Raw genomic sequence first — 44743 nt, 5'->3', positions numbered from 1 at the left:
TTTGCGGGTTGCAAAGGTAATACCTTTTTTTAATCTCGCAAGTGTTTTTTAATTATTTTTCGATTTAATTTCTAAACCGTAATTTCAAATCACTTACTCAATATTTCAAAAGAACTTTACCGTGTTTTGCGGGTGGCAAAGATAACTTCTTTTTTATTTACAAACCAAATCTTTTTTTGACTTTTTTCAAAATCCTTTTGGATGTGATTCGTTTCAAAATGTCAGTAGAACTGTGCCGTTATTGCGGGTGCAAAAGTAGCACTCTTTCCCGTAACTCCTAATTATTTCAGGTCTTTTTTTATTCTTTTTTTCGAGGTTTTCCTTAACTTCCTGATAACCATTTCTTAAAGAAGGAAAGTTTTTTTTGAAAAAAGGTACTGAGGGCCTGAGGTACTAAAGGACTAAGAGAAAATCATAGTTGAATATACCATATATAAAGGCAATGAGAGTCTGAGAAGCTAAGGTATTGAGGAAAGATAGCATTGACTATACCATATATAAAAGGTATTGAGAAATTGAAAAGCTAAGATGTCAAGAAAAAATCTCTGTTGGCTATACCATATATATAAGGTGTTAAGGAACCGAGGAGCTAAGACACTACGGAAAAATCACTATTGACAATACTATATAAGCAGAAACCCTGAGGGAAAATCTCATCTACCATACTATATATAGGTAAATAGAATCCGGAAATCACTCCTTACGCCGGAATAACAGTAAACAGGAATGATTGTATACTTCAAATGACCACAAAAACGCAACCACCTCTCTCCCCTAGCCCCGATTGGAGTGGAAATCCCGCAGCGCAGCGGAGGAATTGGAACGGAAAGCGGGAACATGGACCACAAAAATGCCCGAACCATTCGCTCCTAATTAAAAAAATTATTTATTTTCTTCTAAAGCAGCCTTTTCTTTTGCTTCTTTTTCCTCCCTGGCTTTTCTTGATCTATTCAGTTTTTCTTTCCAGGTAGCAGAAAGTTCGGCAAGATCAATTGGCCTGGCAGGATCCTGACGCTGAAGTTTACCTTCTTTGAACGCTTTTACCAACATACCTTCTATATAGAAATCATCCAATTCATTGAAAGGATCGTATTCGGCTTTTAAATCGACGTCAAATAATCGGGCGGTATTGTTAGACCAGAAGGCTTTCCAGCCGCTTTTTAAATCTTTAACCAGTTTATAAGTGGTAACACCGGTTTGTCTGTGGATGAGTTTAACCAGAATCTGGCCTTCCATGCGGGAAAATTTCTTCAGACGACCTTCGAATTCGTTTTCAAGATAGTTTTCGACTATTTTAAAATACTTTTTCTTTTCGCGTTCTGTTTTGAGTTTGGCCATATTCGCATTCAGAATCTTTAAATTCTCGGCTGCTAATTTTGCATAGGGATATACTTTAAAAACCCGGCGCTGAATTTTTTTGATTCGGTCCATTTCCGCCATCTTGGCTTTATCTTTTCCAATAAACATTTCATCCATTTGTGTTTTAAAAACAACGGAAGTATCCGGCTCCTGTATTCCGACAGTGTCATTGGTAACCTGACTATATATATAGGAGTAAAAAAAGAATGAAATACTCAAAAAAAGATATCGCTTCATAGACTTATTTATTATATCAAAAATATGCATTATACTAACAACTCTGATGCCAATTTATTATTTTAGCAAAAAAATATTTTATGGCAACGAAATCAATACTATCCAAATCGTCACTTACTTTTTTAGAAAATTATCTAAACAACGCATCACCAACAGGTTATGAAGAAAGCGGACAAAAACTTTGGATGGACTACCTGAAACCGTATGTAGACACATTTATAACCGACACTTACGGAACCGCCGTAGGAGTAATAAATCCGGATGCAAAATACAAAGTAGTAATTGAAGGTCATGCTGATGAAATTTCTTGGTATGTGAATTATATTACGGATGACGGATTAATCTATGTGATTCGCAATGGTGGTTCTGATCATCAGATTGCGCCTTCCAAACGTGTAAACATTCATACGAAAAACGGAATCGTTAAAGGCGTTTTCGGTTGGCCGGCGATTCATACGAGAAATCGTGGCAAGGAAGAATCGGCAACACTCCATAATATTTTTATTGACTGCGGATGTGAAACAAAAGAAGAAGTGGAGAAATTAGGAGTTCATGTAGGTTGCGTGATTACGTATCCGGATGAATTCATGATTCTGAACAAAGATAAATTCGTTTGTCGAGCCATTGATAACCGTATGGGTGGATTCATGATTGCTGAAGTGGCGCGTTTATTGAAAGAAAACAAAAAGGAATTACCGTTTGGATTGTACATCGTCAATTCGGTTCAGGAAGAAATTGGTCTTCGCGGAGCTGAAATGATTACGCATACCATCAAGCCAAATGTGGCCATTGTAACCGATGTTTGTCATGACACCACTACCCCAATGATTGAAAAGAAAATTGAAGGTGATCTGAAAATGGGAAAAGGTCCGGTTATTGCCTATGCTCCGGCTGTTCAGAATAAATTACGTGAACTGATTGTAACCACGGCAGAGGAAAAGAAAATTCCATTCCAGCGTCATGCTACATCGAGAGCTACGGGAACCGATACTGATGCATTTGCTTACAGTAACGGCGGAGTTGCTTCTGCACTAATTTCGCTTCCGCTGCGTTATATGCACACAACGGTGGAAATGGTTCACAAAGAAGATGTTGAAAATGTGATCAAATTAATTTATGAAAGTTTATTAAAGATTGAGAACAACGAAACCTTTTCTTATTTCAAATAAATCTGATTGTTTGGCACGAATTACGCAAATTACCACAGATTAATTCATGGAAATTCGTGTAATTCGTGACGAACAAATATTAGCCCCGTAAAACCATGGATTCAATTCGCACCAAACTATTTTTTGCCCTTTTCGGAATAACGATAGCGTTATCGATGAATAGTTGCGGCTCTTCGGGGTCTAAAGTCAGAACCACCTCCGTTCCAAAATCATCAGAAAAAGGGAAAGTTTACAAAAATAAAGGTGTAGCTTCCTATTATCACGATAAGTTTAACGGCAGAAAAACAGCCAACGGAGAACGTTTTAATAATAAAGAATACACGGCAGCTCACAGAGAGTTAGCGTTCGGTACAAAAGTAAGAGTAACCAATCTAGCCAATGATAAATCGGTTGTGGTTATAATCAACGACCGCGGACCATTTTCCAGAGGAAGGGAAATTGATCTGACCAAAAAAGCTTTTATGGAAATATCCGACAAAAGCACTCACGGTGAACTAAGCGTGAAAATTGAAATTTTATAAATGTCTTTTATTTTAAAAAACATTATCTGCTGTTTATTTCTTTTTCAATTTTTCATTGGAAACGCTCAAACGACCGATAAAATAAAGGAAATTTATACCTCAAAAAAGGGGATTGATAAAATCCGTTTTTACGAAAGTCTGACTCATAGACAAAAAATAGACAATCGGGAGTTTTTCTACCAAAATCTCCCTAAACTGAAATCCGACGAACAAATCAATACACATATAAATTCGTCAATGCGGCTTAAATTTGTATTGGCCGATGTCTATTTTATAAAAGAAGACTACCTGAAATCCATTGTTGTATTGAAAGAAATTCAGAATAACAAGGATTACAAACTTTCCGATTCAAAACGCATGTCCGTCTTAGTAAGATTACAGAAAGCTTATCTGAACCTTAATTTATTTTCTAATGTCTTTAAAATAAATTCCGAAATAAGCCTTCTCAGAAAAAAAGGTGTGGATTACGATTTGTGGACTTACAGTATCAAAAGTAGTTTATATGCCCGATTGCACTTATATGATAAGGCGATTTTGCAATTAAAATCGGAAATCAATGAAATACTGAAAAATCCAAAACGTGATTCACTTATAGTTCCCTCAGCTTACAATAGTCTGGGTTACTATTATTCTATGAACAATCAAATTGACAGTGCATATCATTATTATAATCTATCATTACAAAAAGCAGAAACTGGCCTTAAAAAGAATGATTGGGAGAGTTTTAATGCATTGTACGGGTTAGTGAAAGGAAATATCGGCGTTTTAAAAATGAAACAAGGCGATTATAAAAGTGCTGTACCACTGCTGATGGAAGACATTTCCATCGGAATAAAAATCAAGGACAATAACAGCAACGATGGAATCGTTAAAACCATTGTTTATCTCACAACATGTAACATTAAGTTAAAAAACTACACTGAGGCGAAAAAAAACATAGAGCTGGCGGAACAACTCATGTCAAAAGGAATATCAGACGAAACAAGAGTGTTCTACTATAGAACAAAAGCAGAATTACTAAAAGTTCAGAATAAAAAAGATGAAGCTCATATCTATTATGAAAAAGCTTTCAATCTGAGCGATTCGATAAACTCGAAGACACAACGCCTTTTATTAGCCGGAAATGAAATCCTGTACCAATTGGAAGAAAAAGACCATTTAATAGAAAAACAGCAATCGGACATCAATGCTAAAGAAAAAGTCACGCTCTATATAATTGCAACGGCTTTAGGAATTATTCTGGTGACAACCTTATTGTACCTTAGTAATTCGCGAAAAAAACAGAAAGAAATTCAGCACAAAAATGATGAGATTTCTGCAAAAAATGAGACCATCAAAGAATCGCTGGCCGAAAAAGAAATGCTGTTGAAGGAAATTCATCACAGAGTGAAAAACAATCTGCAGATTATTTCGGGCTTAATGGAACTTCAGAACCTTAACATCAGTGATGAAAATGCTAAGATTATTTTAAAAGAAGGCCAGTCACGAATACAATCGATTGCATTAATTCACAAAACACTGTACCAGTCGGAAAATTTCAGTAAGGTTCCTTTTCAGAATTATTTATCCGAATTAATTCAGGCAATTCAAACAGCATACAACAATAACCAAAAAATTAGTATTGATGTCGAAGCAAATGAGATAGAACTCGGCATAAATACAGCCATTCCGTTAAGTTTAATCCTTAATGAGATCATAACAAATTGTTTCAGGCATGCTTTTAAAAACAGAGAAAGCGGAAACATTACAATCAATCTCACCAAAGAAAATGATATTTACAGACTTATCGTAAAAGACAACGGTATCGGACTACCCGCTGATTTCGATCCAAAGAAGTTGCAATCGATTGGTTTTGACCTGATTTTGGGACTGACAAGACAATTGGAAGGCAATTGTGAATGGAAAAATGATAACGGAGCCAACATTATTATTACTTTTAAAGATATTGCATAATGAACCACCCATTAAACATTCTGGTAGTAGAAGACGAATACATAACCCAAAAGACAATAACAGTCCTTTTAACCGAAATGGGCTACAACGTTGTCGGCACAGCAATGAATGCTCAGGAAGCAATCGAGATACTTTCTGAAAACAAAGTTGAATTCGCCCTTTTGGACATCACCATCCAAGGTGAAAAAGACGGCATTTGGCTGGCGAATTACATTCAGGAAAAATACTCCATGCCACATGTTTTCCTCACTGCCTATTCGGATGATGTGACTGTCAAAAGCGCCATAGCCACAAATCCTTTCGGATATCTAATAAAACCTTTTCAGAAAGCAGAACTTTTTACTGCCATTGAAATAGCAATGCTTAACTACAACAAACAAAGCATTGCTGTTTCTAAAGAGAAACCCAATACTTTCATTTATATCAAACATAAGGAGGTTTTTGAAAAAGTAGCTATTGAAAACATCATTTACGCTGAAAGTCAGAAGAATTATCTACTTATAATTACTCCGGAAAAAGAATACCGTTATCGTTCTACCATAACCGAGTTTTTAGCTAACCTTCCCGATAATTTCATCAAAACTCACAAAGGTTTTATTGTAAACAAAACTAAAATTGATGGGTTTAATACATTCTTTATCACAATCGGCAGTAAAAAAATACCGATTTCAAAAACATATAAAGAGTTAGTAATTAATGAATTGACCAATTTTTAAACCTAGAATTTAGTTCTGCATGATAACTGTAACAACAAAAAAAAACCGGACATAATGCCCGGTTTTTTTTATTCTCATAACTAAAACTCTAACTTATTTTTTTGAAGCCGATTTAATAACTTCAGCTACTTGGGTAGCTTTTACAGCTTCTGCCAGTTGCAAAGCGGTACGCCCGTTTGGATCTTTAACCGAAATATCTGCTCCTTTTTCAATCAGGATTTTTGCTATTTCGGCGTTATTGTAACGAACTGCGAACATTAACGGAGTCATTCCGTTTTTAGTTTCGTTTACATCTACTCCGTATTCAACAAATTTTTTAACGGTAGCAACGTCTCCTTTACTGATGGCCACAAAAAGCGGTGTAACATCGTAATTATGGATTGCAACATTTTTTGAAGTTGAAGTGTCAACATTCGAAGCTAAGGCAACATTTGCAGTTGCAATTAAAGCTAAACCTAATAAACTGATCGTTTTTTTCATGATGATTGATTTTTTTCCGCTACGCTCCAAACAATTCGGCTGCGCCTCGGGTTGATTAATGATTTAAATTTTACTCTTTATTATATTTAAAAATTATGATTTTTTGGATTTTTTAAAATTGCATGGTTTACTTTCATTTAACAACGGACTTTCAATTATCTGACTGTCTTGCTGTATTATTTCTTCCATTGTTTTTTCACTGTAAACCGGACCAACTTCAGCTAAAATAATATCGTCAATAACCTGATTATCTGCTGAAGGAATTTCTGCTGTTTCATTTTCAGCTATTTCATTTGAAATAGTACTTTCGATTATCTGATTGTTTTCGGCTATAATTTCCTCCATGCTTTTTGCATACGATTCAATGCCAATTATTTCCGGATTATTTCTTGGCGGATCTCCACCTTTTTTATCGGTGATTGTTTCTGCCGAATCATTGCCGTTTGTTGTTACGCCTGAACTTTGATCTGACTGCACTGTCTGAATCGAACCAAGATGCTCAATATCAAACAATTGCTGACAATTAAATGCTGAAACATTGATAAAGGTCAATGCAGCGATTCCTAAATAAATGATTGATTTTTTCATGATGATTGTTGATTGATGATTTATTTAATAGACGCTTTTTGAATTATTTCGTTACCGAAATTTCTGATTATAACATAACTTTAACAAACCGTTACTGATAATCGGTATTTTAAAACCGTTTATCGATTTAATCAACCAAAACATACATTTCATATCTCACTACAAAGAACAAAAAAACCACGCAGTGCGTGGTTAGTATAACTTTAAGAATGGGTTATCTTATTTGTTCAGAAAAGCCAAAACGTTTTTCTCAATACGTTCATTGATATTGGAGATATCTGCTTTCACAAATGATTCCCCTAAAATGTTCTCATACAATTCAATGTAACGCTCAGAAACTGTTTCGATGTATTCCTCTGTCATGTCCGGGATTTGTTGCCCTTCTTTTCCCTGGAATCCGTTTTCAATCAACCAACGTCTAACAAATTCTTTCGACAATTGCTTCTGATCTTCTCCTCTGTCTTGTCTTTCCTGATATCCTTCAGCATAAAAATAACGGGAAGAATCCGGAGTATGGATTTCATCAATCAGAACAATTTTACCGTCTTTGGTTTTTCCGAATTCGTATTTCGTATCCACAAGAATTAATCCACGCGAAGCTGCAATCTCAGTTCCTCTTTGGTATAAAGCTCTAGTGTATTTTTCTAAAATCAGATAATCTTCTTCAGAAACAATTCCGTTAGCCAAAATCGCTTCACGTGAAATATCTTCATCGTGAGAACCATTATCGGCCTTTGTTGTCGGGGTAATTATCGGCGTCGGAAATTTATCGTTTTCTTTTAATCCTTCTGGCATTTCAACACCACATATAACTCTTCTTCCGGCAGCATATTCACGGGCGGCATGTCCGGATAAATACCCACGGATTACCATTTCCACTTTAAAAGGCTGGCATAAATGACCTACGGCAACATTTGGATCCGGTGTCGCGATTAACCAATTCGGAACGATATCCTCCGTTAATTGCATGAATTTGGTTGCTATCTGATTTAAAATCTGACCTTTGTACGGAATCCCTTTTGGCATTACCACGTCAAAAGCTGATAATCTGTCGGTTGCCACCATTACCAAAAGCTCGTCGTTGATATTATACACTTCTCTTACTTTACCTCTGTAAACGGATTTCTGACCCGGGAAATTGAAATTGGTAGTCGTGATTGTATTCATTTTTGTTGTGTTGATGTTGAATTGTGCAAATGTAATTGGATTCTGAGAGTCAAGCAAAATAATCCAAATAAATTTGTTACTCTATGGCAAAGTTGATCGTAACATTTGCTGTCACTTCAATTTCTCCGATTGCCAATGTTTCTCTTGCCGGAGCTGCAGATTCAGAATCCATCTTCATGGCTCCATAAACCGGTCTTGGATAATGGGTTGTCGAATTATCTGAAACCAAAATTGCTTTACCCACTTTCTGATTCAATGCCGAAGCATAATCCGCAGCTTTGGTTTTAGCATTCTGAACCGCCTGAATTCGTGCCTGACTTTCGTATTCTTTCACTTTAGACGATTTGAAATCAACGCCTTGGATCACATTCACTCCTGATTCCACCAATCCCATTATTAACTCATCATACTTGGATAAATCCTTAAGTGTGATAATAATATTTTGTGAAGCCGTGTATGTATTTTTCTTCTTCTGATAATCATACGATTTGTATAACGACACGCGTTGCGTCTGATAATCGGTAGTGGCAATTTTCATTTTCTTGATGTATTTGATGATGCCGTCTATGGCCACATCATTTTTCGTTTTTACATCGGCAGCGTCGTTTCCTGTATTTTCAACGCCGACGGTAATTACGGCCTGATCCGGAGTAACTTTTATTTTTCCCTCACCGGAAACCACAATTTGGGGTATTGGTTTAATTTCTTGTACTTGCGCATTAGAAAGTCCTGTCATGAACAAGGTTATTCCGATTAAAAGTAGTTTTTTCATATCTAATATATTTTTAAGTTTTTCATTACAAGTCAAAAGTAATGCCAAAACACCTATATCTTACCCATTTTTAATAAAATCAATAAAATTACAATCGGAATCAGCAACAATACAACCATTAACGTATTGTCTGTCACCATGGAAGGAACTTTAGCCAATGTGATGATATAACCGCCAATTGCTCCTCCAAAATGTGCCGTGTGTCCGATGTTATCATTCTTAGCTTTCATTCCGTAAATGGAATAGAGCAGATACCCGATTCCGAATAAATATGCCGGAATCGGAATAGGTATGAAAAATAAATATAAGCTCATGTCCGGATGCAGTAAAATTGCTGAATACAACACTCCGGTAACTGCTCCGGAAGCTCCGATGGCGCGGTAATAATAATCGTTATTATGAAAATACAAAGTAAGCAAGCTGCCACAAATCAAACTTGCGAAATATATGATTATGAATGAAAGCGAATCAAAATTCTGAATGACAACAGGTGCAAAGAAATACAATGTGAGCATATTGAACAATAAATGTCCGATGTCTCCATGCAGAAAAGCCGAAGTTACCATTCGGATGTGTTCTCCGGCACGAATACTGCCGATATGAAATTCATACTTTCTAAAAAAAGATTCGTCTCCGAAACCTTTAAAACTTACAATAGCGGTAACAACAATAATCAGTAATAATACAGAGTTCATATATTTGCATTTTCGTTGCGTAAAAATAACCAATGTTTCTTTATTGAATGGTATTTGATGCCCGAATAATCAGTATAAAAAGTATATTTGTAAAAACTTAAATAAATGCAATTACTAGTATTTCTGTTGGTATATCCAATTTTGTGGTGCATATCAATACTTCCTTTCCGATTATTATATTTTGTTTCCGATTGCCTTTACGTACTTGTGTATTACATTATTGGTTACAGAAAAAAAGTGGTTCGACAAAATTTAGCCTTAGCCTTACCGCATTTGTCCGAAAAAGAACGTTTACGTGTTGAAAAAGAATCCTATCATCATATGGTTGACGGTTTTCTTGAAATGATTAAAACCATGACCATTTCAGATAAGGAAATCAATAAGCGTTTTACTTTTACCAACATGGAATTGTATGATGAATATGAAGCCAAAGGTAAAAGCATCGCGATTTTCTGCGCCCATTATTCAAGTTACGAATGGTTGCTGATTATGAACAAACACATCAAATTTGAAGGGTTTGGAATTTATAAAAAAATCAGAAATAAATACTTTGATAAGTTAGTACGCGACATCCGAGGAAAGTTTAACGCCACATTAATCGACACCAAAGAAACAACTGCGGTAATGGTATCGAATTACAAGAAAGGAATCAAAGGAGTTTACGGATTTGCAGCCGACCAATCTCCTAAAGTATGGAAAGCACAACACTGGACAAAGTTTATGGGAGTTGAAGTTCCGGTTCATACGGGAGCCGAAATGCTCGCCAAACGAATGGATATGAATGTTCTTTTTGTTAAAGGAGAGAAATTAGGCCGTGGCCGATACCAGGCAACTTTTGTTCCGATGGTGGAAAACCCGAAAGAAGTTCCGAATTATGAACTAACCGATATGTTTTTCAGAATGGTCGAACAACAAATCCTTGAAAAACCAGAGTATTATCTGTGGACACACAAGCGCTGGAAACACACTAAGGAGAGTTAGCAGATTGCAGAAGGCAAAGAAAAAATTAAACTCGTTTTATAAAAGAAAAAATCCACTCATTACAAGTGGATTTTTTTATGACCAAATTTTCTTTAGTTCGGCAAATTGATTTGACCTATAAAGAAAACCAATTTTTCACCATTTCTTTTTCTTTGTGCAACGCATTTTTATGAACAAACTCGTTGGAGTTTTTATTGTATTCATAATCTTTTGCCCATTCTTTATGGTTATCAGCCAAAGCTATGATACTGTTACAAACGAATTCAATTTCAGCAGAAGTTGTCGTTGGGTGAATCGACATCCTGATCCATCCCGGTTTTTCAATTAAATCACCCGATGTAATTTTATCGGTTAAATAATGAGACGTTTCCTGATCCACATGCAACAGGAAGTGACCGTAAGTTCCGGCACAACTGCAACCGCCACGAGTTTGAATTCCGAATTTATCGTTCAGAATTTTCACTCCAAGGTTGAAATGCAAATCATCGATGTAAAAAGAGATAACCCCTAGCCTGTCTTTGTGTTGTCCTGCCAGAATATTGATGTTCGAAACATTTCCTAATCGTTCGAAAACATAGTCTACGATTTCATGTTCGCGTTTCAGGATATTATCAATTCCCATCTGCTCTTTCAACTGAATTGCCAAAGCGGTTTTGATAACCTGAAGGAAGCCCGGAGTTCCGCCATCTTCGCGTTCTTCAATATTGTCTAAATATTTATGTTCGCCCCAAGGATTGGTCCAGCTAACTGTTCCTCCTCCCGGATGATCGGGAACCATATTTTTGTATAATTTTTTATTGAAAACCAAAACCCCGGAAGTACCCGGTCCGCCAAGGAATTTGTGTGGCGACATGAAAATGGCATCCAGATACCCTTCCGGATTGTCCGCCGGATGCATGTCTATTTTTACATAAGGTCCCGAACAGGCAAAATCCACAAAACAAACTCCGTTGTACTGGTGGATTAGTTTTGCCACTTCATGATAAGGTGTTCTGATTCCGGTTACGTTAGAACAAGCTGTTATTGAAGCGATTTTTAAAGTACAGTCTTTATATTTTTCCAATAATGCTTTGAAGCTGTCCAAACAAATCAAGCCTTTTTCGCAAGCCGGAATCACTTCTACTTTCGCGATGGTTTCCAGCCAAGAGGTTTGATTCGAATGATGTTCCATATGTGAAATGAAAACCACCGGCTTTTTCTCCTCGGGAATCTGAGTGTATTTCTGAAGATTTTCAGGAACTTTCAAGCCTAAAATACGCTGAAATTTATTGATAACCCCTGTCATACCTGTACCGTCAACAATCAAGACGTCATTCTCATCGCTGTTCACATGTTTTTTGATAATGTGACGCGCTTCATGATAGGCCATCGTCATTGCCGTTCCGGATACTGTGGTTTCAGTATGCGTATTGGCAACGAAAGGTCCGAATTCATTCATCAGTTTTTCTTCTATCGGACGATACAAACGCCCCGAAGCGGTCCAATCCGTGTAAATGATTTTTTTTCTTCCGAAAGGAGAATCAAATTCCTGATCGATACCGATGATGTTTTTTCTGAATTGCTGAAAATAGTGTTCCAGTTGTGTAGTCTGTTCTGTAATCATTTAAAATAAGCATTTGGGTCAAAGATACATTTTTTTGATTATTTCAGGTTTTAAGGATTTAAGGATTTAAGGAGTATAACTAAAATTTAACACATTTACCTGATTTTATGATATTTACGATTCAAAATTAATGAAAAATGATGCCCCAAAGCCATTATCAAAATTCTGTTATCTTTGCTTTTTTAATCCGAAGTTATGAATATTAAACTCCTGGCCATCGGCAAAACCGATAATAAAGCACTGCAAACCTTAATCGACGATTACACCAAACGGCTGTCGTTCTACATTAAGTTTGAACTGGAGATTATTCCGGATATCAAAAACGCTAAAAACCTTTCGGAAGCCCAGCAAAAAGAGAAAGAAGGCGAACTGATCCTGTCGAAATTATCGGCAACTGACCAATTGATTTTACTGGACGAAAACGGAAAAACATTTTCAAGCGTAGGCTTTTCGGAAGAATTGCAAAAGAAAATGAATTCTGGTGTAAAAACATTAGTTTTCGTAATTGGAGGCCCTTATGGATTCAGTCATGAGGTTTATAAAAAAGCACAGGGGAAGATTTCGCTTTCGCAGATGACATTCTCGCATCAGATGGTACGACTGTTTTTCATCGAACAACTGTATCGCGGCTTCACGATTCTTAAAAACGAACCGTATCATCATCAGTAAATCCGGATTTCAGTTAAATATTATATGATAGAACCAAACTGTCTGAATTAGGGTTAAAGTTTATCAAAAATTAGAGATTATCTTGTAATAATGGCTTAATTTTACTAACGAATGTAAAATGTTGCTACATCGTAACATTATGATTTTCAGCGCAAAATATTAAAAAAGCGTTTCTCTTTCTTACGACTCTATACATACTTATTTTTTCGATATGAAATATTATGTAAGATTTTTAGCAGTTGTCTTATTTACAGCAGTTGCGGTTTCGTGCAATGATGATGATGATGATATGTCATCAATACCTGTCTCAATAACTACTTTTAATGCAACTTTAAGCGGGTCAAATGAAGTACCGCCTAACAGCTCAACAGCAACTGGAACCGCAGTACTTAAATTTTATAACGCAACCAAAATACTGTCCATTACAGTAACACATAGCGGTATGACAGTAACAGACGGACATATCCACAAAGGAGCTTTAGGAGTTAGTGGCCCACCTGTTTTTGCTTTTTCAAGTTTTACACCACCAATAAGCTACACAAGTGATCCACTTAGCGCTGAGCAGGAAGCGGATCTTAAGAACAACCTTTATTATGTGAATTTACACAGTGCAACTTATCCTGATGGAGAAATCAGAGGCCAACTTATTAAAGAAATCACAGGAGGCGGTTATTAAAACATAATTTGGAAACAAAAAAAAATAATTCTGAAAACTCTTTCCGTTTAGTAAGGATGGAAAGAGTTTTTCAATAAATAAATTCGGAAAATCCCGTCATCTTAACCTCAATAGTTCTGATGAATAATTTATTCTGAATATAGGTACCGAAACTACTGTTTTTATCGAAACAAAATTTAATTTCTTCCAAAGACTGATTACTATTGTTTAAATATTGATTCAAATCCTCTTTCTTAACCGGGACATCATTAACGAATACTTGATTGTCCTTCTTAAAAAATACAATTGTTCCGGTTTTCGGTTTTTCCAGTTGATAGACAACCTTCGTAAACGGAATAAACGCTAAATTCTTCCCGATACTGTCGGCATAAGAGTAAAAATTATCTTTTGGAGCATCTTCATTACTTTTTCGCTTGCGTTTTTTTTCCTGAAGTTTTTTGACTTCCGGTATGACAATTTTCAGCGGAATCCGTTTGTCGATATTAAAAACCCAGTTGGTTGTGGTAATCACGGCATTTTTCTTAACATCTGCCAAAGTATCGTTATTTACAACGGAAAAGAAAAAATCGACTTTTGAAAGATCCGAAACTTCTTTAACTATCGTAACATCCGATTTTGGCAAAAGAATTTCCTTTTTTTCACCACAGGAAAACATTAACAACGCTATAAAAAAACAGCTTATTTTCTTCATAATTTCTATTACTGACTTTGGATTTGGGTATACAAACGAACGCATTCAACCGCTTCTTTAACATCGTGTACGCGAAGGATTTTCGCTCCTTTTAAAAGAGAAACCGTATTTAAAACTGTAGTTCCGTTAAGCGCTTCATCCGCATTGGTTTCCAATACTTTATAAATCATTGATTTTCTGGAAACAGCCGACAAAAGAGGAACTTCAAGCATCTGAAACAATTCCAGTTTCTGAAGCACTTCATAATTCTGTTCCAGCGTCTTTGCAAAACCAAATCCGGGATCGATAATAAGATCGTTAATTCCGAAACTTCTCGCTGCGGAAATCCGTTCCGAAAAATATTTGATCATGTCTTTTACGATATCATCGTAATCCGTAAGCGTGGTCATCGTTTGAGGTGTTCCGCGCATGTGCATCATAATATAAGGAACATTCGCATTGGCAATCACTTCCAGCATTTTTTCATCCAATAATCCGGCTGAAATATCATTTATCATGGCAGCTCCTTTTTCTATGGCCTGTTCAGCAACATTGGCTCTGAAGGTGTCGATGGATAAAATGGCTTCCGGAAATTTTTCCGTGATTAATTCCACTACAGGAAGTAAGCGTGATAATTCTTCCAATTCCGAAACGAAAACCGCATTGGGTCTTGAAGAATAGGCTCCAATATCGATAAAAGTCGCCCCTTCTTTAAGCATTTTCTCCGTTTGATTCAGAAAATCTTCATCCGATGTGTATCTCCCACCGTCAAAAAATGAATCAGGTGTGATATTCAGAATTCCCATAACTTTTGGCTGGGATAAATCGATGAGTCGTCCTTTGCAATTGATGTTCATAATTATAAGTGACAAGTTAGTGATACAAATTTCAAAAAAATTAAGCCTTGTTAATCGACTTTGTACTTCGCCTTAATTTCTTTACATTTGAAAATTCTACAAACAAAGATAATTATAAATGAGTACGACTTCACAGGAATATGATAAGGTAATTGCCATTTGTCGCGATTTATATGCCAAAAAAATGAAAGATTACGGTAGTGCATGGCGCATTTTACGTCTTCCGTCGCTGACCGATCAGATTTTCATAAAAGCCCAACGCATCCGAAGTTTGCAGGAAAATGAGGTGCGTAAAATAGACGAAGATGAAACCGGAGAATTCATCGGTATCATCAATTATTCCATTATGGCGTTGATTCAGCTGGAGTTGGGTGTTGTGGATCAGCCCGATTTGGATTGGGAAACCGCAGTGAGATTATACGACGAAAAAGTACAAACGACCAAGGATTTAATGGAAGCTAAAAATCATGATTATGGTGAAGCCTGGCGTGATATGCGTGTGAGTTCGCTGACCGATCTGATTCTGCAGAAACTCCTTCGCGTAAAACAAATTGAAGACAATAAAGGAAAAACATTGGTTTCTGAAGGCATCGATGCTAATTATCAGGACATGATCAATTATGCTGTGTTTGCTCTTATTTTAATGGGATTTTCGAAAAATTAATTTCTTAACGATATGAAATACGTTTCACCAGCCATACGAATTACAATAGCATTCTTGTTTATCATTTCGGCGATAGCAAAAATGTACCCTTCACCCTATTTTGCCATTTCAACCTTTGAAGTAAAACAGTTATATCCGCTCGGTTTTTCGGAAACGATAGCGCCTTGGTTTTCGCGAATTCTGATTGGAATCGAATTGGCATTGGGAATCCTAATTCTACAGAACAATTATCTGAAAAAAATCATTATTCCGGCTACCATTTTGCTTTTGGTGGTTTTCATCGGACATTTGTCATATGAAACTTTTCTTAGCGGCGGAAACACAGGAAATTGCGGTTGTTTTGGTGAATTGATCCCGATGACACCAATTGAAGCGATCATTAAAAACATAATTGCCGTTTTATTATTGGGATGGCTTTACAAAATAACAGAAAAGGATATTGACAATTCGAAATTTTGGGTTGTAGCGTTAATTACGATCCTTTCAATTGCCGGAATCTTTTTGGTGGCACCGATTAAAAGTACGACTTCCGATGACGTAATTGCTCCTGAAACCACAATCGGAGCATTGGAAACGAGTTTTGACACCACATCGGCTCCGACAGAAGAAAACAACTTGCCGACAACTACCGCCAAAACCGATACAATTAAGGACAATACGACTAAAAAAGAAACCGAAAAAGTTGTGGAAAAAGTAGCTCTTAATGAGCCTGCAAAACGAAAATCAGGTTATGCGAAGTATTTTTCGGATATTGACAAAGGAAGAAAAACACTGTGTTTCTTTGTTCCGGGTTGTGATCATTGCATGGAGGCTGCCAAAGAACTTACTGAAATGAAAAGGAAAGACCCTAATTTCCCTGAAATCAAGATTATTTTCATGAATGAAGAGCCTGAAAAAATTCCGGATTTCTTCAAATTTGCAGGCGCACAGTATCCTTATGTAATGATCGATGTTATTCCGTTCTGGGGCGTACTCGGTTCAGGAAAAGACACTCCGGGCGTAAAATACCTGTGGAATGGGAACGATTATAAATTTTACTGGGGAACAACCGATAATAAATTTAATGCATCCGAATATCAAACGATAATCAACAAACCGTATTCGGAATTAAAAAAATAACGATGAACAAATTTTTAACCCTACTGTTTTTCTCGTTTGTGCTTACATCTTGCGCACAGGAAAATCAGACCGCTTTTAAGAAAGAAGCCTTAAAAAATGAAATGGTAGCTTTAAACGGAAGCAATATTGCGTTTAAGAACATCCTAAAAAAATACAAAGGAAAAACCGTAGTTATTGATGTGTGGGCTTCCTGGTGTTCCGATTGTATCAAAGGAATGCCGAAAGTAAAGGCATTGCAAAGTCAGTTTCCGACTACCACCTTTTTATTTATTTCAATGGATAAAACTTCAGAAGCCTGGCAAAAAGGGATCCAAAAATATGAAATAACCGGCGAACATTATATGGCGACCGACGGCATGAAAGGTGTTTTCGGAAAAGCCATAAATCTTGACTGGATTCCGCGTTACATGGTCATTGACAAAAAAGGTAAGATTGCGCTGTTTAAAGCAATTGAAGCCGATGATATAAAATTGATTGAGACATTAAATACACTAAACTAATGAGACATAATATAGTTGCAGGTAACTGGAAAATGAATAAAAATGCTGCAGAAACCACGCAGTTATTAACCGATATCTTAAACCAGCTTCCATCCGGGAAAGAAGTGGAAGTACTTGTTGCTCCACCTTACGTAAATTTATCGCAAGCCGTTCATATTCTTGAACATACCAATATCAGTGTGGCGGCGCAAAACATGCATCAGGCAGAAGGTGGTGCGTTCACCGGAGAAATTTCCGCGGACATGCTTACATCTGTTGGTGTACACAATGTAATTTTAGGTCACTCCGAAAGACGTGCTTATTTTAAGGAAAGTGACGCACTTTTAGCCAATAAAGTGGATACTGCTTTAAAACACGAAATGCGTGTGATTTTCTGTATCGGAGAAGAATTGAAAGACCGTCAGAACAAGCAACATTTCAACGTTGTTGACAACCAGTTGCGTGACGGATTGTTTCATCTGGAAGCCAATGCCTGGATGAACATCGTTTTGGCCTACGAACCTGTATGGGCTATCGGAACGGGAGAAACCGCTTCACCGGAACAGGCTCAGGAAATGCACCATTTTATTCGTGAAACTATCCGACATAAATACGGAAGCGACATCGCCGAAAATGTTTCCATTCTTTATGGAGGAAGCGTAAAACCGGACAATGCAAAAGAAATTTTCTCCAAACCCGACGTAGACGGCGGATTGATTGGCGGAGCGGCATTAAAAGCTGAAGATTTTGTAGCGATTGTAGAAGCAGTTTAAAATATTCATGGAAAAAGAAACGGAAGGTTTACTCAACGAGAATGAGTTCATAAATACTACAAAGCGCAGAAGGCAATTACTTCCAGGTTGGATAAAATTTTTCACATGGGTATTTATGCTTTTTGGTGTTTTGGCGCCTATTTCGATAATCGTCGGATTAACGGGAAATACTTTTGACTTATCCCTTTATGGTCTTGAAACGAATTACCCTTTATCATTAATGGGAATTTTGATATCATCTTTATTTCTGTTCAAAGGATTTACCGCATTTAGTTTATGGATGGAAAAAGACTCAGCGACCGATTTGGCAAAAATCGACAGTTATATCGGACTTGTAATTTGTGTGCTAGTGATGATCGTTTACCCTTTCTTTGATAATCATGAAGGATTTTCACTAAACTTTCGTTTTGAAATTTTACTGTTGTATTTCTTTTTAAAGAAAATAAACAACATTGAATACACTTGGGCTAAATTGAAAGTTTCATAAATTCATCATGATTACAGTAAACATCATCGGTTCAGGGAATGTGGCGCTACATCTGATTTCGGTTTTTCAACAGACTGAAAATGTCGCATTGCAGCAGGTTTTTTCACGTAAACCGGAAAGCATAACCCATTTGGTTTCTTCCGATAAGATTACGACAAATTATTCCGATTTAAAACTGGCAGATATTACCATAATTTCGGTTACGGATGACGCTATTTCAGAAGTTTCCGACCAACTTCCGTTTGAAAACCAATTAGTGGTTCATACTTCGGGAAGCGTTGGATTGGATGCATTAAATGCTAAAAACCGAAAAGGCGTTTTTTATCCGTTACAAACCTTTTCCAAATCAAAAGCAATCGATTTTAAAGCGGTTCCGATTTGTCTTGAAACCGAAAATGAATGGGATTACAGTATTTTGGAAACTCTGGGAAAAGCCATTTCGGATAAGGTCTTTAAAATCAGTTCTGAACAAAGACAAAGTTTACATGTTGCCGCGGTTTTCTCCTGTAATTTCGTGAATCATCTTTATCAGTTGGGAAAAGAAATCTGTGATGAAAACCAAGTTCCGTTTGAAATTCTGCTTCCATTAATTCAGGAAACTGCCGATAAAATCAAAACCCTTTCCCCGTTAGAAGCCCAAACCGGTCCGGCAAAACGCAACGATCAAAAAACCATCGAAAAACATTTGTCTTTCTTAGAGGACGAGAATAAAAAAACAATTTACCAACTGCTTACGCAGTCCATACAAAAACACAATGGCTAAAAGTTATAAAGAAATCATGAACGATGTCACCACGTTTATTTTTGACGTTGATGGCGTTCTTACCGACGGAACAGTACACATAACCCCAACAGGAGAAATGCTTCGCGAAATGAATATCCGTGACGGCTATGCGATGAAAGCAGCTGTTGAAAACGGTTACACGGTTTGCATTATTTCAGGCGGAAGTAACGAAGGCGTTCGTATTCGACTAAGAAATCTTGGCATCACCGATATTCATTTGGGAGTGCCTGATAAAGTCGAAACTTTCAAAGAATTCACCGATGTATACAACATCAAACCCGAGCAGGTTTTATACATGGGCGACGATATTCCGGATTATCATGTGATGCAATTGGTTGGATTACCTACCTGTCCGCAAGATGCCGTTCCCGAAATTAAAAACATCTCCAATTACATTTCCCACCGCAACGGAGGAAAAGGCGCTGTTCGGGATGTGATTGAACAGGTTATGAAAGTTCAGGGCAAATGGATGGAGCACTTTGATGCGAAATTCGACTAACTACCTTAAAATCAATAATTGAATACTGAATACAAAACCATGAATTTCTTAAAACTAATCCGCTTTCAAAACCTGTTAATGCTGGCTTTAATGCAGCTTGTTTTTCACTTCCTGTTCTTTAAAAATCAGACGGATTTGATCTTGGCATTAGCCAATTGGCAATTTATATTATTAGTAATTGCGACTGTATCCATTGCTGCCGGTGGGTATGTCATTAACAATATTATGGATCAGGAAACCGACGCGTTTTCAAAACCTAAAGACGTTATTGTCGGTAAACACATATCGGAAGGAATGGCTTATAATATCTATGCAGCACTTAACATCATCGGAGTGGGAATTGGATTTTATTTGTCGAATATCATTGAAAAACCCAGTTTTGCAGCTGTATTCATCGTTGTGGCGGCAACATTATATATATATGCTACCAATTTGAAACAAAACCTACTTGTCGGAAACATTATCGTTTCTTTGTTAGTGGCGTTCAGCATTGTTATCGTGGGAATATTCGATTTATATCCTGCAACTTATGATGGAAACCGTGAGCAAATGGGTCTTATTTTCAGTATACTTCTGGATTATGCTTTGTTTGCTTTTATCATCAATTTCATTCGCGAAATCGTAAAGGACATCGAAGATATGGATGGTGATTATAACTCGGGAATGAGTACGCTTCCCATTATTATTGGAAAAGAAAGAACATCAAAAGTGGTTTTCGCTTTAACTTTCATACCGATTGCTTTATTGATATTTTACGTAAACACTAATTTATCAGAAATACAATGGGTAATGTACTATGCCTTACTTTTTGTATTGGCACCACTACTCTACTTCCTAATCAAAATATGGAGTGCAAAATCAAAGAAGGAATTCAATCATTTGAGTCTGATTTTAAAACTGGTTATGTTGTTCGGAATCCTTTCCATAGTGGTCATAACCTTAAATATGAAGGGAAATGCTTAGAGACAAACTAAAAATTTTCAATATTATTCTGGCTTCCGGTTCGCCCAGACGTCAGCAGTTCTTCAGGGATTTGGATCTGGATTTCGAAATCCGATTAAAAGAAGTGGAAGAAATTTATCCGGACGACTTAAAAGCCGGTGAAATCACAGATTATTTAGCTGAATTGAAAGCCGATGTTTTTCTTGAAGATCTTTCGGACAACGATATTCTGATCACAAGCGACACGATCGTTTGGCACGAAAACAAGGCATTGGGAAAACCAAAAGATTATGATGATGCGTTTAAAATGCTGCAATCGTTATCCGGTAAAACCCATGAGGTCATTACATCGGTCTGCATTAAAACAAAGATGAAAAAGGACACGTTTCACGAAGTAACCAAAGTAACTTTCAATACTCTTTCAGACGAAGCAATCCTTTATTACTTAGACAATTACAAACCCTTTGACAAAGCCGGCTCTTACGGAATTCAGGAATGGATCGGACTTGTAGCGATAGCCGAAATTAATGGTTCTTATGCAAACGTAGTTGGGTTGCCGGTAGATAAAGTTTATCAACATTTGCTTACATTTGTATAGTTAAGCAAATAAAATGCCGGACAATAAATTTTATATTGAAATTGTCGCCACACTTATAACACTGATACTGTTTGTATTGGTGCGTATTGTTGTGGCTAAAATTGTTCGCCGGTTTGCCATGGTTTCCGAAAGGATTGAACACCGAACCAATCTGGTCATTAAATACATCAATATACTTGTCAATATTGTTACGGCGATTGTGTTGTTTGCTATTTGGGGAATCCGAACCACTCAAATTATCGTTTTTGCTTCTTCCGTTTCCGCGATAATAGGTGTGGCCATTTTTGCCCAATGGTCGATTTTGAGTAACATCACGGCAGGAATTATTTTATTCTTTAATTTTCCTTTTAAAATTGGGGACATTATTTTAATTCACGACAAAGATTTCCCGGTTGAAGGCGAAATTATAGATATTACAGCCTTTCATGCACTTTTAAAAACCAAAAGCGGTGAACACATTACTTATCCCAACAATCTTCTTATACAGAAAGGTATCACTATCGTCAAACAATACAGTGATGACCGTGAATTCACGGACTAACAAACTAAGGCTATAAAACACTGAAATTCAACACTAAAAGATGAATTTCAAAAATTTAACACATCATAATTTTATATCGACTTCAATTTTGGCACGGAAGTTGGAAATATTCAAACATCAAACGAATATTGGTTAAATTAAAATATAAAATTATGAAAGCTCTTAAATTTTTATTCGCAGGTTTCTTATTAATGACATTAAGTACACAAGCTCAGGTTTCCGTGAATGTAAATATCAACACCCCTCCTGTTTGGGGACCTGTCGGATATGCTGAAACCCGTTATTATTATATTCCGGACATTGAGGTTTATTACGATGTCCCATCGGCAATGTTCATCTATTTTGATGGTGGCGGATGGATAAGAGCGGCTTACTTACCGTACCGATACAGACATTATGATTTATACGGAGCTTACAAAGTTTGCTTACACGATTACGGTCCAAACCCTTATGTGTATTACAAACATCACAAAGTAAAATACCATCACGGTTACAGAGGTCCGTATCAAAGAACGATTGGCGCACGTCCGCAAGTAGTTTACAATGGTCCGAGAGAAGGCTATCGTCACGAAAGAAATGATGACGACAGAAAAGAATACTACAGAAATGATTATCACAGAAACGATTATCACAGAAATACGAACGACAATCGAGGAGAACGAAAACATAACGATTACCGAACCGAATATAAAAATTCCGGTTCAGGCTATACAAAAAATGATAACGGACACGGTCGTGGTCGCGGAAACGACGGGAACGGAAATGGAAACGGTCGTGGAAACGGAAATGGCGGAGGAAGAGGTCATGGTCAAAGAGGTTAAATTTTAATTTTCATAAATTATCCCAAGAAGCAAAGACAGTTATGTTTTTGCTTCTTTCTTTTTGTTAAATATAACCGTCTGTTCGTCTATTTCACTATATTTGAAACACAAGAATAACACTACAGTATGAAGAAGCCCCGCTTACTTTCACATATATTACTGCTGCTTTTTTTGCAACCCGTATTTGCTCAGCATCCGCAAAAACCAACTTCAGCCGACATCTACAATCAGATTGAAAAACTGAATTTTCTGGGGTCTGTTCTTTACATTGCAGCTCATCCTGATGACGAAAACACCAGACTCATCTCCTATTTTTCCAATGAAACCAAGGCTCGTACAGGATATTTATCTCTTACCCGTGGCGATGGTGGACAAAATCTTATCGGAACCGAACTTAAAGAACTGCTGGGTGTTTTACGTACTCAGGAACTTTTAGCCGCAAGAAGAATCGACGGCGGTGAACAGTTTTTTTCACGCGCAAATGATTTCGGATACTCAAAAGAACCTTTGGAAACTTTTGAAATATGGAACAAGGAAGCCATCCTAAGCGATGTCATCCTCACCATCAGACGATTCAAACCGGATGTAATCATTAACCGATTCAGCCACAAAACCCCGGGCACCACACACGGACACCACACAGCATCGGCAATGTTAAGTTATGAAGCCTTCGAGAAAGCCAATGATGTTACTGTTTATCCGGAACAATTAACAACCACTACGGTTTGGAAGCCTAAGCGATTGTTTTTCAATACCTCATGGTGGTTTTATGGTAGCGAGGAAAATTTTAAAAAAGCAGACAAAACCAATCTGCTTACCATTAACACTGGTGTGTTTTATCCGTTGAAAGGAAAAAGTAACGGTGAAATTGCTGCTTTGAGCCGAAGCCAGCACCAATGTCAGGGATTCGGAACTACCGGAACCAGAGGCAATGAATTGGAATATCTTGAATTCCTAAAAGGCGATTTCCCAAAAGACAAAAACAACATTTTTGAAGGGATTAACACTACCTGGACAAGAGTTAAGGGAGGAGAATCTATCGGTAAAATACTGTCGGAAATCCAGAAAAATTACAACTTCAAAAATCCGGAAATTCATTTGACAAAATTAATTGAGGCTTACAAATTAATCTGTCAACTGGAAGATGAACACTGGAAAACAGTCAAAAAGCAGGAACTTGAAAACATTATTATTGCAACCTGCGGATTATATCTGGAAGGTGTCGCTTCAATTCAAAACACAAATCCTAACGGTGAAATCGTTTTAAAACTGGAAGCCGTAAACCGAAGCAATGAACCTGTGGAAATACTGTCGTCAGCTTTCTTAAATACGACTGTAACCGATGATAAAAAACTGGAGTACAACATTCCGTTCAAATCGGAAAAACAAATTAAAATCCCTGAAAACCTTCCGTTTTCATCCCCTTATTGGCTGAACGAAAAAGGAACTTTGGGATTATTCTCTGTAACCGATCCGAATAAAATCGGCAAACCCGAAACCGATCCGCTGAAAGTACACTGGAAAATCAAAATTTGTGATGTTTCTTTCGATATTTATAAAAACGTGGTATACAAATTCAATGATCCGGTAAAAGGAGAAATGTATCAGCCTTTCGCGGTACTGCCGGATGTTACCACTGAAATTTTAAACAAGGTGGAATTGTTTCCGAACAACAGAAAACACGTTATTTCTGTAAAAATAAGAGCCGGTAAAGACAATTGTAAAGGCGATGTTATCTTTGATTTACCTGCTGATTGGAAAGTATGGCCTAAAAAAATCGCATTCGATATTCCGCAAAAAGGCGGAGAAAAAACAGTTACTTTCGAAGTAACACCGCCAACCTATCCTACCGAGGCCATTGCAAAAAGCATTGCCATTGTTGACAGTGTGCGTTTTGATAAAAAACTGGTTACCATTGATTATGCCCATATTCCACTACAGCAGGTTTTAATACCTTCCGAAGCCAAATTCAATAAAATTGAAATCGAAACAAGAGGCACTAACATTGGTTACATCATGGGAGCTGGAGATGAAGTCCCTGAAAGTTTACGTCAGATGGATTATAATGTAACCTTACTTTCACCGGATAAAATAACGACCGAAACTATTCAGAGTTTTGATGCCATTCTTGTCGGAATCAGGGCCTACAATACCGTCGATGCCTTAAAATTCAAACAAAGCATTCTGTTGGATTATGTGAAAAACGGCGGAACCATGATCGTTCAATACAACACAGCAGGAAAATTAGTCACCAATGATATTGCGCCTTTCGAACTGAAATTATCACAAGACAGGGTTACCGAAGAAACCGCAAAAGTAACGTTCTTAAACCCGAAACATACTGTTTTAAACTTCCCGAATAAAATTACCGAAAAGGATTTTGAATGCTGGATTCAGGAACAGGGACTTTACTACCCAAGCAAATGGGGAAAAGAATTCACTCCGATACTTTCTGCACACGATAAAAACGAGACTCCGAAAGAAGGTGGATTATTAGTAGCGAAATACGGAAACGGTCATTATATTTATACCGGATTGAGTTTCTTCAGAGAATTGCCTGAAGGGGTTCCGGGCGCCTTCCGCTTAATTGCTAATATGATTGCGATTGGAGAGTGAGGAAGATAGTCAAGAGAAAAGAGAAAAGAGAATAGAAAAAAGAGAATAGAGGATAGAAAAAAGAGAATAGAGACAAGAACCACGAGACAAGATTTTCACGTAGAGTTTTAAAACTTAGCTACTCAGAAACTTAGAAACTCAGAAACTAAAAAAATGAAAGAAGAACAGGAATTTAAATGGAAAAGAAGCTATACGATTGTGTTGTTACTCAATGCATTCTATATTTTATTATTCTATTTTTTAATGCAAATGTATAGCTAGCCCATGCAACTAATCGACTGGATCGTATTATCGGTTACCCTTTTATTCATAGTTATTTACGGAACCTGGAAGACTAAAGGCAGTAAAAATGTTGAGGAATATATTCTGGGAAATAACGAAACTCCGTGGTGGATGGTCGGTTTGTCTGTTATGGCGACGCAGGCAAGTGCCATTACGTTTCTTTCAACACCGGGACAGGCCTATCATGACGGAATGGGATTTGTTCAGTTTTATTTCGGATTACCGATTGCCATGGTGGTTATCTGCATCACATTTATCCCGATTTATCACAGACTTAAGGTTTTTACGGCTTATGAATTCCTTGAACAGCGCTTTGACGTAAAAACGCGTTCCCTTGCTTCTATCCTATTCCTGGTGCAACGCGGACTTGGTACCGGTTTAACCATTTACGCTCCTTCAATCATTCTCTCGGCTTTATTGGGATGGCACCTTACCCTGATGAATGTCGTCATCGGAATTATGGTTATCATCTATACTTTTTCGGGTGGAACAAAAGCAGTTAACGTAACCCAAAAACAACAGATGATTGTCATCATGACGGGAATGTTCATTACTTTTTTTCTGATTTTAAGCTATTTACCTGAGGAACTGAGTTTCAGTAACGCCCTCGGAATTGCTGGTGCCAATGATAAAATGGAAATCCTCGATTTTTCCTTTAATCCGGAAACACGATATACGTTCTGGAGCGGAATTACGGGCGGATTCTTTTTAGCGCTCTCCTATTTCGGTACCGATCAGTCTCAGGTTGGTCGATATCTGACCGGAAAATCTGTCCGCGAAAGCCAACTCGGATTAATTATGAACGGCCTTTTAAAAGTACCGATGCAATTCTTTATTCTGTTAACCGGTATAATGGTGTTCGTGTTCTTTCAATTCCATTCTTCTCCATTACATTTTAATCCGACCAATAATGATCTGGTTAAAAACTCTTCCTTTAAACCGGAATATGAAAAACTGGAAAAAGAACTTGATGCCGTTCAGGAAGAGAAGAAGGAAATCAGCATGTTGTATGTGGGACAGTTAAATCAGGATTTTGACAATCCTATTTTACAACAAAAGATGATTTCTCTTTCCGGAAAGGAAAAGGATTTACGCGAACAGGCAAAAGAAATCATCAGTGAAGTGGACAGCAAAACAGAAACCAACGATAAGGATTATGTTTTCTTGTATTTCATTTTGAATTTCCTGCCGAAGGGACTGATTGGCTTATTGCTGGCCGTTATCCTTTCAGCAGCGATGTCCTCGTCTTCATCCGGATTGTCTGCATTAGCGTCAACCACGACAATAGACATTTATAAACGAAATCTGAAAGCCGATAAATCCGAAAAACATTTTGTAAACGCCACAAAATTCTTCACTTTGATTTGGGGGATTATCGCCATACTTTTTGCATGTATTGGCACCCTTTTCGAAAACCTTATACAATTGGTAAACATTATTGGTTCTATTTTCTACGGAACTGTATTAGGGATTTTTCTGGTCGCGTTTTATGTGAAATTTGTGAAAGCCAGTGCCGTTTTCTGGAGTGCCGTAATTACACAGCTAACCATATTTTACATCTATTATCTGGATGTGGTGAGTTTCCTTTGGCTGAATTTCATCGGAGCGATCCTGACCATTATTTTGGGGATACTGCTTCAGATGGTAATTAAAACTAAAGAATAAAAAATTTTATACGAATAGGTATCTTTTATATTGCAGAAATGTATTAATGTTCTCTTCCTCTAATTAACTCAACTATAAAACACACCTTTTTGGTGAGCCTAACGCACGAAGTATTTGCGATCTTACTTTATGAATGAGAATGCATAAAGACGGCGGGCCCCCACTTAATTATGGGCTGAATAAACCAGTACACTATCAAAGTGATTTTAGCTGCGTGCCTCAAATCAAGCAATCAATTTTAGATGTCAATGGCCGGTAATCGCCTTCAGTAATATTACCGGCGTAGTGAATGGACAACCAAATTTAGAGCTTTTTACAACTACTAGGCCGCTTGGGATAATGGTCTAACTTGAAGCTTTAGCCGATAATATATGATTCTATATGTTCGTATTTTAAACCTGTATACTGGCAAAATTCTTCGATACTGACAAAACTCTTTTGCGGTTTGTTTAAATCTTCTCTGATTCTTTGCAACAGCCTTGTGCTTTGGCGGTAACTTTTCCCTGTAATACACTGTATATCCTTCGGATAAATACATGCTCTTTTTGATGCTGTTTTCATACACTATCCATGCCTTATCTCAGGCTTTGCTGTTTACTAAACTTTCTTTTTTATTACACTTCAATTGCAAAACTATATAAAATAAGTACCGGTTTTAAGTGGCTGTTAAAAAGACAAATATGGTCATTTCGCACCCTTTTATGACAGATTTGTACAGTTACCACCCTATTGAATCCTTCACTTAAAATCAGTCTGATTAAAACCCAAATTTGCAACAGAATAAATCAGAGAAATGTTGCAACAGAATTTAGGATTGAAGAAGTAACAATGAATTATTAATCTTTAAAAAAGAAAATTATGGCCAGACAGAAAGGCATATTTAAAATTAAAGGTACCATCGGTGATGTAACCTTTTACAAAAGTGGTGACGGGTATTTAGTTCGTGAAAAAGGGGGCATTGATGCCAAAAGAATTGCAAGCGATCCGGCATTTCAGCGAACACGTGAAAACGGCTCGGAATTTGGATGGGCAGGAAAGGCAGGAAAAATGCTAAGAACTGCTTTACGCTCCCTACTCTTAAATTCTTCAGACCACAGAATGGTTAGTCGATTAACTCAAACCATAATGAAAGTAATTCAGGCGGATCTAACCAGTCCAAGGGGCTTACGAAATGTAATTGACGGTGAAGCGGAATTATTATTGGGCTTTGAGTTTAACATAAGAGGAAAACTGGGTACCACCCTATTTGCTCCCTATGTACCCACTATTGATCGTGTGACCGGTGAAATTAAAGTGGATATTGCTTCGTTCATTCCCACTAACATGGTTGTTGCCCCGAGTGGTACAACCCACTTCAAGATTATTTCGGGTGGTGCAGAAATTGATTTTGAGAATGAAACGTTTGTAACAGACAATTCAGAAACTGCGATTTTGCCGTGGAATGCTATCGGGACAGCCATTATCAGTCATACAAATACTGTTACACCAAATTCGACAAAACCTTTGTTTTTAGCTTTAGGTATTGAATTTTATCAGGAGGCTACAGAACTATAAAATTCACTAAAGAATAATAATAAAAAACTTACACTAACAGCGGTTTTGAATTAAGTCGAGCTTTAGGACAAAACTAAAAAAATTTTTTACCGTTTACACAAAAGATACTCTAGGACATCTTTTGTTTTTATAGCAATATGATATTGTTGTTAATTTGGGATAAGTAGTTGTTAAAAACGAAGCTCTTAATTTTGTTGCGGGTGTGCACTACCCTACTTGCTGTATTTTTGAGGTATGGAATCGTATGAGATTTTTGGGTTGATTGTGATTGTGTTTGCCGGGGTTTGGTTGAAGGGAAAGTTGTATGATGGCCTGAAGAAACGAGGATATAACGGGAGTTGGAGGGAGATTTGAAATAGAAGCTCTATTTTTTTAAGATTACACCCTTGATTATCCGTGAAAACTAACTCCGCACTTTGCATATCAAACAATAAAGGATAGCTGCAACTATGTTTAGGATAAGCAATGATTAGAAATTAAAACCATTATTTGAAATATCCACATTGTTCATCCGACAAATAACTCAATACTTCCAAGTCCAAGTGCAAAAGCACCAATGGCTAAAAGCGGAAAAAAACAAGTCCAAAAACAAACGCATAAGACTTTTACCTGTCTTTTGTTGATGTAACAATTATTTTCATTTCTTACATCGGTTTGCTTAATGATTAACTTTTTACATTTTTACATTTTCATATTGTCCATCGGGTCGGATCCTTTGCGGAATTTGAACTCACTGTTTATGGCATACGCCCCAGTAATTACTACCTTTTTTGAAGCATCAATCTCTGATTTAATTTCTATCAATCCATTGGTTTCTATTCCCGTTTCCACCCTAAGATTTTCAAATATGCCCGGACTTTTTTCTATCCAGATGTAAGAGGCATCTTGCTCTCTGATAACTGCATCCGCCGGAATAAAAATTCCTTTTATATTGGATTGGTTTAGTTTAACGATGGCCTGCATACCCTGTTTCAATGCAAAATTTTGATTTGGCACTTGCAGTCGTATTAAAAGCAGTCGGGTATCAGGATTGATTTCGGGATTGATAAACGTAACTTTCGCATTGATTGTTTTATCCGGGAAATCAGTAAAAGAAACTTTGGCATTTTGCCCAAGATTAATACTTTTTGCATAGTTTACGTTTACTTGTGCTTCGAGCCAAAGATTACTTAAATCAGCCAATTTAATTATAGCGGAACCTTCCATCATATAACTTCCTTCTGTTGCCATTATCTCGGAAATATAACCACTTGTGGTACTGTAAAAGGTTGTATAGGGTGAAATTACCTTATTGTTTTTTATGTTTTCGATTTGAGAATTTGACAACCCCAAGAATAAAAGTTTTTGTTTGGCCGCATTAAGCATATTTTGAGCGTTCTTTCCAAAATCACCCGGCATGGAAAGCTGTTCGTAAGCCGTAAAATAATCCTGTTTGGCTATGGCTATATCTTCACTGTACAAAGAGTACAAGGCATCATTTTTACGCACATATTCGCCAGTTGTTTTATAGTAGAGTTTTTCAATTCGACCCATTGCTCTTGCTGAAACGGTATTAATTTTCTCTTGGTTAATTGTTAAAACTCCCGTATAACTTTGTTCTAAATTGTTTTGCATTGCTGCAATAGTTTGTGTGGTAATATTTCCCAATTGTATTTGCTGTTTGCTCAAACTTATTTCGTTTGCATTGGTATCGCTGCTTTTTATTGGAGTTAAAGACATATGACAAATAGGACATTTTCCGGGTTTGTCTTCTTTAATTTGTGGATCCATGGAACACGTGTAGAAAGTAGTTTCTTTTCCCATGTCATGTCCTGAATGGTCTTCTTTATTTTTAGTAGTGCAGGCCGTTACCACCATGAATAATAGTAGTCCTGTAATACTATATTTTATTATCTTTTTCATTTTTACTCGGTTTTAATGAAGCTTTCGCTGTCTATTAAATACTGCGCGTTTCGGGCAATAGTATCATTAACAGAAATCCCGTTTATGACCTGAATATAATCTTCCATTTCAATTCCCGTTTTTATTTCTTTAGCCTTAAAGCCGTTGTTCATTTTGACAAAAACTATTTTCTTATTTCCGATACTAACGAATGCTTGTTTATGCAACCAAAAGCCTTTAATCAGGTTTGTTTTTACCCTTCCCTGTAAACGTAACCCTATAGGTAGTTTTAACGTGCTGTTGCTTAGATACACCCTAATTCTATTGGATTTATCGGTTGCGCTTAACTGCGTTTCTATAAAGTTTATATGAGCGTTGATATTGTAATTTTCATCTAATTCTGTTGTAATTGTAATGGGTTGATTCACCTTTAGCAATCCGCTATATCCTTGTAAGACATTAAAAACACCCCATACTTTATTGGTATTGACTAATTTAAACACCGTTTCTCCCTTTTTTATATAATTCCCTTCTTTAACATTTAAGACTTCAGAGGGAGCACTTGCATTAGACATCGTATTGCTATTGACATCCATTGTTTCCGTTGCGTCAATTATTCCGTAAGCAGGACTATAAATTGAAATTATGGGGTTTGCCTTTTTAGTTGAGATTAACGCATTAATTTGATTACCACTCATACCGTAGAGCTTTAATTTTTGTTTTGAAGCTTCAACAATTGAAGTATTAGCTGCATCATTTGAAATTAAATAAATAAAGTTTTGTTGTTCCGTAAGTAATTCCGGGCTGTATAAGTCAAAAAGTTTTTGTCCTTTATTTACCTTTTGGTATTTGTAATTCACATACATTTTTTCAATTCTTCCACTTACCCTTGCCGCAATGTTTACAAAAGAATTTGGATCGTAAGCCACACTACCGGGTAAATTGATTTCACTGCTTACCGTTGTGTCTTTTGCAGTCGTAGTTTGATAATTTCCAACAATAAAATTATCAGTTGGCTTTAAAACATTTTCAATCGAATTGTTTTCTTCTGTATGATTATTGGTTACCTTTTTTACTAAAGTCATTCCGCAAATAGGACAATTTCCGGGTTTGTCACGAATAATCTCTGGGTGCATCGAACAGGTATAAACCACTGCTTGTTGCTCGTGACCGGAATGGTTCTCCGATTTGGTAGTAAAATAATAGATTACAAATCCAATCGTTAAAATCACAATGGTTATTAAACTGTATTTTAAATATCGGTTCATAATTATTTAGTTTCCAGTTGCTTTTCAATTTCAACCTGTGTCGCCAAAATGGCCTGTAATTTATCTAGCGAATCCATTTGCGCCATATTTAACGCCTCCCAGGCATCGAGTACCACAAACAAATCTCCGGTATTATTTTGCCAGGCGATAATAGCCGTGTCGTAGTTTTTACGCAAGGCAGGAATAATATTTCTCTCGGCAATATCATACTGTTTTTTGAAGTTTGTCAGTTCGGTTTGCATTCCGGAAATCATTCCTGATGCCTCATTCAGTATCATTTGTTTTTGCCAATTAAGACTTTCATTTTTAATTTGAAAACTACTGATATTGGCTTTGTTCATTTTGATTGACCAAGGCATTGGGATGGTAACCATTCCCATTAAAGAGAATTGTTGTGGTTGTTGCCCAAAAGCAAACATATGATCATATTTAACTCCAAACTCCGGCAAAAACTTTGTTTTTTCGGCTTCTATTTTCAGCTGATTTAATGCCATTGTTTTTTCAATCGCCTTTATGTCACTTCTATTTTGGGAAAGCTGTGTTGTATCGGTTTTTATCAGATTAAAATCGGTTAGTTTATATGTCGTATCAATCTCAAATGCGGTATTTTTATCTCTTGCCATCAGCATATTCAGCATAATCCTTTTTTGTGCTATGTCATTTTGCAACATAACAATCACACTCTGTAATGCACTGTATTGTGATTTTGCTTTGTAGTAAGTTGGCAATTTATCCATATTGTATTGATAGCGTATCTCCATACTTTTAATCATGTAGTCTAAAAGGAGTAAATTATCATCAGCAATTTTTATTTTCTTATTGAATACAAGCCATTGGTAATAATTTGTTTTAGCCAAAGCATTGAGTTGATTAATCGTATAGTTTTTGTTTTCTTTTTCCACAGAAGACATTGCGCTCATATACTTAAAATCGGTGTTCAGTTTTTTGGAATTCGGAATCATTTGCGTGACGCCCAACATATAAGATCCCATTCCGGGTGATATCTCATCAGCCTTCCACATTTTGGAATTGTATGGCGTCATAAAGAAACCCGTTTCAACCTGTGGTGGCATCCAACTTTTAGCACCTTTAGCAGCTGCTTCCATACTTTGTATATCGGCATCATACATTTTTAATTGTGGATTATTTGTTTCGATCTTTTTCAAAATTTCATCCAACGAAACTGTTTGGGCTCTACTTGAAACGAAGCCTAAAATCAAACAACCTATTGCTATATAATACTTATTCTTTAGCATCTAAAATTTCTATTTTACCGTTTGTTTTCAGTTCACGGAGTTTTACCATTTCAAAAACAACAGGTGTTACTAATAAAACATAAATAGTGGACGTAATTGTTCCGCCAATAAGAGGGACAGTGATAGGAAGCATCACATCGGCTCCTGCTCCTGTTGCCCACAGAATTGGTATCAAACCAAATAATGAAACCGAAACGGTCATTAGTTTTGGTCGCAACCTTTTTGCTGATCCATCAATAATATATTGCCTCAATGTTTCTTCGGTGATAACCTCTTTGCTATTTCCGTATTTCTCCACCATTTTGTTCATGGATTCATTCAAATAAATGGTCATTAACATTGCCGTTTCTATGGCCATTCCAAACAATGCAATAAAACCAACAGCCACTGCAACCGACAAGTTGATACCATAAAAATAGACCATAAAAATTCCGCCAATTAAAGCAAAGGGTACTGTTATCATGGTGATTAACGCTTCTTTCATGGAACGATAGGTAAAAAACAGAATGAGAAAAATAATAACAACTACTATAGGCAAAATCAGACTCAATGTTTTGTTGGCTCTGATTTGATTTTCCCATTGTCCGCTCCATTCCACATAATATCCTTTGGGCATTTTAGTCATCATGGCGTTTAATTTTTTCTGCGCCTCTTTTACCGTACTGCCCAAATCACGTTCCCGAACATTAAACAATACACTCCCTCGAAGCATTGCATTTTCACTGTTTATCATGGGAGGTCCATCACTTATTTTAACGTCGGCAACAATTTCTAAGGGAATTGGACCATATTGCATCGTTTGTACCTGTAATTTTTTTAAAGCATCGAGGCTGTTTCTGTATTCCTGTGCATATCTTGCATTTACAGAGAACCGTTGTCTTCCCTCAATGGTTGTCGTTAGTTTCATTCCACCAATAGCCGCTTCGACAACGTTATTGATATCATCAATAGAAAGTCCGTATCGGCCAATAACTTCTCGTTTTGCTTCAATGTCTATATATTTTCCTCCTGTGATAGGTTCTGAATATAAATCTTTTACCCCGGAAGTACCTTCCAAGGTTTTTTTGATTTTTTGAGATAAAACATCGATAGTATCTAAACTTGCACCGTAAATTTTTATTCCAACATCCGTTCGAATACCGGTTGAAAGCATGTTGATACGATTGATAATAGGCTGTGTAAAACCGTTTGCTACTCCCGGAATCTGCAGTTTATTATTTATTTCAGTGATGATGTCATTTTTTGTTTTGCCTTCTCTCCATTCTTCTTGGGGCTTTAACAAAATAATGGTTTCAATCATGCTTATCGGACTGTTATCGGTGGCCGTGTTTGCCCTACCAGCTTTTCCTAAAACGTGATCTACTTCGGGCACTGATTTTATTAATTTATCCTGTACTTGCAAAATCCTTTTTACTTCAGAATTTGACACATCTGGTAATGTTACCGGCATAAATAAAATGGAACTTTCATCTAATGGAGGCATGAACTCTGACCCTAAACGGGTAAACATTAACACCCCAATCAATAATGCAACGATATTAAAACCTAATACCGATTTACGCCATTTCAGACAAAAGGTTAGTATGGGTGTGTAGATTGCTTCGAGTTGGCTATTGATTGGATTTTTTTCTTCCGGACGGAGTTTCCCTTTGAGTAAAAAGCTAATCAGTACCGGTGTTAACGTGATTGCCAAAAAAGCATCGACTATAAGAATAAAGGATTTTGTATACGCTAATGGACTAAAAAGTTTACCTTCCATTCCAGTAAGAAGAAACACAGGTAAAAAAGAGGCGATTACAATTATTGTTGAGTAAAAAACACCTGGCCCCACCAATTTAGAGGACGATTCAATTATCTTAAGTTTTTCTTCTGAAGATAATGGATCGCGTTCTTTTTTGAATATTTTTAGTAGTTTCCCTTTCATCTTAATCAGATTCTTCACTGTTAACCATTTCTTCCTGTTTCTCCGAAATATTCCGATATGAATTTTCCACCATTACAATACCATCGTCGACAACCACTCCTATGGCCAGAGCAATACCCGTTAATGACATAATATTGGAAGAGATACCCAAAGCCTCAAGTAAAATAAAGCCCACAGCTACTGATATAGGAAGCTGTATAAGGATAATTAAAGCACTTCTCCAATGGAAAAGAAAAATAAGGATAACAAGAGATACGGCAATCATTTCTTCTATTAGCGTCCCTTTAACGGATGCAATTGCTTTTCCTATCAGTTCACTTCTGTCGTAGGAAGTTTTAAAAGAAACGCCTTCCGGTAAACCTTTTTCGACCTCCTTCATTTTTTCTTTTACTGCATGTATTACTTTGTCGGCATTTTCGCCGTAACGCATCACTACAATTCCGCCAACAACTTCTCCTTTTCCATTTTCGTCAAAAATTCCCAATCGTAAATCGCCTCCCATTTGAATCGAGCCAATATCTTTTACCCGTACAGGAACAGCATTGTAATTTTTTATTGCAATATTCTCGACATCTTTAATATTCCTAATATATCCTAAACCTCTTACGATGTAAGACATGTTACTCATTTCAAATTTTCGTCCTCCAACGTCGTTGTTATTTGATTTTACAGCATTCATAACTTCCATCATGCTGACGTTATAATATTGCATTTTGAGCGGATCTAACACCAGTTGATATTGTTTTTCGAAACCTCCAAAAGAAGCTACTTCGGCAACACCTGGAACTGTTTGCAATGCAAATTTCACATACCAGTCTTGTAAGGCTCTTTGCTCTCCCAAGTCCATTCCATTAGTTTCAAAATGATACCAAAAAATATGACCTACTCCTGTACCATCAGGACCTAACGTTGGAACAACATCTTGCGGGAGTAAGCGTTGGGCATAATTTAATCTTTCCAACACCCGTGTTCTTGCCCAGTAGGTATCCACATTGTCTTCAAAAATGATATAGACAAAGCTCATCCCAAACATGGAGGCTCCACGTATATTTTTAACTTTTGGTATACCCTGAAGATTAGAAACCAAAGGATAGGTAACTTGTGCTTCGATTACCTGTGGGCTTCTTCCCATCCATTCCGTAAAAACAATAACTTGATTTTCCGATAAATCAGGGATGGCATCAATAGGGTTTTGCTGAACACTGTATATTCCCAAACCAAATAAACCGGCTGCCACAAGCAGCACAATAAGTCGGTTTTTCAAGGAAAATGAAATCAATTTTTCGACCATACTCTTTTCGTTTTTGCCAGTTAGGAAGACCTAGAAAATCCCTAAACCTTTTGCAGGCCTTATTTAACTAGCTGTATTGATTTACGAGCTATTTTGTAACTTCTTCAGTTAAGTCCATGCCACATTTCGTTCATTTGTCGCCTTTTTTACCGGTAACATCATGGTACATTGGACAGGCATACATTTTTGAATCGCTACCCATCGTTTTAGAGTCATGATCCACCATTGTGGAGTCATGATTCATCACTTCTGAATTATTAGTTTCGGCCTCTTTGTTTTTTTGATTTCAGGAAGTCATTACGATGCCATTATCTCAACACAAAATATTAATTTTTTGTTATTCTTATTAAATTTAAAATATGTATTACTTTTAGTATTAAAAGTACAAATATTATTTGATAATTTAATCATTCAATACCTTATAAATTAAACAGTTACAAACTAAAACCAATTGGTTGTTTCAACCGTTTTTCCGTGGTCCAATTTTAGTTCCTTCATTAACCGCAACTTTTGCAACACGGTCATATTGACAACAAACCTGAAGGTTATTGTAGATATCGTCAGGAGCGGAGAATTTATCGCTATCGTAACCTGCTAAAGCAATTCTTTCGAGTATTTCGCCTTGATTTGTTTTGGCTGCATCAGTTACATCATAAGTTAACGGCGGCATTTGAGTATCCTGATTCCAATCTACTTTTGTACTTTTTTTAAATCACCTGATTCTTATATACTTGACTAACACATTCCACAGTTACCATATACTTTTACAGTTTCAGTTTTTGTGTTTTTAACTTGTGCTTCCATACTTCCTAATGAGAATATCATAATAATTCCCATTAATATTTGATTTAATAATTTCATTTGATTTAAATTAAAATTTTAATGATTGATAAATAAGCTCTTCAGTAACACACTTGAAATAACTTGCATTTGTTTTTAATTGTTTTGTTTTCATTTCATATTGATTTAATGATTATTACTAATGCAAATTTCAGAAGTAAGAGTAGCTTAGGTTTTGCTTTTTTTTGTGTATTTTTTATAAAATTTACTGTTCCTTATCAAATTTAAATGCAAACTGTTATTTCACATTTATCATTTAAATTCAAATAAAATCATACTAAAAAAGAGACTGCCAAAAAAAGCAATCTCTAATTCTTCTATTAAAAAATGAAATTCATTTATTATCAATTTCTGTACAGCCGATTCTGAAACTATACAATCTATTATTTTCTTTATAATTGCAATTTCAACAGAAAGCCTTTTAAAATATCATTGAAACACCAAACCTTACAGACATTCACAGTACTTATCTGTTTCTTACCCATTTTAGAAAAGTTCAATATACATGAACTGCTTCTCCCCCTAAAAAACTACCTTTTATTTGATTTTCGATTTTTTGTAACTGTTATACTTGTATTAGTAGCGGTACATATTATTACAATAGCTTATTTATGTATATATGCTTTTAATTGGATCTGTTCAGGATTTGAATTTAGAAAATTGAGGTATACAGAAATAGCGTAACGGACTTGGCGAGAATTTTTATATACCACACTACTCTCGCTACTTATGACAAACCACACACCCCTAAAGTCTCCTCAAAGGGACAGTTCCTAATAATATGTTTGGTTTTTAAAAATATGATTCCGTTTCAAAATAATGCACCAATCTCAACCGGAACAATCCCTGAACGGTTTTGATCTGGTCGTCCTCAAGGGGACAATACTGATAATGTGCTTGGTTTTAAAATGATACTTCCATTTCAATAGAATGAAAAAAATGAAAACGCTTTTGGACTTTTATTTTTAACGGTAAACCAAAAGAAAATTGGTCTTACCCATATTATTTGATTATGAAATAGTGCAAAAATAATTGCAAAATTGTTCCCCTTAAACAGCAACAAGGTGTTTAGTTGCTTAATTAAGTAACTAAAAAATTCTTCTACTGAATTTTAGCCTTAACCTCCCGAAGTTCCTTTCGCATTTCGATAAGCAGTGAGGTTACTGTATCCGTAGTATGTTCCATCTTTTGGTCGTTGCGGCCAATATTGCACACATACTCCCAAATTTCAATAATATCTGAAGCTTTAACCTGATAAGGCTCATAAAAAGAATTGTCTGAGTGAAGTACCAAAGCATTTTTTCCGTTTTTGTTCAGGCGTTTGTATACAATTCCATCATCTTTAGTAACTACGATATAGGTTTTCCCATCCCTAATTTCTCCAAAACCTTCTACATACTTACCAACTATGAAAGAGCCGTCTTCGTGGGGTGGCATCGAATCGCCTTCGACCGGGAATGCCCTGTGTTTACCGGCACCCAGAAAAGGAAGTGAAATAATGGGTAGATTCCCAATATATTCAGGATCGGCATAACCGCTGGTATAACCGGCTTTAGCTGCCTGCGGCACAATCTCGATAGCGTCATTATTTTCAGCATCCACCATAACCGGCAACAGCATTCGGTTCTGCCCTATTTTAATCATACCGTCAAGGCTTACTTTAGTCAAATCTGCTGTCAAAAGTAAGTCGGTCGTCACGTTGTAATACTGTGAAATACGAATCAAAATCTGATACGGAGCTTCCGAGTTTCCGTCTTCATACTTTTGATATTGACCTCTGCTAATGCGTAAATCATCGGCAACTTTTTGTTGCGACAATTTTTTGCGTCCTCTCAAATACCTCAAATTATCAGCAAATAGTGCCATAATGAAAATTGATATATATTGTATCAACAAAAATAATACAAAATGTATCAAATCGATTTAATTTTGTAAAATATATTTTCAATCCAAAATATCGAGGAGTTATGGCAAGGGCAATTGTACACATGGATTTAGACACTTTTTTTGTGTCCTGCGAAAGGTTAAGTAATTCAAAATTAGAAGGAATCCCTTTAATTATAGGCGGAGGAGACAGAGGTGTCGTGGCATCCTGTTCGTATGAAGCGAGAACTTTTGGTGTACGTTCGGCCATGCCGATTCGAATGGCTATGCGATTGTGCCCACAGGCAAAAATCATAAAAGGTGATATGGACTTATACTCCAAATTATCCTTTACGGTAACCCAAATTATTGAAGAAAAGGCACCCATAGTCGAAAAGGCAAGTATAGACGAACATTACCTCGATATTACCGGCATGGATAAATTTTACGGTTGTTATAAATGGACCAACGAATTGGCACAAACGGTGACTAAAGAGACCGGATTACCAATCAGTTTTGCACTATCCGTTAATAAAACGGTTTCAAAAATCGGTACCGGTGAAAGTAAGCCGAAAGGAAATCTCGAAATCCCGGAAGACAAAGTAAGACCCTTCCTTAATCCGCTGTCCGTAAAGAAAATACCTATGGTAGGCGATGTAACCTTTCAGTTACTTTCACGAATAGGGATCAGAACCATTCAAACCCTTTCAGAAATGCCGGCTGAAGTCCTGCAGCAAATGATTGGAAAGAACGGCATTGAATTGTGGAAGAAAGCCAACGGCATAGACAACAATCCGGTGGAACCCTATAAAGAACGAAAATCCGTTTCTACGGAACAGACTTTCAATCAGGATTCCATAGACATTCACGCCATGAAAGCCATACTCATTGGGATGGTGGAAAAATTAGCTTATCAATTGCGTTCTGAGCAATGGTTAACCTCAACGGTGGTAGTTAAAATAAAGTATGCCAATTTTGATACCCAAACTAAGCAATGTACCGTTTCATATACCTCAGCCGACCACGTTTTGATAAAAACAGTTGTCGAATTATTTGACAAACTCTATGACCGTCGCATGCGCCTTCGTATGATTGGCATCAACTTTAACGGATTGGTACGCGGCACCTATCAAATCAATTTGTTCGAAGATACACTTGAAATGATTGCCTTATATCAGGCTATGGATAAAATAAAGAAACGCTTTGGTTTTGATGCGGTGGGACGGGTAGGTACAATTCTTCAAAACAGGCTTTAACATGTTTCTCAATTGCCATTCTTACCATAGTTTACGTTACGGGACTATTTCCATAAGCGATTTAGTGGCACAAGCCGTTGAGGCTAAAGCGAATGCTATGGCGCTAACCGATATCAATACCGTTACCGGAATTTATGACTTTGTAAAAGAGTGCGAAGCAGTAAATATAAAACCGCTTGTTGGTATCGAATTTCGTTGGGATAACAAACTCCATTACATCGGCTTGGCAAAGAACAGTGCCGGAGTAGCCGAGATGAACCGTTTTCTTACCCAACATAATTTTGACAGCACTCCCCTACCGGAATTTGCCCCGGAATTTGAAAATACAGTAATCATCTATCCATTTGGAAAACAACCTGAGCAATTAAAGGAAAACGAATACGTAGGAATCCGCCCGGAACAATTACTCAAACTTTACAATCCTGAATGGAGAAGTAAAATCGAAAAAATGGTGGTTTGGCAACCGGTTACTTTCACCACTAAGAAAGAATTCAATTTACATAAGATCCTTCGAGCTATCGATTTAAATACCATTTTATCCAAACTGACACCTGAAGATTATTGCGCTGAAACGGAAGAAATGCTATCAGCAGAAGAACTACGCAATCGGTATAAAGAGTATCCTCAAATCATACAAAACACAGAGCTTATTATTGACGAATGCAATTTTAAATTTGACTTTGCTACACCCAAAAACAAGAAGCATTATACCGGCGGCAGTAAAGATGATATCGCTTTGCTTACCACTTTAGCCTATCAGGGTTTAGAGTGGCGTTACGGCAAAAACAATCCAATAGCGAAAGCCAGAGCCGACAAAGAACTTAGGGTAATACAGCAGCTCGATTTCAGCGGTTATTTTCTCATTACCTGGGATATAATCCGATACAGTAACAGCAGAGGGTTTATGCATATAGGCAGAGGCAGCGGCGCCAACAGTATCATCGCCTATTGCTTGGGTATTACCGACATTTGTCCTATCGAATTGGATTTATATTTTGAACGTTTCCTTAATGAGAACCGAAAAAGTCCGCCCGATTTTGATATCGATTGGTCGTGGAAAGAACGGGACATTATACTTGAGTATATTTTTAATCGCTACGGCAAAGAGCACGTTGCCTTTTGCGGAACAAATGTAGAATTCAAATACCGGTCGATATTCAGGGAAGTAGGTAAAGTTTTCGGTTTACCGAAAGAAGAACTTGATGCTTTAGCATTGAAACCGATGGCCAATCACGATAAAAATAATGTGGTTAAGTTGGTACAGGAATACGGACTACTATTAGAGAAATATCCCAACCAACGCAGTATGCATTCCTGTGGAATACTTATTTCTGAAGAGCCTATTACCAATTACTCCGTTTTAGAAATGCCTCCTAAAGGATTTCCCATTGTTTTATTCGATATGCATGTTGCAGAAGATATTGGCTTCGACAAGTTTGATATATTAAGCCAGCGCGGGATTGGCCATATAGATGATTGTAAAAAGTTGGTTCTGAAAAATCAGCATATCGATGTTGATATTCGCACTACTTCGCTTTCAAAGAATGAGGCAAAAGCCAACGAGTTTTTGGGCAGAGGAAAAACAATAGGTTGCTTTTATATTGAAAGCCCGGCCATGCGTGGTTTACTGCGCCGACTTAAATGCGATAATTACAAAACATTGGTAGCAGCATCATCGATTATCCGGCCGGGTGTGGCGCAATCGGGAATGATGAAAGAGTATATTTTCAGGCATAACTACCCCGACAAATTCGAGTACTTTCACGAAGTATTCCAAGAACAGTTAGGCGAAACCTATGGCATTATGGTCTATCAGGAAGATGTAATTAAAATCGCTTTACACTATGGGGGGCTTCCGGCGGCTGATGGTGATATTCTCCGGAGAGCAATGAGCGGTAAGGGACGCTCCAAAGCAGCTTTACAGAAAGTAAAAGATGATTTCTTTGCTTCTTGTGAAAGGAAAGGACATCCAACACAACTCAGCCAGGAAATCTACAGACAAATAGAATCTTTTGCGGGCTATTCGTTCTGTAAAGCACACTCCGCTTCCTATGCGGTGGAGAGTTACCAGAGTTTGTATCTCAAAGTCTATTACCCGATAGAATTCATGGTGGCGGTCATCAACAATCAGGGCGGTTTTTACCGAACAGAAGTGTACATACACGAAGCCCGAATGTCGGGTGCTCATATCCATACTCCGTGTGTGAATAAAAGCGACTATGAAACCACATTGTATGGCATCGATGTATATCTTGGTTTTATGCATCTGGAAGGATTGGAATATAAATTGGCACATCAAATTTTATCCGAAAGAGAAAACAATGGCGAATACAAATCACTTGAAGATTTTATAAACCGAATCGCTATAGGAATAGAAGGAATCCAAATCCTGATATTCATTGGTGCCTTTCGCTTTACAGGCAAATCAAAGAACGAACTTTTAGTACGGGCACGTTTACTTTTGGTGAATTTCAAGCCCGAAAACAGAAACCTGATGTTATTGCAGGAACCGGTAAAAGAATACAAATTACCACAGTTAGAGCGTTCCCCATTTGAAGACGCATTTGATGAAATTGAATTACTGAGTTTTCCTGTTTCCTGTTCGCCTTTCGATTTATTACAAACCAAATACCGTGGAGACGTAATGGCAAAGGACCTGTTACTGTACCATAAGAAAACAGTAAGAATGTTAGCCTATTTAATTTCCCGAAAACATGTTCCAACCAAAAGAGGAGAAATGTTTTTTGGAACCTGGATAGATACTGAAGGTGAATTTTTTGATACCGCCCATTTTGCGGACAGTCTGAAAAGCTATCCCTTTCAAGGAGGCGGTTGTTATCTTCTTTTGGGAAAGGTTGAGGTTGATTTTCATTTCCCAACCATTACCGTCACAAAAATGGCCAAAATGCCTTTTATTCCGGACCCTCGCTATTCCAATGCAAGCGAACAGCAATACAAAGCGCATCAACAAATAAAAGAGGATATCAGCATGACCCACAGAGCACCGTACCCGCAAGAAAACGAAATAGGACTGCCCAGACATAAGATGTGATCTTAAAATGAAAGGAAAGTCGTTACTCTGAAATTTGGCTGAATATACTAATTTAGCTTACAGTAGAAGTAAAATCTTAATTTTAACCAGTGAAACGAGAAAGAAAAATATAGCTTAACTTTTTATCCGCTTTTTGCCTGCACAATCAGTTTAGTGTTTCGTTTTTAATTTTATTTACTTTCACATTCAACTGCTCTCCGGTCAAGAAAGGGTATCATAAACTCCAAGACTCCAGACAACATGCAATAACAACAAGTAACGCTATCACATAAATAAATATCTTTTTCATGATGTTTCGTTTTGAACTTACAACTGCTTAAAATCTGCTTTTGAAGCGGCATTAATAACCCCTGTGCTGTCATTTTGTATAAGCCCTATCACTTCCCAATTTTTGGTGTTAAAGCCATCAGGTTTATATATCTTAGTGGTTCCCTGATTATTATATAACTTTACTGCTTTAGCCTGCCTAACAATCTGGACGTGATGCAAGAAGCGGCCCCAATTTTCCCCGCGTTTTATCCTTGTGCTATCTTCCTTTTGGATCAGCGCCACCAGCAAGGAAGTGTTTTTAAGGGTTTTGCCGGTTTTGTATCTTACACCTATTGAACCTCCCTCTACATGGACTGTGAGTGCTAATGCAGATACCGGTGCTTTTTGCAATGCATCCGAGATCATGCTATAAAGTGTTCTGGAATCATCTCCCGCGAATTCCTCAGTGCCGTTTACTATGAATTGAGGTGTATAGATCAACCTTTTACTCATCCTGACAGCGTATTGCTGTTGGCGTTCTGAAAATTCAGGGGAGCTAAAGCGATCTTCCCATCCAAGCCGATTCCAGTAATCCACATGGAATGCCAGAAAATAGATTTTTTTACCTTTTGCCATTGCATCGACTCCGGACTTAATTAAGGAATCACAGTATTTAATATCGAATGCATTTGCTTTATTAAAACATAACAGACATAACAGACATAACAAAATTAATATGCGGTAGGATTTAAACCTGAAGGCGAATGATTTGGTTGACATTTTAATAGATTAATTTCTTACAAATACTTCGAATCCACGCTAAGTGAAGTCATTAAATATTAGTTTTTTTTTAGAAAACGAATTTAGAGTGACTTCAAAAAAAAATTCTTAACCTAGGACAAGAAATTCGGTTACATTTTATCAGC

The 44743-nt window shown here is 36.9% G+C and carries 40 protein-coding genes; 23 read left to right on the top strand and 17 right to left on the bottom strand.

The window, feature by feature from the left end; translation table 11 throughout:
- Positions 1 to 882: 882 nt before the first annotated feature.
- The gene (locus FLJC2902T_RS12880) at positions 883 to 1596 is read right to left on the bottom strand and encodes a DUF4294 domain-containing protein (RefSeq protein WP_035678667.1); all 714 of its coding nucleotides are present in this window, start codon (positions 1594 to 1596) and stop codon (positions 883 to 885) included.
- Positions 1597 to 1676: 80 nt separating this feature from the next.
- On the opposite strand from FLJC2902T_RS12880, the gene FLJC2902T_RS12875 reads away from it, so the two are divergent.
- The 4 genes from FLJC2902T_RS12875 (at position 1677) to FLJC2902T_RS12860 (ending at position 5955) form a co-directional block, all read left to right on the top strand.
- Entirely contained in the window at positions 1677 to 2765 is a 1089-nt protein-coding gene (locus FLJC2902T_RS12875; protein WP_023580242.1) for a M42 family metallopeptidase, read from the top strand.
- Positions 2766 to 2860: 95 nt separating this feature from the next.
- Positions 2861 to 3286 (top strand): septal ring lytic transglycosylase RlpA family protein, encoded by a 426-nt coding sequence (locus tag FLJC2902T_RS12870; protein WP_023580241.1) that lies wholly within the window; start codon positions 2861 to 2863, stop codon positions 3284 to 3286.
- Positions 3287 to 5239, top strand: a complete 1953-nt coding sequence (locus tag FLJC2902T_RS12865; RefSeq protein WP_023580240.1) for a tetratricopeptide repeat-containing sensor histidine kinase — start codon at positions 3287 to 3289, stop codon at positions 5237 to 5239.
- The gene (locus FLJC2902T_RS12860) at positions 5239 to 5955 is read left to right on the top strand and encodes a LytR/AlgR family response regulator transcription factor (RefSeq protein ID WP_035678664.1); all 717 of its coding nucleotides are present in this window, start codon (positions 5239 to 5241) and stop codon (positions 5953 to 5955) included. The genes FLJC2902T_RS12865 and FLJC2902T_RS12860 overlap by 1 nt, the downstream gene beginning before the upstream one ends.
- Positions 5956 to 6048: 93 nt before the next feature.
- On the opposite strand, the gene FLJC2902T_RS12855 is transcribed toward FLJC2902T_RS12860, so the two are convergent.
- The 5 genes from FLJC2902T_RS12855 to FLJC2902T_RS12835 all read right to left on the bottom strand — a co-directional run bounded on the left by FLJC2902T_RS12855 (position 6049) and on the right by FLJC2902T_RS12835 (position 9657).
- A complete protein-coding gene (locus FLJC2902T_RS12855; protein WP_035678662.1) occupies positions 6049 to 6435 on the bottom strand; it encodes an ankyrin repeat domain-containing protein in 387 nt (128 codons plus the stop codon).
- Positions 6436 to 6528: 93 nt separating this feature from the next.
- Positions 6529 to 7023, bottom strand: a complete 495-nt coding sequence (locus FLJC2902T_RS12850) for a hypothetical protein (RefSeq protein ID WP_023580237.1) — start codon at positions 7021 to 7023, stop codon at positions 6529 to 6531.
- A gap of 219 nt (positions 7024 to 7242) precedes the next feature.
- Complete coding sequence (locus tag FLJC2902T_RS12845; RefSeq protein ID WP_023580236.1) at positions 7243 to 8190, bottom strand: phosphoribosylaminoimidazolesuccinocarboxamide synthase; 948 nt, start codon at positions 8188 to 8190, stop codon at positions 7243 to 7245.
- A 76-nt stretch (positions 8191 to 8266) separates the two neighbouring features.
- The gene (locus tag FLJC2902T_RS12840; protein ID WP_023580235.1) at positions 8267 to 8962 is read right to left on the bottom strand and encodes an SIMPL domain-containing protein; all 696 of its coding nucleotides are present in this window, start codon (positions 8960 to 8962) and stop codon (positions 8267 to 8269) included.
- 53 nt (positions 8963 to 9015) lie between these two features.
- Complete coding sequence (locus tag FLJC2902T_RS12835; protein WP_023580234.1) at positions 9016 to 9657, bottom strand: rhomboid family intramembrane serine protease; 642 nt, start codon at positions 9655 to 9657, stop codon at positions 9016 to 9018.
- A gap of 105 nt (positions 9658 to 9762) precedes the next feature.
- Between FLJC2902T_RS12835 and FLJC2902T_RS12830 the strand changes: the two genes are divergently transcribed.
- Positions 9763 to 10638: a lysophospholipid acyltransferase family protein gene (locus FLJC2902T_RS12830; RefSeq protein ID WP_023580233.1), complete on the top strand. Its 876-nt coding sequence runs from the start codon at positions 9763 to 9765 to the stop codon at positions 10636 to 10638.
- Between the two features lie 115 nt (positions 10639 to 10753).
- Here the strand turns inward: FLJC2902T_RS12830 and FLJC2902T_RS12825 are convergent, their stop codons facing one another.
- Positions 10754 to 12241, bottom strand: coding sequence for an aminotransferase class V-fold PLP-dependent enzyme (locus FLJC2902T_RS12825; RefSeq protein ID WP_023580232.1), 1488 nt, complete (start codon positions 12239 to 12241; stop codon positions 10754 to 10756).
- Between the two features lie 195 nt (positions 12242 to 12436).
- Between FLJC2902T_RS12825 and rlmH the strand changes: the two genes are divergently transcribed.
- Together rlmH and FLJC2902T_RS12815 are read left to right on the top strand one after the other, a co-directional pair.
- The gene (gene rlmH / locus FLJC2902T_RS12820; protein ID WP_023580231.1) at positions 12437 to 12910 is read left to right on the top strand and encodes a 23S rRNA (pseudouridine(1915)-N(3))-methyltransferase RlmH; all 474 of its coding nucleotides are present in this window, start codon (positions 12437 to 12439) and stop codon (positions 12908 to 12910) included.
- A 211-nt stretch (positions 12911 to 13121) separates the two neighbouring features.
- The gene (locus tag FLJC2902T_RS12815; RefSeq protein WP_023580230.1) at positions 13122 to 13586 is read left to right on the top strand and encodes a CHRD domain-containing protein; all 465 of its coding nucleotides are present in this window, start codon (positions 13122 to 13124) and stop codon (positions 13584 to 13586) included.
- Positions 13587 to 13656: 70 nt separating this feature from the next.
- Here FLJC2902T_RS12815 and FLJC2902T_RS12810 read toward each other — a convergent pair whose 3' ends face one another.
- Complete coding sequence (locus FLJC2902T_RS12810) at positions 13657 to 14277, bottom strand: hypothetical protein (RefSeq protein WP_023580229.1); 621 nt, start codon at positions 14275 to 14277, stop codon at positions 13657 to 13659.
- 8 nt (positions 14278 to 14285) lie between these two features.
- Positions 14286 to 15113, bottom strand: a complete 828-nt coding sequence (folP, locus tag FLJC2902T_RS12805) for a dihydropteroate synthase (RefSeq protein ID WP_035678659.1) — start codon at positions 15111 to 15113, stop codon at positions 14286 to 14288.
- A 118-nt stretch (positions 15114 to 15231) separates the two neighbouring features.
- On the opposite strand from folP, the gene FLJC2902T_RS12800 reads away from it, so the two are divergent.
- The 14 genes from FLJC2902T_RS12800 (at position 15232) to FLJC2902T_RS12730 (ending at position 28937) form a co-directional block, all read left to right on the top strand.
- Entirely contained in the window at positions 15232 to 15777 is a 546-nt protein-coding gene (locus FLJC2902T_RS12800; protein ID WP_023580227.1) for a DUF1599 domain-containing protein, read from the top strand.
- Positions 15778 to 15789: 12 nt separating this feature from the next.
- The gene (locus tag FLJC2902T_RS12795; protein ID WP_023580226.1) at positions 15790 to 16896 is read left to right on the top strand and encodes a MauE/DoxX family redox-associated membrane protein; all 1107 of its coding nucleotides are present in this window, start codon (positions 15790 to 15792) and stop codon (positions 16894 to 16896) included.
- Between the two features lie 2 nt (positions 16897 to 16898).
- Positions 16899 to 17396 carry a TlpA family protein disulfide reductase gene (locus FLJC2902T_RS12790; RefSeq protein WP_023580225.1) on the top strand — a complete coding sequence of 166 codons (498 nt, stop codon included), beginning with the start codon at positions 16899 to 16901 and terminating at the stop codon, positions 17394 to 17396.
- The gene (tpiA, locus tag FLJC2902T_RS12785) at positions 17396 to 18148 is read left to right on the top strand and encodes a triose-phosphate isomerase (protein WP_035678656.1); all 753 of its coding nucleotides are present in this window, start codon (positions 17396 to 17398) and stop codon (positions 18146 to 18148) included. Before FLJC2902T_RS12790 ends, tpiA begins: the two co-directional genes overlap by 1 nt.
- Positions 18149 to 18155: 7 nt before the next feature.
- A complete protein-coding gene (locus FLJC2902T_RS12780; RefSeq protein WP_023580223.1) occupies positions 18156 to 18635 on the top strand; it encodes a hypothetical protein in 480 nt (159 codons plus the stop codon).
- Between the two features lie 7 nt (positions 18636 to 18642).
- The gene (locus FLJC2902T_RS12775) at positions 18643 to 19398 is read left to right on the top strand and encodes a Rossmann-like and DUF2520 domain-containing protein (protein ID WP_023580222.1); all 756 of its coding nucleotides are present in this window, start codon (positions 18643 to 18645) and stop codon (positions 19396 to 19398) included.
- Complete coding sequence (locus tag FLJC2902T_RS12770; protein WP_035678653.1) at positions 19391 to 19918, top strand: KdsC family phosphatase; 528 nt, start codon at positions 19391 to 19393, stop codon at positions 19916 to 19918. The genes FLJC2902T_RS12775 and FLJC2902T_RS12770 overlap by 8 nt, the downstream gene beginning before the upstream one ends.
- Before the next feature lie 39 nt (positions 19919 to 19957).
- Positions 19958 to 20881 (top strand): geranylgeranylglycerol-phosphate geranylgeranyltransferase, encoded by a 924-nt coding sequence (locus FLJC2902T_RS12765; RefSeq protein WP_081712566.1) that lies wholly within the window; start codon positions 19958 to 19960, stop codon positions 20879 to 20881.
- Complete coding sequence (locus tag FLJC2902T_RS12760; RefSeq protein WP_035678650.1) at positions 20874 to 21458, top strand: Maf-like protein; 585 nt, start codon at positions 20874 to 20876, stop codon at positions 21456 to 21458. The genes FLJC2902T_RS12765 and FLJC2902T_RS12760 overlap by 8 nt, the downstream gene beginning before the upstream one ends.
- Before the next feature lie 13 nt (positions 21459 to 21471).
- Positions 21472 to 21999, top strand: a complete 528-nt coding sequence (locus tag FLJC2902T_RS12755) for a mechanosensitive ion channel family protein (RefSeq protein WP_023580218.1) — start codon at positions 21472 to 21474, stop codon at positions 21997 to 21999.
- Between the two features lie 152 nt (positions 22000 to 22151).
- Entirely contained in the window at positions 22152 to 22820 is a 669-nt protein-coding gene (locus FLJC2902T_RS12750) for a hypothetical protein (RefSeq protein ID WP_023580217.1), read from the top strand.
- Between the two features lie 126 nt (positions 22821 to 22946).
- Entirely contained in the window at positions 22947 to 25436 is a 2490-nt protein-coding gene (locus FLJC2902T_RS12745; protein WP_023580216.1) for a PIG-L family deacetylase, read from the top strand.
- 264 nt (positions 25437 to 25700) lie between these two features.
- On the top strand, positions 25701 to 27383 hold the full coding sequence (locus tag FLJC2902T_RS12740) for a sodium:solute symporter (RefSeq protein WP_023580215.1): 1683 nt from the start codon (positions 25701 to 25703) through the stop codon (positions 27381 to 27383).
- Positions 27384 to 28241: 858 nt separating this feature from the next.
- A complete protein-coding gene (locus tag FLJC2902T_RS12730) occupies positions 28242 to 28937 on the top strand; it encodes a hypothetical protein (RefSeq protein WP_023580213.1) in 696 nt (231 codons plus the stop codon).
- 681 nt (positions 28938 to 29618) lie between these two features.
- Here the strand turns inward: FLJC2902T_RS12730 and FLJC2902T_RS12725 are convergent.
- From FLJC2902T_RS12725 to FLJC2902T_RS12695, 7 genes are all read right to left on the bottom strand, one after another.
- On the bottom strand, positions 29619 to 30839 hold the full coding sequence (locus FLJC2902T_RS12725; protein ID WP_023580212.1) for an efflux RND transporter periplasmic adaptor subunit: 1221 nt from the start codon (positions 30837 to 30839) through the stop codon (positions 29619 to 29621).
- 2 nt (positions 30840 to 30841) lie between these two features.
- On the bottom strand, positions 30842 to 32086 hold the full coding sequence (locus tag FLJC2902T_RS12720; RefSeq protein ID WP_023580211.1) for an efflux RND transporter periplasmic adaptor subunit: 1245 nt from the start codon (positions 32084 to 32086) through the stop codon (positions 30842 to 30844).
- Between the two features lie 2 nt (positions 32087 to 32088).
- Complete coding sequence (locus tag FLJC2902T_RS12715; protein ID WP_035678647.1) at positions 32089 to 33342, bottom strand: TolC family protein; 1254 nt, start codon at positions 33340 to 33342, stop codon at positions 32089 to 32091.
- Positions 33329 to 35266, bottom strand: coding sequence for an efflux RND transporter permease subunit (locus tag FLJC2902T_RS16575; protein ID WP_023580209.1), 1938 nt, complete (start codon positions 35264 to 35266; stop codon positions 33329 to 33331). The genes FLJC2902T_RS12715 and FLJC2902T_RS16575 overlap by 14 nt, the downstream gene beginning before the upstream one ends.
- 1 nt (position 35267) lies before the next feature.
- On the bottom strand, positions 35268 to 36557 hold the full coding sequence (locus FLJC2902T_RS16570; RefSeq protein ID WP_023580208.1) for an efflux RND transporter permease subunit: 1290 nt from the start codon (positions 36555 to 36557) through the stop codon (positions 35268 to 35270).
- Positions 36558 to 37017: 460 nt separating this feature from the next.
- Entirely contained in the window at positions 37018 to 37227 is a 210-nt protein-coding gene (locus FLJC2902T_RS15930; RefSeq protein WP_023580206.1) for a hypothetical protein, read from the bottom strand.
- 1271 nt (positions 37228 to 38498) lie between these two features.
- Positions 38499 to 39263: an XRE family transcriptional regulator gene (locus tag FLJC2902T_RS12695; protein ID WP_035678643.1), complete on the bottom strand. Its 765-nt coding sequence runs from the start codon at positions 39261 to 39263 to the stop codon at positions 38499 to 38501.
- Between the two features lie 101 nt (positions 39264 to 39364).
- On the opposite strand from FLJC2902T_RS12695, the gene dinB reads away from it, so the two are divergent.
- Both dinB and FLJC2902T_RS12685 read left to right on the top strand, forming a co-directional pair.
- Positions 39365 to 40516, top strand: a complete 1152-nt coding sequence (dinB, locus tag FLJC2902T_RS12690; protein ID WP_023580202.1) for a DNA polymerase IV — start codon at positions 39365 to 39367, stop codon at positions 40514 to 40516.
- A 1-nt stretch (position 40517) separates the two neighbouring features.
- The gene (locus FLJC2902T_RS12685; RefSeq protein WP_023580201.1) at positions 40518 to 43568 is read left to right on the top strand and encodes a DNA polymerase III subunit alpha; all 3051 of its coding nucleotides are present in this window, start codon (positions 40518 to 40520) and stop codon (positions 43566 to 43568) included.
- 306 nt (positions 43569 to 43874) lie between these two features.
- Here FLJC2902T_RS12685 and FLJC2902T_RS12680 read toward each other — a convergent pair whose 3' ends face one another.
- Positions 43875 to 44453, bottom strand: coding sequence for a DUF1223 domain-containing protein (locus tag FLJC2902T_RS12680; RefSeq protein WP_162147690.1), 579 nt, complete (start codon positions 44451 to 44453; stop codon positions 43875 to 43877).
- Positions 44454 to 44743 lie beyond the last annotated feature (290 nt).

It is taken from the genome of Flavobacterium limnosediminis JC2902, from assembly GCF_000498535.1.
Classification (GTDB): Bacteria; Bacteroidota; Bacteroidia; order Flavobacteriales; family Flavobacteriaceae; genus Flavobacterium; species Flavobacterium limnosediminis.
Note: the sequence above shows the minus strand (reverse complement) of the source record. Positions and strands in the feature narration are given on the sequence as shown.

What these genes read in the sequence shown, in the direction of transcription:
- FLJC2902T_RS12880 (WP_035678667.1), bottom strand. Translation starts at nt 1,596, where the DNA reads ATGAAGCGATATCTTTTTTTGAGTATTTCATTCTTTTTTTACTCCTAT.
- FLJC2902T_RS12875 (WP_023580242.1), top strand. Translation starts at nt 1,677, where the DNA reads ATGGCAACGAAATCAATACTATCCAAATCGTCACTTACTTTTTTAGAA.
- FLJC2902T_RS12870 (WP_023580241.1), top strand. Translation starts at nt 2,861, where the DNA reads ATGGATTCAATTCGCACCAAACTATTTTTTGCCCTTTTCGGAATAACG.
- FLJC2902T_RS12865 (WP_023580240.1), top strand. Translation starts at nt 3,287, where the DNA reads ATGTCTTTTATTTTAAAAAACATTATCTGCTGTTTATTTCTTTTTCAA.
- FLJC2902T_RS12860 (WP_035678664.1), top strand. Translation starts at nt 5,239, where the DNA reads ATGAACCACCCATTAAACATTCTGGTAGTAGAAGACGAATACATAACC.
- FLJC2902T_RS12855 (WP_035678662.1), bottom strand. Translation starts at nt 6,435, where the DNA reads ATGAAAAAAACGATCAGTTTATTAGGTTTAGCTTTAATTGCAACTGCA.
- FLJC2902T_RS12850 (WP_023580237.1), bottom strand. Translation starts at nt 7,023, where the DNA reads ATGAAAAAATCAATCATTTATTTAGGAATCGCTGCATTGACCTTTATC.
- FLJC2902T_RS12845 (WP_023580236.1), bottom strand. Translation starts at nt 8,190, where the DNA reads ATGAATACAATCACGACTACCAATTTCAATTTCCCGGGTCAGAAATCC.
- FLJC2902T_RS12840 (WP_023580235.1), bottom strand. Translation starts at nt 8,962, where the DNA reads ATGAAAAAACTACTTTTAATCGGAATAACCTTGTTCATGACAGGACTT.
- FLJC2902T_RS12835 (WP_023580234.1), bottom strand. Translation starts at nt 9,657, where the DNA reads ATGAACTCTGTATTATTACTGATTATTGTTGTTACCGCTATTGTAAGT.
- FLJC2902T_RS12830 (WP_023580233.1), top strand. Translation starts at nt 9,763, where the DNA reads ATGCAATTACTAGTATTTCTGTTGGTATATCCAATTTTGTGGTGCATA.
- FLJC2902T_RS12825 (WP_023580232.1), bottom strand. Translation starts at nt 12,241, where the DNA reads ATGATTACAGAACAGACTACACAACTGGAACACTATTTTCAGCAATTC.
- rlmH (WP_023580231.1), top strand. Translation starts at nt 12,437, where the DNA reads ATGAATATTAAACTCCTGGCCATCGGCAAAACCGATAATAAAGCACTG.
- FLJC2902T_RS12815 (WP_023580230.1), top strand. Translation starts at nt 13,122, where the DNA reads ATGAAATATTATGTAAGATTTTTAGCAGTTGTCTTATTTACAGCAGTT.
- FLJC2902T_RS12810 (WP_023580229.1), bottom strand. Translation starts at nt 14,277, where the DNA reads ATGAAGAAAATAAGCTGTTTTTTTATAGCGTTGTTAATGTTTTCCTGT.
- folP (WP_035678659.1), bottom strand. Translation starts at nt 15,113, where the DNA reads ATGAACATCAATTGCAAAGGACGACTCATCGATTTATCCCAGCCAAAA.
- FLJC2902T_RS12800 (WP_023580227.1), top strand. Translation starts at nt 15,232, where the DNA reads ATGAGTACGACTTCACAGGAATATGATAAGGTAATTGCCATTTGTCGC.
- FLJC2902T_RS12795 (WP_023580226.1), top strand. Translation starts at nt 15,790, where the DNA reads ATGAAATACGTTTCACCAGCCATACGAATTACAATAGCATTCTTGTTT.
- FLJC2902T_RS12790 (WP_023580225.1), top strand. Translation starts at nt 16,899, where the DNA reads ATGAACAAATTTTTAACCCTACTGTTTTTCTCGTTTGTGCTTACATCT.
- tpiA (WP_035678656.1), top strand. Translation starts at nt 17,396, where the DNA reads ATGAGACATAATATAGTTGCAGGTAACTGGAAAATGAATAAAAATGCT.
- FLJC2902T_RS12780 (WP_023580223.1), top strand. Translation starts at nt 18,156, where the DNA reads ATGGAAAAAGAAACGGAAGGTTTACTCAACGAGAATGAGTTCATAAAT.
- FLJC2902T_RS12775 (WP_023580222.1), top strand. Translation starts at nt 18,643, where the DNA reads ATGATTACAGTAAACATCATCGGTTCAGGGAATGTGGCGCTACATCTG.
- FLJC2902T_RS12770 (WP_035678653.1), top strand. Translation starts at nt 19,391, where the DNA reads ATGGCTAAAAGTTATAAAGAAATCATGAACGATGTCACCACGTTTATT.
- FLJC2902T_RS12765 (WP_081712566.1), top strand. Translation starts at nt 19,958, where the DNA reads ATGAATTTCTTAAAACTAATCCGCTTTCAAAACCTGTTAATGCTGGCT.
- FLJC2902T_RS12760 (WP_035678650.1), top strand. Translation starts at nt 20,874, where the DNA reads ATGCTTAGAGACAAACTAAAAATTTTCAATATTATTCTGGCTTCCGGT.
- FLJC2902T_RS12755 (WP_023580218.1), top strand. Translation starts at nt 21,472, where the DNA reads ATGCCGGACAATAAATTTTATATTGAAATTGTCGCCACACTTATAACA.
- FLJC2902T_RS12750 (WP_023580217.1), top strand. Translation starts at nt 22,152, where the DNA reads ATGAAAGCTCTTAAATTTTTATTCGCAGGTTTCTTATTAATGACATTA.
- FLJC2902T_RS12745 (WP_023580216.1), top strand. Translation starts at nt 22,947, where the DNA reads ATGAAGAAGCCCCGCTTACTTTCACATATATTACTGCTGCTTTTTTTG.
- FLJC2902T_RS12740 (WP_023580215.1), top strand. Translation starts at nt 25,701, where the DNA reads ATGCAACTAATCGACTGGATCGTATTATCGGTTACCCTTTTATTCATA.
- FLJC2902T_RS12730 (WP_023580213.1), top strand. Translation starts at nt 28,242, where the DNA reads ATGGCCAGACAGAAAGGCATATTTAAAATTAAAGGTACCATCGGTGAT.
- FLJC2902T_RS12725 (WP_023580212.1), bottom strand. Translation starts at nt 30,839, where the DNA reads ATGAAAAAGATAATAAAATATAGTATTACAGGACTACTATTATTCATG.
- FLJC2902T_RS12720 (WP_023580211.1), bottom strand. Translation starts at nt 32,086, where the DNA reads ATGAACCGATATTTAAAATACAGTTTAATAACCATTGTGATTTTAACG.
- FLJC2902T_RS12715 (WP_035678647.1), bottom strand. Translation starts at nt 33,342, where the DNA reads ATGCTAAAGAATAAGTATTATATAGCAATAGGTTGTTTGATTTTAGGC.
- FLJC2902T_RS16575 (WP_023580209.1), bottom strand. Translation starts at nt 35,266, where the DNA reads ATGAAAGGGAAACTACTAAAAATATTCAAAAAAGAACGCGATCCATTA.
- FLJC2902T_RS16570 (WP_023580208.1), bottom strand. Translation starts at nt 36,557, where the DNA reads ATGGTCGAAAAATTGATTTCATTTTCCTTGAAAAACCGACTTATTGTG.
- FLJC2902T_RS15930 (WP_023580206.1), bottom strand. Translation starts at nt 37,227, where the DNA reads ATGCCGCCGTTAACTTATGATGTAACTGATGCAGCCAAAACAAATCAA.
- FLJC2902T_RS12695 (WP_035678643.1), bottom strand. Translation starts at nt 39,263, where the DNA reads ATGGCACTATTTGCTGATAATTTGAGGTATTTGAGAGGACGCAAAAAA.
- dinB (WP_023580202.1), top strand. Translation starts at nt 39,365, where the DNA reads ATGGCAAGGGCAATTGTACACATGGATTTAGACACTTTTTTTGTGTCC.
- FLJC2902T_RS12685 (WP_023580201.1), top strand. Translation starts at nt 40,518, where the DNA reads ATGTTTCTCAATTGCCATTCTTACCATAGTTTACGTTACGGGACTATT.
- FLJC2902T_RS12680 (WP_162147690.1), bottom strand. Translation starts at nt 44,453, where the DNA reads ATGGCAAAAGGTAAAAAAATCTATTTTCTGGCATTCCATGTGGATTAC.